This window comes from Antarctobacter aquimaris (genome assembly GCF_900184945.1).
Lineage (GTDB): Bacteria > Pseudomonadota > Alphaproteobacteria > Rhodobacterales > Rhodobacteraceae > Maliponia > Maliponia aquimaris.
In genome coordinates this window covers 1-55,218 of sequence record NZ_FXYF01000012.1, presented here as the reverse complement: position 1 = coordinate 55,218, position 55,218 = coordinate 1, and the positions used below count along the sequence as shown (strand labels likewise).

The window sequence follows — 55,218 nt, the reverse complement described above, 5'->3', positions numbered from 1 at the left end:
TTGGCCCGTGCCACCACATGTCCGAGGTGATCGGCGACCCGGGCCAGATCCGGCTATGGTCCGACGTCGCGGCGGGTCGCCCGAACTTTGACCGGATCTTTTCCGGGTTTCGCGCGGCTGTCGACTTTCCCGTTGCCGCCTGCTGGCAGGACGTGCTGGCCGCGCAGCCCGGCGCGAAGGTCATCCTGTCGACCCGTGACGCCGACGACTGGTACGGCAGCTTTTCGCAGACGATCCTGCCGCTTATCCTGGATCGCGAGGCCTGGCCGACAAACGCAAGGCCATGGTTCGAGATGATCGACAAGGTCATCATCGGCAAGGCCCTCGGCGGGCGCACCGATCGTGACGGCATTCTGGCGGCCTACCGCGCCAACGAGGCCGCGGCGCGTGACCTTGAAGCTCAAGGCAAAGCGCTGGTATTCAATGTCCGCGACGGATGGACGCCGCTTTGCCGCTTCCTCGGCGTCGACGCGCCTTCGGAGCCGTTCCCGAAGACCAACGCGCGCGCCGACTTCTTTGCCTCGGCGCGGTCAGGAACCGAAGAACCGGCGACCTGAGGCGCCGCACCCTTTCAACTTGCATGCTCGGGGGGTTCGGCAGGCGCCGGGACTCAGCCCGCGCAGGTCCATCACAGGAGAAAACCCCATGTCCTCGACGACCGAAGTCCTTGCTGCGTCCAAGGCATTCTATGCCGCTCTCAACCGGATGGCGCAGGGCGATGCCACCGCCATGGCCAGCGTGTGGGCCACGCAAGGCTGCACCACGGCACAGCACCCGATCGGCGGGCGCGACACCGGGTACGAAACCATCATCAGCTCCTTCGCCAGGGTCGCCGGGATCGCCGGTGGCGGCGAGATCCGTCTGGTGGATCAGACCATCGAAGCCGGAACGGACATGGCGGTGGAAACCGGCGTTGAAGTCGGCACCCTGGTGATCGCGGGGCACGAGGCGACGCTCGATCACCGGGTGACCAACGTCTATTGCCTGCAGGATGGGGCATGGAAATTGATGCACCATCATACCGACACCTCCCCCGGCATGCTGGACATCCTCGAGCGGCTGGCTGCGGACGCGCCTGCGACCCAAACCGCGGCGTCCTAGCGCGTCCACCTGCCGCCCACGCGGCGCTTCCCCGGCAGCGCCGATGGCGGGCACGGCAAGCTGTCTGCGGGTCGGAGCCCGCCGCATTTTGTCAACGAGCGTTCCTAGCGGGCGCACCCGGACCCGCGCGACAAGGGCCGCACAGCCGAACCTCATCCCTCTTTCGGCATCCCCGCGTGCCCTCAGCGATAGTGCAGCGCGGCCCGAAGCTGGATCTGGTCGGTGACGCAGGCGGCAAGTTCGCGCATGGCGGCGATTTCCTGGGGGGACCAGCTGCGCGGGCGACTGTCGATGGCGCTGGGCGCGCCCAACGCCTCCCGGTTCGGATCGTGGTTCGGCAGGTAGGCCCTGACGCCCCTTCGGGGATTGCCAGGCTGTCGCAGTCCCGCGCGTCCTCGGGCGCGTTCTCGATCACCAGCATGGCGTCGTCCCGCTTCACGTATTGACAGAAGGAATGGCTGAGCAGGGCCTGCCGCGACTCTGCCCAGTGTTCATCGAGGCCGATCTGCGCCTTGAAATAGCGCCTGTCGTTCGTTTCCTCGACAAAGAAAACCAGCGCGACAGGCGCGTCGGTCACCCGCTGGACCAGCCGGGGATCCTTGTCAAAGGCGGCTTCGGGGTCGGCATCGACCAGTCCCAGTTCACGCGCCGCATCGGCCGATGACGGGTAGTCGAAGACCGGTTGCGGCCTGGGCGGATAGGAGGGCGCAACCGGTCCGTCCTACCCGTGCGTCACCTCCTCTCCCGCAGGGGGGCCGGGGAGGCGCCGGCCTTGAGCCTCCGGAAGATAACCGCCGCCGGAAGGACAAGCGCAAAGAGCAGCGCACCGAACAGGATCGCGCCGTCCGGCGCCCCGGTCCGGTCGTAGATCCAGCCGGCGACCGGCGGGCCCGCCGTCATGATGGCGTAGTAGACGGTGAAAAAGATCCCCATGCCGAAGGCCCGCCGCTCGGGCGCAACGGCTTGTCCCGCCAGCGCCATGATCACCCCGGCCGGCGCCATCCCCAGCAGCCCGAACAACAGGCTGGCCGTCAGCCCGCCCCCGGGCAGGCGCAGCAGCAGCATCGCCAGGACCGCGCTTGCCATGCAGACCGCAAGGATCGCGTCGCGCCGACCCAAGCGGTCAACGATCTGCCCGCAGGCCGCCCCCGACAGGATCATCAGCCAGCTGCCGACGCTGATCACGGAGGCGGCGGCCAGGGCGCTTGTCCCCTGCGCCTCCAGCATACGCGGGCCAAAGCTGAGATAGACGACATAGCCCGCGTTGAACACGCCCCAGGCGATGCCGGCGCAGAGAACCAGACCCCATTCCAGCGGCAACAGCCCCCGGATCCGTCCGACCGCAACTGGGCGCTGGTTGGCCGGCGCGCGATAGAGCACCAGGACCGCCAGGCAGGCGAGCGCGCAATAGACGGACGCGGCCGCGAACGGGACGCGCCACCCCTGGGTCTCGGCCAGCCAGGTATGCCCGACCTGCCCCATGGCGATGCCGAAAGGCCAACTCATCACCAGGATGCTCATGGCGGTGGCGATCTCGCGGCCGTCGAACCAGTCCGCGACCATCTTGGTGAAGTAAAGGTTCGCAAAGACGAACCCCGCGCCTGACAGGACACGCCCCAGCCCGATGCCGGACGGCGTGACGGCCATCGCGGAGAGCGCGCTGCCAAGCGCCAGCGCCCCGAGGCCCAGCCCCGCCAGAAGCCGATCCGATGCAAAGCGGCCGGAAAACCCGGCCGGCAGGGCCAGGAACAGGCCCGGCGCCATGAACAGGCCGATCATCATGCCGGCCTGCGCATTGTCGAGACCGAAGGTGCCCGACACCTCGGCGCTGACCGACCCCATGGTCTGGAACTGGAACCCCAGGCCGACACGGGCGCAGAACAGCACCGCCAGGATACGCCAGCGCATCATGTGATGTCGTACTGCATGTAGATGAAATACGGGTCCATTTCGATCGGGTCCGAGCATTCCGGGTAACGGTCGATGAACCGGAACCCAAGGCTTTCGTAGATCTGCAGCATGTCCCGGTTCCCCCGGATCGCGTTCACCAGCAGCGTGGTCCATCCCATGTCGCGCGCGGCCTCGATCCGTGCGTCGACGATGGCGCGGCCCAGCCGATGTCCCTTGGCCTCGGGGCGGACATAGAGCCGCTTCAACTCGCCGGCATCCGCGCGCACCTGTTGCAGCGTGCCGCAGCCGACCAGCCTGTCCGCATCGTCGTGCACCAGGATGAGCCGCCCGGTCGGCGGCAGGACCCGGTGCAGGTTGGGCCAGAACGAGGCCTTGAGGTCCTCCGGCGTGTAGCCATGCGGCACACCGCCTGCCGTCAGCTTGCCGACGATGACGCCGTAGTATTCCAGCAGCAGGTCATCCAGCGCCCGGCGATCCGTCACCTCGGTGACGGAGGCGATCCGGTAGGCGGGTACGGTGCCTGTCGGATCGGGGCACAGGGGTGCGGATGTATGCAACAGGGCGGACATCATGCCCACCCAAGCTGACGCAGCGCCTGCGCGTCGTTCCAGATCTTGGTCATGTGCCTGATGCGGTCGCCGTCGAACCGCATGACATAGGCATAATCCGAAACGACAGTCCGCCCCGTCGGCGCGCCCGGCCCGCCGGCCCCGGTCTGGGTGCCGTGGAACTCTGCCGCGGCGACAACCGTTCCGCGATCCGCATCGACCGCGAAACCCGTCAGCTCGTAGCGCCCGTCCGGGATCGGACCCAGAAGCCCCTTCATCCACTCGGCATAACCCTCCAACGTGGAGGTCCCTTCCAATGCATCCGCCTGGCAGGCAAAACTTGCGCCTTCATGGCAATGCCCCTTGCAGGCGTCCCAGCCGCCGCCGGTCTCGCAGGCTTCGAAAAAGGCGCGTGCTGTGCGTTCGATGCTCATCCGTCCGTCCTCCGTTGCAGGTAAAGACAGGATGCACGTCCCACGGCGCGCGCGGTATCCGGCAGGTGCAGTAATTTGCGGGCGAGGCGTGCAGTATTTCCCTACTGCATTTGCAGGATTGCGGGACGGCCGCTCATCCAACACCATGTCGGAACACGTCAGCCACGGAGTCACCCGCACCTAATGTCGCCCGAGGACAACTTCAGCCCCCGCGAGATCGAGATCGCAACCGCCTATGCAGAGGGCGACACCTACCAGGCAATCGCCGCGCGGTTGGGCATCGCGCCTTCGACGGTGCGCACCCATCTTGCCACGATCTACCGCAAGCTGGGCGTGTCCACGAAACTGGACCTGCGCAGGCGGATCGAGGCGACAGCGACGATGGCGCCCGATCTGCCGCCGCGGCCCGACAAGCCCTCCATCGCCGTTCTGGCCTTCGAGAACATGTCCGACGACCCCGGGCAGGAGTTCTTTTCGGATGCGATCACCGCCGACATCATCACGGCGCTGTCGCGGTCGCCCTGGCTGTTCATCATCGCCCGCAACACGACCTTCACCTACAAGGGATCAAGCGTCGATGTCCGCCGCGTCGCCGCCGAGCTTGGGGTGCGCTTCGTGCTGGAGGGCAGCGTGCGCCGCGCCGGCGACAGGATGCGGGTCAGCGCGCAGCTGATCGACGGGCTGACCGGCGGGCACGTCTGGTCCGACAGCTATGACGGCGAAACGCGCCACGTATTCGACCTGCAGGACGCGATCACCCGGCAGGTCGTCGCCTCGATCCAGACCATCGTGCATCGCAGCACCATCGAGGAGCCGGTCGAACGGCTCAGCCGCCCGGACCTGACCGTCTGGGAACTGACCATGCGGTCGTGGCACCTGCTCTACGATTTCACCCCCGAGGCCTATGCCGCGGCCAAGACGCTGCTGGAACGCGCGCTGGCCATCGACCCCGAAAGCGCCGAGGCGAACATGGTCCTGTCGCTGATCAACCATCACATCGCGCTTCTGGGCTTTGCACCGGACCCGGCCCCCGCCATGGAGGCGGCCTATGCTCTGGGCCGGCGCGCCACGCGCCTCGACGACCGCAACGAGTATGCCCATTGGGCGCTGGGCATCAGTTGCTGGGGGTTGCACCGGCTCGACGAGGGGATCGCGGCGCTGGAGCGCGCGGTCGAGCTGAACCCCAACTGCTCGCTCGCCTATGGCAGCCTGGGCACCGCGCTGGCCATCGCCGGACGGGCGCCAGAGTCCATCGCGCACCAGGACATCGCCATCCGCATGAACCCGCGCGATCCCAGCATCTTTTTCCGGTTCTCGGGGCTGGCGCTGGCGCATTACGTGGCGGGTGACTTCGAGCACGCGATATTGTGGGCCGAGCGCGCCATTCACCGCATGCCGCGTTGGTACCTGGCGCATTTCCTGCTGGCGGCCAGTCATGTGGCCTTGGCGCGGCCCGAACAGGCCCGCGCCGCCGCAACGGCTTGCCGGGCCGTACTGCCGGGCATCTCTGTCCGGGATGCCGAGCGCATGCCGCTGAAAGACGCGGCAAGGATGCGGGAGTTCCGGGAGCGGCTGCGCGCATCGGGCTTTCCAGCGGAGCCGCAGACCTGACATTCGACCCGGGCGAAACTCCCCGGTCTGTCCCGGTTGATCAATCCGTCAGGTCCGACGCGGCGCGGCTTTGCCTTGGTGACGTGCGGACCGAACCGGGTGAGTGCGCGTCCGAAGGCCGATGGCAGGCCCGCTGCAAGGCGTGCGTTCATGCCGTGCGAACCACGGGTGAAGGTCGGACGCATCGATCCCGTAGCGGCGCAGGCGGGAATAGAGCGTTGTCGGCTTGATGCCCAGCAGCGCGGCCGCGCCGCCGGGACCTGACACCTTGCCGCCCGCCTCGCGCAGGCATGCCACGAGGGTGTCCCGGAACATCGGCTGCATCTCGGCCTCGCTGCGGATTGGCTGGGCGCCCTCACGCGTCTTGCCTATGCGCCCGCCCAGCTCAAGGATGAACTTTCGCACACCCGACACGATGGCCGCGCGTTCGATCACGTTGCGCAACTCGCGCACTTTGCCGGGCCAGGCATAGTCCGTCATCTGCTGCACCGCCCATTCGGTCAGTTCAGGCGCGTGCAGGCCAGATCCAGCATGTGCGACGCCAACAGCGGGATATCCTCCGGCCGCCCCCTCAGCGGGGTGCAGGCGATGGGAAAGACGTTGAGGAAGAACAGCAGGTCCTCGCGCAGCCGGCCGCTCTTGACCGTCCACTCCGGCGCCTCTCTGGTGGCGGCGATCACCCGCAGGTCCAGCAAGCGGGCGCGTGTATCCCCCCAGCCGGATCACGCTGCCGGCCTGCAGGACCGGTTGCAGCCGTCCTTGTGTCTCGAACGGCCGTTCGGAAACATCGTGCAGGAACAGCGTCCCGCCGTGCGCCGGGAGACCTCGCGCTCGATCCGGTACACCTGTTCAGGGTGGATGGGCTGACAGCCCAGGGAGTCGGGCATAGGGTAAGCCTCACGTTCAGGTGGTGGTGGTGGGTCTCGGCCATCGCGGCGTGGCGGTCGAGTTCGTCCAGGTCCAGCAGAGCCACCAGGACGAGCCGCGGCCGGTGCGGCAGGAACCACGCACGCATCTCGCAGCGCGGCGGGGTGCCACAGGGCGACATCGCGAGTCCAGCTCCGGGCGCGGTGTTCGACCTCTTCGAGGAACACGACGAACTTCGGCACGGCACCATGGAGAAACCGGCTGTAGCGTGGCGATGCGGAGCGATCGGCCCCAGCAGACGCACGGCGCCGGGGTTCATCAGGTCCACGGTGTCCGTCGCGGTGTCCAGCGCCAGCGCCGGGTCGGGCAGCGTATCGAAAGGAGAATCGGGGCGGTCCAGCACGCTCAGCAGCACAGGGGCCAATCCCGGCAGAGCCTTGCGAAATTTCACAGGTCTCGGTTTTTCGCAAACAACCCTCCTCCGGCCACCAGACAAAGACCCGAAATCAATTCAGATTTTCACATTTGTCCAATGTTGATCAGTGATTTTCTGGCGGCAGACCTGCTGATCATAGTCAAGGCAACACGCAATGAACCCCTGGAAAGCACCATGACGATCAAGAGTCCCGGAAATCCATTCTCGGGCAAGACGAACCTGCGCCATGGCGTGGATTTCGGTTGCGACACCTGCCTGCCGGGTCATGACCATGACATCGACCACGTCGATCCGGCGCGCATGTCCTCCGAACAGATGCCGGAACGCGAGGTCGAAAGCGCCATCGACCGTTCCATGTTCGGGAACAACGACATCGGCCACCGGTCCTTCGATGCTGTGCCGATCACCTGCGCCACGCCGAACATCAGGGCCCAGTCGATGGGCTATCACGAACGCTACGGGTCGAACGCGCAGGTCACCAAGACCGCCGGCTGGGCCGTGGCGCCGGACGTCACCGGCAAGTCGCACACGATCAAGGGCAAGACCTTCGATCCGGCGGACCCCGAACGCTACGTGTCCGAATTTGCCATCGGGCAGAGCTGACCCATGCCCAGCGTGGCGCTCTCCCTGAACCAGCGCGCGGCGCTTCTGTCCATCGTCATGCTGGCGGTCGGCCTCCTGGTGTGGGAGACCGCCATCCCGGCGCAGAAGCCGCTCGAAGAACTGACCGAACACGAACGGCTCATGGGCCTGGGGCAGGAAAGGGCCGGTGTGCCACCACCCAGCCAGGTGCTGGCCAAGGCCCGGGAGCAGCTGTCGAACCCGTTCTGCGACGCCGGGCTTTACGACAAGGGCATCGGCATCCAGATCGGCTATTCGATCTATCGCGTGCTGTCGGGCTGTTTCATGGCCGCGCTGGTGACGATCCCGCCGGGCTTTCTCATCGGCACGCGCAGCTCCATCGGCATCGCCTGGCTGGTCATTGTGCCGCAGAGATGTTCGTGGGGGCACCGGGATCGACTCCTACGTCTGGAACGAGTGGAACAACCTCGACCTGACTTCGGTCATCTTTTCGATCCTCATGATCGGTGTCGTCGGCATGCTGCTGGACTCGGCCTTTGGCCTGCTCCAGCGCGGTCGCCTGCGTCGAAAATGCAGAGGCACAATGACCAAACCGTATCTGTCGATCGAACGTCTGAGCCAGCAGTTCCCGGACGGTCGAAGCGGCGCCATGACCGTGTTCGAAAACGCAAGATTCGGCACCGAGAAGGGCGAATTCGTCTGCATCCTGGGCCACTCGGGCTGTGGCAAGTCGACCAACATGAACATCCTCGCCGGTCTGGCCGAACCGACCTCGGGCGTGGTCAAGATGGACGGCTACGGCGTGTCCGGACCCAGCCTCGACCGCGGCGTGGTGTTCCAGAACTGTTCGCTGCTGCCCTGGCTCTCGACGCTGAAGAGCGGGACCTTCGGGGTCCGCCGGATCAGGTCTTGCACCGTGAACGGCACCGGGTCATCGCGGGCGGCAGGAGTGCCCCAAGCCCCTGATGACCAGTCTGCGGGTGCCTTTCTTCGTGTCAAAGCGCCCCCCTCGCGGGGCCATGGCGGTGGACCAGATGCTGTTTACACAACGATAACGACCAAAGGTGGAAGATGGGTGCTACAGTCGTTGGCATCGGCTGAACGACGAGGTTGTGAAAAGAAGGCGACGCTGAGCACGGCTTTCAGGAACCTCCTTGATCTCGCTTGTTTTCTCCGCCTTCTTCGGCGCGCTGACGCTGCCCGCGCCGGCAAGCGCACAGACAGGCATCTTCGAGCCGGGGGGGACCATGCTGCCCGGCCAGTCCGTCCTGAACTTTCAGTCCGTGAAGAACCGCGTGACCGTCGAGACCGGCAGTTTCGCATCGCTGCGCGGCGCGATCAGCCCCACGGGCGACTTGACCATCGAAATCCCGCTCGAATAGGTCGATACGAAGGTCGTTCTGCGCAACGTGCGCATGTGTTTCATGTTCTTCGAAAGCTTCAAGTTTCCCACGGCGACGGTGACCGCAAGGCTGGATCCGGCGCAGCTGTCGGACCTGCCAAAGGCGCGCCGCAAGCGTGTCGATATCCCCTTTGTCCTGGACCTGCACGGAGTACGCCGACAGATGGAGACGCGGGCGATCGTCACGCTCCTGAGCGAAAACGCGGTGGCCGTCTCGACAAGCGAGCCGATTTCCGTGGCAGCCAGTGATTTCGGCCTGACCGAAGGCATCGAAAAGCTGACCGAAGCCTCCGGTTTCGAGATCGTTCCCTCTGTCTTTGTCTCTTTCGACTTCGTGTTTTCGCGGGACGGGGCGGCGGGTTTGCCCGATGCCGCCGTGATCCGGCAGGAAGTGATCCTGCACAACAGTGCCGTCGAACTGGACGGGAACCTTGACCGCGAGGCCTGCAAGGGACGGTTCGAGAGCCTGTCAGGCACCGGAAACATCCATTTCGGCACCGGCAGCGCCAGCTTGCAGCCGGACAGCCTGCCGCTGCTCAGGCAGGTGGTCGATATCGTGTCACGCTGCCCCGGCATGACGATCGAGGTCGGCGGCTACACGGATTCCGGCGGCGGCGCCGCGGCCAACTTTGCGCTGTCCGAGGCGCGCGCCCGGTCGGTCAGCGCGTCCCCCACTTCGGAAGGCGTCGATGACCGGCGTATCCTCAGCGTCGGCTATGGCGAGGCGTCTCCGGTCGCGCCGAACGACACGCTGCGCAACAAGGTCAAGAACCGGCGGATCGAGTTTGCCATGGTCGAAAGGTAGGCCATGCGCCTGACCCGTCCCGCATGGCTGACCGGCGCCATCCTGGCTGGCCTGATGGCCGCCCTGCCCCTGGGTCCGTTGCACGCGGAAGAGCGCTTTGCCCTGATGATCGGCAACAGCCGCTTCGCCAACCTGCTGGCCCTGCCCAGCGCATCCCGCGACGCCGAGACCCTGGCTGACACCCTGCGCACCACCGGCTTTGACGTGCAGGCGCCGATCGATGCGGACCGCGATGCCGTGACTGGCGCAGTCGCCGATTTCGGCTTGCGGCTGGGCCAGGCGGACCCCGATGTCACCGGGCTGTTCTACTACGCGGGCTACGGTGTGCAGCATCCCGGCGCGACCTACCTCATGCCCGCGGACATCGCCCTGAACGACATTTACGACCTCTTCCCGCTTGCCCTGTCGGTCGAGACGGTGCTGTGCTGCATGACAGGGGCCGGCAACAAGACCAACATCGTCATTCCGGATGCGAGCCGATCCCATCCCTTCGGTTTTCTTCCGGGGGCCACCGACCTTGGCCTGGGCGCAATCCAGGTGCCCCAAGGGGTCTTTTATTCCTACGCCGCGCAACCGGGAAGCCTGGCGTTCAGAGGCGGTCGCGGCGACAGTCTCTTTTCCGAGCGCCTGAATGACCATCTCGCGGGACCTGCCGTGCGGATAGAGCAGATGCTCGACGCCATCCTAGCAGAGGTGGCGACCGCGTCAGTCGGTCAACAAATCCCCTGGTTCGCCCACCGCCTGACCGACGTGTTCCTGTTCGAGGCGCCCGCTGCCCGGTCCGCCGGCGACCTGACGGATGCCGAGGCTTGGGTCACCGCCCGGCAATCGCGGAACCCGCAGCAGGTGGTGACGTTCATCCGGTCCTTTCCGACAAGCGTGTACATCCCCGAGGCGGGGCTGCTCCTGTCGGAGTTGTTGGCGCGGGATGCACCAAATCCCGCCGCCACGGCGCGCCCGCCGGTCGCCCCGGGCCTGACCTGGATGCCAGACAACGAACACCGTGGCCGCCGGCATCAACCGGTCAGCGGCCCTCGGGACCGATGAACAAAAGGCTTTTGTTTCAGACGGAACGAGTCCCTGCTGCACGTTTGTTGCCGCCTGGACTGCGCCTTGTACCTCGCGCCTGCACCGCCCCCCCCGCAGGGGCCCACCTCAAAGGCGGGCTGACCCCGGATCAGTGCCTGGGTCAGCCCAGTCTGTCAGCTAGCGACGCCGCTCAGGCAATCGAGATCATGGACTCGGTGAGGTCCGCCAGCACCGTATTGGCAAAGACGATGGTTTCGCTGCCATCGGCAAAGATCACGTCATCCCCGTCCTGCGTCATCCGGCCAATGATCTGCGCCCCGGTCAGACCAAACCCGATGAATTGCAGCGTGTCCCAGGTCTCGACATCGATCACTGTGACCGTGCTGGCCAGGCCGTCGTCGGTGAACACGAAGGTGTCGGCAAACAGGCCTCCCGACACTACCGCGTCCCCGGCACCGGGGTTCAGAACGTCGTCCGGGCCGTAGCTTTCGATGTAGGTCACCAGGTCCACCGCTGTCCCGTTCACGAACTCGGGCGACCGCATGAACTGCTGCACCACCTTCTCGCGGCTTGCGCCGTTGTCCAGCGAGGCGATCCAGGTCGCGAGACCGGTCGGATCCGGAGCCCGCTTGAGCACGTTCTGGTAGAGCAGCGTCACGAACTGGGAGTTGTCCGCGGCACCGTAGGTCGCCTGGAACTCCGGTGCATCCATGAAGCTCCGGACCACCTCGGCAAAGGTCATCCGCCCGCTGGACAGCGTTTCCGTCCAGGTCAGGAAGCCGCCCTTGTCCGGGTCGCGGTCAAAGATCGCGCGGTACAGGCGAAAGACATCGTCCGCCCAGGTGGTCACGTCCCGCGTCTGGTCAAAGGACGCCTGGTCCCTTGCCGTGGTCCTGGTGTGCTCCGGGCTTTCGGAGAACAAGAGCACCACGCGCTCCCGCGCCAGGCCATCCCCGATCCGTCCCACCCAGTAGTCGCGGTCCTCGGTCGCGGGGACGCGGTTCAACACGTTGGCATAGAGCAGCGTGACGAATTCCTCATCGGTACTGTTGCCGTAGGTCGTCTGGAACTCGGGCGAACCGACGAACAGGGTCGCCATGCGCGACAAGGTGGTGGCGCCGCTGGACAGCTGCGCGGCCCAGCCCTGGTGCCCGGTGAGATCGGGCTCGCGCCCCAGGACGGCGGCGTAAAGACGGTACACCTGGGCCGAGGTCTCGGTGTGGTAAAGGCCGCGTGTCCCGCCGATCAGCACGTCGCGCCCCGCGCCCCCTTCGAGCGTGTCCGCCCCGGCCGCACCGATCAGGATGTCATCGCCGGTATAGCCGTAGATCGCTTCGGCCGCCGCGGTTCCGACGAGCCGGTCGTTGCCGGCCGTCCCGGTGATGCCCTCGGGCAGGACAGGACCGTTGGCCGCGCCGCCCGAGGGCAGCGAGGCCGTCGGCTGCAAGGTCACGGTCTCATCGGCAAAAACGATGCGTTCGACCCCGCGCAGGGAGATCGTGTAGTCCGGGTTGATGATCGGCGCGAAGCTGTTGATGTAGTCCAGCGTGTAGTGCGTGCCGTGAAAGGTCAGCTGCCAATTGGCGCGGTTGTCGAAGGCGGTCATTTCGTCCACCCCGGCGCCGCCATCCACGGTCATGCCGCTGTTGCCGAAAAAGCGGATCGTGTCGTCCCCCGCCTCGGTGTGCAGCAGGCGATCCTCGGACACCTTCCCGCCGCTGACCGACGCGGTGTCGGCGAACAGCGTGCCGATCACGACCTCGGGGTTCGGGTTGCCGTTTCCAAGGTTGTTTCCGGCCAGCGAGGGCAGATCGCGCCCTTCGGTCCACAGGCTGTAGTCGAAGGTGTCGCGCCCCAGCCCGGGGATGGCCTGCACCTGGAAGGGCGCGGTGTTGTCAAAGATGAACAGGTCGTCCCCGTCCATCCCGTAGACTTCGCCGACCCCGTCGCCTTCGGTCCAGACATCGTCCCCGTCGAACAGGAAATAGCGCGTCAGCCCGGTGTCTTCCAAGGTGAAGGGTGTGCCCGTCACCTCGTCGTTGCCGGGCGTGGCAAAGGCCCCCGACGGGGTGACGGTGCCGTAGGCGTAGGTCGGGATGTCAAAGACGCCGCCCATGATCTCGTTGGTGCCCGCGCCGTTGCGGTCGGTGGTGCCGGTCCAGCCGATGAACAGCCGCCCGTCCGCACCCGCGCTGACGAAGGGCGGCGCGAGGTCGGTGCTCACCACGTTCTGATCCGCGATCACCACCACGTCCGACAGGATGATGCCCTGCGGGCTGAGAATCTGCGCGTAGACCGAGAACTCCGGCGCGGTCGACGTGCCGCCGGACACCGCCGTCCAGACAACCGCGATATTGCCGTTCGGCATGAAGGCGACGGCAGCCGCCGGGTGGTGGACGGATTGCGGGGTGAACGTCACCCCGTCGGGGCGGACGTTGAACCCGACGAGGCCCACGGTCGTCAGCGAACCGGAAAACACCCCTTGCGGGTCCGTGCCCAGGTTGACGTTCACGTCGGAAAAGCGCGTGCCGTCGCTGAAGGTGCTGCCGGACTGCGGGTTCGGGACCTCGAAGGGCGCCAGCAGCCGGACGTTGACCCCGAAGGCGCCGTTCGGTGCGACGGTCACCACGTGGCCGTTGCCGTCCGAGGCGGCATCATCCTCGAAGCCGAAGCTTTCCGAAAAGCCGGGCCAGTTCAGCGAGGCGATGTTGGTCGAACTGCGGATCGGGTCCAGGTAGCTGTAGGTGGCGTCGGTGTTGAAGGTGCGCCCGCTTGTCGCGATCAGGCTGTAGAACCCGTCCCGGATATGGACCAATTCGCTGTCTTCGCTGGTCCGGTCGTCGCGGATCCAGAGTTCGGCCCCGACCTTGTTGCCGTTGGCGTCGAATTCCTGCCCAAGCCACTGTTCGTTGGTGTTCGACCAGGGGGAACGCCCGTCGCTCCAGGTGACAAGGAACCCGCCCGCGTCGTTGGCGGCCACCTGCGGGATGCGCTGATCTCGCTGGGTCGATGCCGAAAGCTCGAACTCGTCCGTGACCGGGGTCCCGTCCGGGCCGATGATCCGGCCCCGGGCGGCGACGTCGAAATCCGTCAGGTTCGGGCCATCGGTCCAGACCACGACGATGTTGCCGTTCGACAGCAGCGCCAGGTCGGCCTGCCCCTGCCCCGATGCGGCATCGGACTGGTTGACCTGAAAGACCGCGCCCCTCGGGGTGCCATCGGCATTGAACACACGCCCCAGCACCGCCGTTGCCTGTTCATCGGTTACGTTTGGAATTGAAAAAAGAGGGCTGACGAGATGCGTCCAGACCACCATGTACCCACCGTCATCGAGAGCAATCACCTCGCCAACATTGGACCCCACCCCGACGGGTGCCAGAACTTGTACCAAAATCTCTCCTGTAGCAGGTTCGCAGTGAATGTCGAAAAAACAACCTTACGACATGGGGTTAGCTAGGATTCCGATATCGAACCGTCAACGAAAATAATGCTGTCCGCATAGGGATTATCGGCCGCGGCATGCCGGTCGAAACACACCGGCACACCGGTGCCGATCCACGGGCCCTGTTGCGCGATACCTTCGCCCCTGTTCCCCCGTCCCGAGACCGGCTTCGCTCTCCGGAGTCAGGTGACCTCCGCCTCAGTGCGGAAACAACCGTCTAGCCACCGGCATGGCCAGCGCCAGCGCGAAGGGCCTTGTGCGTGGGCACATCAGCCCTGCGCTTGTTCGCGTTGCCGGTCCTTGCCGACCGCGTCAGCCAGGCTTCGCCGGCGCGTCGCGTTCAGGACGCGTTCACCAGCCGCCGCCACCGCCGCCACCGCCGCCGCCACCCGAACCGCCACCGCCGCTGAAGCCGCTGGACGAGCGGCTGGACGGCGCCGAGGTCGAGGCCACCGCGTGGCCAAAGCCGCTGTCAAAGCGGTCCGCGTCGAACATCCGGTTGCCCTGGTACCAGCCCGGCGCATTGGCCGCGCTCAGCACACCGGCGAATTTCTGCGACCATTCATGCGTCAGGCCCAGGCCGACCGCGTAGGGCAGAAGCTGTTCGAACAGCTCCGGCGTCTTTTCCGGCGGGTTCAGGATGTTGAGGCGATCCTCCTCGGCGACCGCCATGTACATCTCGAACCCTTCGATCTGGTCGAGCAGATCACGCCCCGCCTTGCTGGGCGCCGCCATCAGGAAATGGAACAGCGCCGCGACCACGCCGAAGACCGAGCCGGCCAGGGCCAGCGCGCCGCCGGACTGGAACGAGGCCGACACGCCGGCAAGGACGCCAAAGACCGAAATCTCCGAGCCAAGGATCACGACAAAGCCCACGACGAGGAACACAACGCGCGCCACCCGCCCGATGTCGAACCCGGCGCTGCGCCCGGCGATCAGCCCGGACAGCGCCATGCCGATCAGCAGTGTCGCGATGCCGACGGCCAGCGCGGGCACCGCCCAGGCGATGATGACGATGACGTTCCAGTTGCCCGCCAACCCCAGCAACAACACCGCGGCAAGGATGCCGCCCAGCACCCCGCCCAGCGTGTACAGCGTGTTGCGCTTGAAGCTGGCGCCGTAATGCTCGGTCCAGAGCCGGTTTGACAGTTCGCTCCGCGCCGCGTCGATACGCTTGCCGTTGGTCTTGTCGCTGGTCAGCGTCACCGGCTTCTCCAGCGGGAACAGCTTGGCATAGACGCCGGATTCGCCGTGGCTGAGCCCCTTGCCGGCGGACCCGAGCGGGGTCAGCGTGTAGGTGTCGCGGCCCAGCGCCCAGGTCTTTTCCTTCTCCTCGATGCGCAGGACGCCCTTGACCGCCATCGACAGGATCGCCGCCGTCAGGCAGCGCCGGTCAAAGCCCGCCCGCCTGACGTAGCGTGTCGCGGCGGGCGACAGGCCCTTGGGCGGATCGAACCGCGGGTAGATCGCGCCGGGCTTTGGATCCCGCCCCACCCGGGACCAGCCAAGCGTCAGCAGCAGGGCGCCGATCAGGGTCGCCAGCACCCCGGCGGCCGGCGTCAGCGGCCTGCCCGAGGCCGTGGTGCGCGGCGGGCGCGTGGCCGAGGTGTAGCGCGGCGGCGGGATGGTGATGGCGCCCTTGGGCCAGGCGACGGCGACGGAAAACCCCTCGCCCCGGCTCAGTCGCGCGGTCGTGCGTGCGCGGTAGGTGCTGCCGGTGGCCTCCAGCACTTCGTAGTCCTGTCCGCGCGCTCCGCGCGGGCCGGTGTAGGCCGTGTGCCGCAGGATCGGCACGCCATCCGGCAAGGTGACCTGCACCGAGGCGGCGAGGATGGGAAAGGCCCAGTCGTTGCCGGTGACGTTCCAGAACAGCTCGTCGAAATCCGGCTGCACGCGCAACTGCCCTTCGGTGCGGTAGCGCAGCACGTAGAGCTGTTCGGACGGCACCCGCAGGAACACGTCGGCATCGCCGATGCGCAGCCGCTTGTCGGCGCCCTGGTCCAGCACCGTATAGGGCTCTCTTTCGCCGTTGCGCCGCACCTCGAGCACCTCGAAGGTGGCAACACTGACGGCGCCGCTCTCTTCCCGGTACTGCACCGGGAAGTCGCGGTAGATGCCGCGGCTGATCTCGGAGCCCTCCGCGCGGACACGGATTTCCTCGGTCACCTCCAGCGCGCCGTCCGGCAGCACCTCCACGGTGACGTCAAAGGACAGGATTTCCTCGGCCGCCTGCGCCGCCCCGCCTGCCGCAAGCGCGACAAGACAGGCGGCGACAAGACTGCGCAGCAGAGCGAAAACGCGAACCCGATGCAGCGCCATGGCTCAGCTCGTAAAGTCGACTTGGGGCAGCGCCCGGTGCGCCGGATCCTCGATCTCGAAGTAATCCGCGCGGGCAAAGCGGAATTGCTGCGCCACGAGGTTTGACGGAAACTGCTCGACCTGCGTGTTGAGCGCGCGCACCGCGCCGTTGTAGTAGCGGCGCGCCTTCTGGATCATGTCCTCGGTCTCGGCCAGCTGGCCTTGCAGTTCGCGGAAATTGGCGTCGGCCTTGAGCTCGGGGTAGGCCTCGGCCACCGCGAAGAGACGGCCAAGCGCCGCGGTCATCATGTCGGCGGCCTTCTGCGTGCCCTCCACCGACTGCGCCGCCCCCGCCGCGACGCGCGCCTGGGTGACTTCTTCGAGCACGTTCTTTTCGTGGACGGCATAGCCCTTCACGGTCTCGACAAGGTTGGGGATCAGGTCGGCCCGGCGCTTGAGCTGCACGTCGATGCCGCTCCAGCCCTCCTCGACCATGTTCCGTGAGCGGACCAGCCGGTTGTACAGATAAATGACGTAGAGCGGGATCAGGATGATCAGCGCGAGAATGACGTAAAGGACCAACGACATGGGGATGCCTCCGTTGCTGTTGCCCAAACCTAGCCGAGCCGCGCTGCCGCCGCCAGCGACTGTGTCCCGTAGCGTGGCCCCTGCGAGGATAGCCACCGCGCAAGCCGACCCGGGACAGGGAAGGACGTCGCGAAGGTGACCGTGACGGCCCATTGGCGCGGACCATTCCGGCCCACGGCAACCAGCAGAGGCCCCGCGAGCCTTCTCAGGATACCTGCTGACGGCGCTTCGCCTGCCAACGAATCAGGATCTTTACCAGAGGCACCAGCCAGACCAGGATGGTAATGACGCCCAGCGTCGCCGCAATGGGCCGCGAAAAGAACCCAAGCGGATCTCCGTCAGCCTTGATCATCGAGGCCATGAAATTGTCTTCGACCATGTTCCCCAGAACGATGCCAAGGATCGCGGGCGCAACCGGAAAGCCGTTTTCCTCCATCAGATAGGCCAGCACCCCCAGCACCAGCATGACCGAGATTCCGAACACCGTGTTGTTGATGGCAAAGGCGCCGACCATGCAGAAGATCACGATGATCGGCATCAGGACGCGGCGCGGAATGCGCAGGATGTGGCGTGACAGCTTGATGGCCACGAAGCCCAGTGGCAGCAACGCGAGATTGGCCATGAAGAAGGCCAGGAACACCGCGTAGATCAGTTCCGGGTTCATGATGAACACCATCGGACCAGGGTTCATGCCTTTCATGTACAGCACGCCGATCGCAATCGCGGTGATGGAGTCCCCGGGGATGCCGAACACGGTGGCCGGCACCCAGGCCCCGGCGAGGCTTGCATTGTTGGCGGCCCCCGCATCGACCAGCCCCTCGGGGTGACCCGTGCCGAACTTTTCCGGCGTCTTCGAACGTTTCTTGGAGATGGCAAAGGAAATCCACGCCGCGATATCCGCGCCGGCCCCCGGCAGAATACCCACGACCGCGCCGATCGAGGAGCCGCGCACGATGTTGAACTTGTACTTCCTCAGGATCGGCCCCAGGCCCGCGAACACCGACCCGGATTTCTGGAGCGGCACCTGGATCACGTCGCGGTTCGAGGCGACGTAGCGCAGCACCTCGGAAATGGCGAACATGCCGATCATTGCCGGGATAAAGCTGACCCCGCCCATCAACTCCACGTTGCCGAAGGTAAAGCGCGGGTGGCCCGCCGTCCCGTCGATCCCGACGGTGGCGATGAACAGGCCGATGAACAGCGAGACGAACCCCTTGAGGGTCGATCCGGTCGAGATGATGACCGCGCAGGACAGGCCGAGACAGGCCAGCCAGAAATACTCGTAGGAGGAAAACTGGATGGCGAATTCCGCCAGCGCCGGCGCGCTGAAGGCCAGCACCACGCTGCCCACGAGCCCGCCGATCACGGAGGTGACCAGGGCGATGCCGAGCGCCTGTTCGCCCTGCCCTTTCTTGGTCATTGCATAAGATTCGTCACAATAGGCGGCCGAGGCCGGCGTGCCCGGAATCCGCAGCAGCGCGCCGGGGATGTCGCCGGCGAAGATCGCGGTGGCCACGGCGGTCACGATGATCGCGATGGCCGGAACGGGGTCGAGAAAGAAGGTGAACGGGATGAGCAAGGCGGTGGCCATCGTCGCCGTCAACCCCGGGATCGCCCCGACGAACAGCCCAAAGACGGCGGCCAGCAGCATGATCCCTAGGGTCTGGGGGTCGGAGATCAGTGCAAAGGCTTTGAAAATCGTGTCCATGATCCCTTACCACGCAACGGGCAACAGGATACCCCAGGGCAGCGGCACCAGCAGAAACTTGGCAAACAACGTGTGGATGACGAGGGTCGTTATGGCGGCGATGAGGATGCTGGCGCGCCAGCTTGAGCCGAACCGCACCAGCAGCGTCGTCATGATCAGCAACGAACAGGGGATGAAGCCCAGACGCTGCGACGCAAGGATGTAGAAGACCATGCAGGCCAGCAGGATGACGATATTCGCGATGTTGCCCCGGTCCTGCGCCCAATCGCCGATCTCGACCATCGGCACCTGGGCCCGCTGCGCGATCCCCTGGACGACAAGAATGGCCCCGCACACGATCAACCCGATACCGATCAGCGTCGGGAACAGGTCAGGACCGTACGCCTGGCCATGCAGGCGGGGGAACGTGCGGGCGTAGGCAATCTCCGCCAGCGCGAACAGGATCAGCAGTCCGCCTGGAATGACATTGTTGAAACGCATGTCGGGCCTCGTCAGCTGGAGATGTCGGAGATGCGAAAGGGGCCGCGGTCAACAGCCACGGTCCCTTTCTACAACATTGTCGGCCAGCGGGTTACTTCGCCAGGCCCACAGCCGTCATGACGGTGCCGAGGGCAGCATCGCTGTCCTTCATCCAGGTGGTGAACTCGTCACCCGGCTTCCACACCAGGCCAAAGCCGCGTCCGTTCATGAACTCCTGGAACTCCGCGGACTTCCACACCGTTTCAAGCGCGGCGGTAAGCTTGGCCGTGGCTTCGTCGGGCATGCCCTTGGGGCCTGCGACACCGCGCCAGGCGGCCATCTTCCAGTCAGAGCCGGTGGCTTCTTTCAGCGTGGGCACATCCGGAAAGGCGCCAAGACGCTCTTCGCCCATGACGGCGAGGGATTTGACCTTGCCGGCCTCGATCAGCGCCGCGGCCTCGACAACAGAGCAGGTGACGACGTCAACGCCACCGGCGACCAGCTCTTGCAGGCCCGGGGCCGCGCCCTTGGACGGCACCCACGGTGCCGCATCCGCCGCCGCGCCGGCGTCGTTCAACATGCCGGCCAGGGCGAGGTGCCAGATGCCGCCCTGCCCCGTGCCCGAGCCCTTGTGCTTGCCGGGATCGGCCTTGATCGCGTCCAACAACTCGCCCACGGTGTTCCATTCGCTGTCCGCGCGCACCTGGATGCCCGCGGCGTCATAGTTGTACAGCGCGATGGGGGTGTAGTCTTCGTAGGTCAGTTCGGTCAGACCGGCCCAGTGCATCATGCCGATCTCGACGGTCACGACGCCGATGGTGTAGCCATCGGGCTCTGCCGTGGCGATGGCCGAATGGCCGACGACGCCGCTGCCGCCATCGCGGTTCACCACGTTGACGGGCTGGCCCAGCTCTTCCTGCAACAGGCCCGCGATCATGCGGCCGGTCGCGTCCGTGCCGCCGCCAGCACCCCAGGGCACGATCAGCGTGATCGGGCGCTCCGGGTATTCCGCAAAGGCCGGCACGGCAAGGCTGAACGCCGCCGCGGTTGCAAGCGTCGCGCTCAGGGCGATCTTCTTGAAGGTAATCGATCTGGTCATTGATGGTCCTCCCGATTGGTCGTTGGTCAGCGCTGACAATGCGCCTTTTGGTGACCCCGGGCCATGGTGCCTGGCCCGGGGGTTTCTCTCCGAGCGGTGCTCGGAAAAACTGGGTGCCGCCGTTGATCGGCAACGGAGGGGCCTGTCACGAACCACGCCTGGCCCAAGGCCGGCAAGGCCGTCACGCCGGCCCCGCAATTTGATGTCCCTTCGCATGCGACCGCGGTCATTGCGGGTACTCTGGCACGCGCTTCGCCAATGGCAAAGACATTGTGGAATTCGGTGCGGATCATCCCGGGGCAAATCGTACAGGCGTGGCTCTGGTGGCCAACTCTCCCGCCAGTCGCTGCGACAACCGCGCCACCTTCACCAGCCGCATGGCAGGTCTCAGCGGCCGCCATCCCTGCGTCCGCCGGGCTGGTCATGCGGCCTTGCAGCGCAAGGGCTTTGCCGCTTGTGCCGTGATCCCGGCGGCGGTGAAATCCGCGCGTTTCCCGCTGGATTGAGAGGGCAGAAGGCCATTCGCGCTGTCCGCCGCACGGCGCGGTGCGCCTGCACGCCCACCACCTGTTGCGTTCGCCGCTTTTCCACTCAATCCCATGGCCATACCCCCGAAAGCGGGTCTTCCGAGCGAGAACTCACCCAACGTCAAGGATGACTGGTATGGTAGTATTCAGGACTTGTCAACGCGCGGGTTATCAGTCTTCGAAAAAGTCCGGGTTGTTCTGCGAGGCGCTGATCAGCGTCCCGTCGAGATGCGCCAGGTGGACCCGGGTCCTGGCGACGGCGGTTTCCGCGTCGCCCGCCTTGATGGCTTCGAAGATCCCGACGTGGCCTTCGAGCACTTCCCGCATCCCTGTCGCGTCGTTGAGTTCCAGCGTGCAGGCCCGTTCGGTATGCGCCTTGTTCTCGGAAATCACCTTGAACGCGGGCAATCGGTCCGCTGCCACGCAGATCAGCCGATGAAACTCGTAGTCCAGCGTCTTGAGATCGACGGCATTTCCCGCCGCGACGGCCTCACGTTGCTGCTCAATGTTTGCCGCAATCGCCTCCAGGCTTTCCGGCGTGGCCGTCGTACAGGCAACGCGCACGACCTCGACTTCGACCGCGGCGCGGATGAAACGGGTATCCCGCAGTTTCTGGTGCGAGATCTTGCGCACGCGAGTGGCGCGTTGCGGCCTGATTTCCAGCAGGTCCAGCTCTCCCAGGCGCATGAACGCCTCTCGGACGGGTTGGCGGGACACGTTGTAGGTCTTGGCCACCTCGACCTCGGAAATCTTGGCCCCCGGCAACAGACGCATCGCTATGATGTCCGACTTCAATTGCCGAAACACCTCTTCGCTTGTCGTCAGCCTCCTGGCGTCCTGTGGGTCGAATACATTCATGTCTAGTCCGCCATCCCAGTTTCCCGTCGCCGTCTGCCGACGCGGCTTGAGCCTCAAGGTATGTACTGCAAAAGCGCTTTCACATCAACAAATCCACCGATTTCGCGGACGCGCGGCCGTGCGACTCCGCCTGCCGGTGACGCTCTGAAGCAGGGCTACACCAAAGTACCATACTAGTCTGCATTTTTCTTGACGGATGGCGCCAGAGCCGGTTATCTCGGTCCAGGCACCAAGGAATCCGGCCGTCCGGATCTGAACTCCGGTCGAAAAACCAATGTCTGGGAGGACGAAAATGACTTTTCTTAGCACCGTAACCAAGAAAGCCGCGCGCGTGACGATGGGCGTCATGCTTGCGACCGGGCTCAGCGCAGCCTCCATGACCGCAGCCCTTGCGCAGGACGTGACCCTGCGCGGCGCAAGCATGTTCGACGAAAACCATGCCTTCACCAAGACGATGCGGAAATTCGAGGAACTGGTCGGCGAATACTACACCGGCGACGTGGAATTCGACCTGCGCCTGAATGGCGAACTGGGCGTCGAAAGCGATTACGTCAACTTCCTCCAGCAGGGCGTCGCGATCGACTACACGATCATGGCCCCGTCCAACATGGCCAAGTTCGCGCCCGCCATTCCGCTGATGGACATGCCCTTCCTGTTCCGCGATCTGGATCACTGGAACACGGTGCTGTCCAGCGACGCATTCGGCCCGCTCGAAGCCGAGCTGGAAAAGAACGCCGACATCAAGATCATCGGCTATACCGGCGGCGGCGTCCGCAACCTGGTGTCCAGCGGACCGATCGCAAGCCTTGATGACCTGGCCGGCCACAAGATGCGCGTCATGGGCGCCCCCATCCAGGCCAAGACCTTTGCAGCGCTGACGGCAGCGCCTTCGGCGATTGCCTACAACGAGGTCTACAACGCCATCCAGTCCGGCGTGATCGCGGGTTTTGAAAACGAAGCTGCCAGCATCCAGAACCTCAAGTTCTACGAGGTCGCCCCCTACATCACGCTGACCAAGCACACCATCACCGTGCGTCCCATCGTGATGAGCGGCAAGACCTTCCGCAAGCTGCCCGAAGACCTCCAAGCCGCTGTCCTGAAAGCCGGAAAAGAGGCAGGCGCCTTCGGCCGCGAACTGGAATCGCGCGAAGACGGGCTGAAGCTGCAAGAGATGCTCGACGCGGGCCAGATCAAGGTGCAGGAATTCGACGGCCGCGAAACGCTGCTCGAGATGGTCAAGCCCGTCCAGGACGAATTCGCCGCTGAAATCGGAGCAACCGACCTGCTCGCGACCATTCGCGGCATGTGATCCGATCCGGGGGCGCCCTGACCACAGGGCGCCCCCCTTCCGCTCCGGGCAAGCCGCCCCAACACGCAAGGCGACATCATCATGGTCGGGCGAATTCTCGAAGCCTTCAGCAATGGTCTGCGCGTCTTGCTGGGATGCCTCATGGCGTCGCTGGCTGTCCCTGTCGCGATGCAGGTGATCTCGCGCTACACTGGGTTGATCCCCACCTTTCTCTGGACCGAAGAACTGGCGACCTTCATCTTTGTCTGGGTCGTGATGATCGGATCCATGCTGGCGGTCTGGGACGGCACCCACTTCGATGTCGTCATCTCCCGGGACGCGCTGAGCCCGGGCGGCGCGCTGCTGCAAAAGGGCGTCGTCTACGCCGCGATCATGGTCTTTGCGCTGCTGTTTGCCTGGTACGGGATCGAATACGCCAAGGTCGGTTCGATCCAGAATTCGGTCATGATGCGCGCCAACCTGCTGTGGATCTACGTGTCGGTTCCCCTGGCCGGGGCCATCTGGGCCATCTTTGCAGCCTATCGACTGTATGAGGCGTTCAGCGCCTTCACCAAGAACAGGACTGCCGCGTCATGATCGTCTCAACTGGCCTCGCCTGCATGATCCTTGTGGGGGGCTTCCTGGCATTGATCCTGGTCCGCGTGCCCGTCGCCTTTGCCCTGGGCATCGCCACGATACCGATCGTCGTTTTGGACATCCGGCTCACCCCGTTCATCATCCTCGACCGGATGTTCCAGTCCTACAATTCGTTCATCCTGCTGGCGGTGCCCTTCTTCCTGCTGGCGGCAAACCTGATGAACTCGGGCAAGATCACGACCAGGCTGATCGATTTCGCCCGCGTGCTGACCGGGTGGATGCCGGGCGGACTGGGCCATGTGAACGTGGCGGTGTCGATGCTGTTTGCAGGCATCTCGGGTTCGTCCACGGCCGACGCCGCCGGCTGCGGCAAGATCCTGATCCCGGCGATGGTCAAGGAAGGCTACCAGCCCCGTTTCGCCATCGCGATCACGGCATGTTCGTCCGTCATGGGCGTCATCATCCCCCCCAGCATCCTGATGGTGGTCTGGGGCGGGGTCATGCAGATATCCGTGGGCGCGCTGTTCCTGGCGGGGGCAATTCCCGGGTTGCTGATCGGCTTCGCGCTGATGGCCACCGTGTACGGCTATGCCAAGGCCTACGATTATCCCATCGCGCTCAAGCCCACGTTCCCCCAGTTCTGGAGCGCTTTCAAAGGCGCGGCGCTGGCGCTTTTGACGCCGATCCTCGTGATCGGCGGGATCGTGGGCGGCATCGTCACGCCAACCGAAAGCGCCATCATCGCGGCGGGCTATGCCCTGATCCTGGGAGTCTTTGTCTACCGGACGGTGTCGATCAAGGACCTCGGGCACATCTTCTATGACACGGGCCGGTTTGCCTCGATCTCGCTCTTTGCGATCGGCACGGCCTCTGCCTTTGGCTGGATGCTGGCGTTCTACAACGTCCCCCGCCTGATCGTCGAGACGCTCACCGCGCATGAATTCGGCATGATCGGAACCGCCCTGATCATCGCCGCCCTCTTCCTGTTCTTCGGTCTGTTCATCGACGCCATTCCCACCATCATCATCCTGGGCACCGTTCTGTTGCCTGTGGCGACGGCGGCGGACATCCACCCGATTGCCTTTGCGATCATCGGCATCATCTCCCTGGCCTTCGGGCTTGTCACGCCACCCTACGGGTTATGTTTGCTGATCGCGGCGGCAATCGGGGGCATGAACGTGGTCAGCGTCATGCGCGACGTCTGCATCATCCTCGCCCCGATGCTGCTGATCCTGCTGCTGATCATCGTCTTCCCCGAAATCGCGTTGTGGCTGCCCCGCACCCTGATGCCGATGACCTTCAAGTAAAGGGCGGATTGCGCAACGCGATGCGCAACCGCAGGACGGGTGAGACAAGAATCCGCTCGCCCCTATCGCACCGCCGTGGAGCGCGAGAGCAGGTGCGATGACGCGACGCGGCAAGACCGGGTTCCCATCGGCTGGGCCTCGCGTTCCGGTTTGACGGGCGGCTACGCGGCATCGGTCCGCGCCACGCCCCAAGCGCGACAAGCCCGATACCGATCTGCCTACCGGATGAACCGGTCGACATAATCCTCACCCAGTCCCACCTCGGTGAAATGCTTGCGGCACAGGTCGATCTTGGTGAAAACGTCCTCGTAACCCAGGACCTTGCCCCAGGGATCGACATAACACATCACGCCGTTGACCTGGAAATAGGTGATCATCTCCTCGACACCCTCGGGCACCACAAGCGTATGGGTCTCGCCCGGCGGCTCGTAGACATAGGCGCCCGGGGTCGCCTCCCAATCGTGTTCCAGGTAGTGCCAGCGCCCTTTCAGCACCATGCCATGCACCGCCTGCGGATGCCGGTGGCGTGACAGCACACCAGATTTGCGCACCTTCAGAAGGTTCATCCAGTAGCCCTGCGACCGGTTCAGGCACAGCGGGCGAAACCACACGTTCTCGGCCTGCGGGACCCACAGGCGGTCGTCCTCCGGCACGGCATCGGGGATGACGATTTCTTCCAGCGCCTCCTTCGGGAAGGGCAACTGGTAGGGCATCCGGGGATCGGCATCGTTTTCAAGTGGCATTTGGGGGGTGTCCTTTTCTTCAAACAGCCAGATAGCCGCCATCGACGGGATAGACGGCGCCGGTCACGAAACTTGCCTCGGGCGACAGGAGCCAGGACACCAATGCCCCGACCTCGTCGGGCTTGCCCCAACGGCGCAACGGCGTGCGGCCCAGGATGGCGGCGGTGCGGGCAGGATCGGCGCGCAGCTCCCGGGTCATCTCGGTCTCGATCCAGCCGGGGGCGACGGCGTTCACCCGGATGCCCTCGGGCGCCCAATGCGCGGCCAGCGCCTTGGTCAGTTGCGCCACCCCGCCCTTGGAGGCCGAATAGGCCGGCACCAGCGGCCCGCCGAAGGTCGAGAGCATCGAGGCGGTGTTGACGATCGCCCCGCCCGCAGCCGCCAGCAAGGGCCGCGCGGCCAGGCAGCAGCGCATGGTCCCGGTCAGGTTGACATCGAGCACCCGGGCAAAGACCTCGATGTCGTATTCTTCGCCCCGGCGCAGGATGCCGGCGCAATTCACCAGCCCGTCGAGCCTGTCGAGCCCGGCAAAGGCCTCGGTGACGGCGCGGTCGTCGGTCACGTCCATCACCCGCGTGTCGATGCCGGGCACCGGTTCGAAGGCATCGACCTCGGCCTGCGTCGCACCTGCGGCGATGACGTGCCAGCCGGCGGCGGCCAGAGTTTGGGCGACGCCTGCTCCGATGCCCCTTGTCCCGCCGGACACGAATGCGGTTCGTTTCACGGTTCCCTCATTTCCTTCAGCGCCGCGCGGAACTGCCGGGCGCGCCCCAAGACCATATCGAGGTCATAGTCGGGCTTGAACAGCGCCGAGCCAAGCCCAAAACCCTGCGCGCCCGCGGCGCGGTATCCCGCCATGGTGTCAGGCGTGATGCCACCGACCACGATCACCGTCGCCTCGGGTGGCAGGACAGCGCGCAGGGCGGCCACCGCCGGCGGCGGGACCATTTCGGCCGGAAAGACCTTCAGCGCCGCCGCGCCCAAGCGCAAGGCCAGGAACGCTTCGGTCGGGGTAACGACACCCGGGCACCAGGCAGCACCCGCGTCACGCGCGGCCTCTCCAACCTCGGCATCAAGGTTCGGAGCGACGATCAGCCGGCCGCCGGCCGTCACAACTGCGCGGGCCGCGTCCGCGGTCAGCACGGTCCCGGCGCCGACCACCATCCTGTCGCCAAAGGTCTCTGCGATTGCAGAAATCGACTCCAGCGGGCGCGGCGAATTCAGCGGCACCTCGACGATCCGGAAACCGGCATCGAACAGTACCGAGGCCGTTTCGACCGCGCGTTCGGGCGTCAGTCCGCGCAGGATGGCGATCAGGGGATTCGCGGCAAAAGCCTGGTTCCAGGAAATCAAGATACAAGCCCCGCTGCCCGGGCGATCAGGAAGTGCCCGCGCGCCACGATGTTTTCCGGGGCGCTTCGGCTCTTCAGCCCCGCCAGTGCCAAGGCCATGGCATAGCGTTCGGCCAGGTCGCCGCGGCCGACGATGGTGATCGTTGCTCCGTCCAACCCGCCTGCCGCCGCCCCGATTTCGGTCCCGATCAGCAGGCCCGAGAGATAGTCGGCGGTCATTTCCGGCCCGATCCGGCCGAACAGCGGCAGCGTCCGCACATTGAAGAGCCGGTGCAGCAACTCGCCGCCGCCGGAAAGACCGGCCTCGGCACCAAGGTGGAAACCTTCGCTGCTGAAGCCCCCGTCGGTCATCAGCGTGCCAAGGATGGTGTGCGACTTCAGCGCGCCGAAAATCTCGCCGGTCATGTAGGTGGCATAGTCTTCGATCCGCCCCCCGGCGACGGTGATCCATTTCGAATGCGTGCCGGGCATCACATAGACACCGTCGCCCATGTCGGCGCCGGTGGCCCCGACGATCTGGGCCTCTTCGCCGCGCATCACGTCTGGTGCGCCGTCGCGTTCGGTGGTCATGCCGGTGACGAACCACAGCCTGACGCCGCCGGAGGCCTCGTGGGTCACGAGATTGCGGGCCAGTTCCTCGGCGCCCGAAGGCACGCGTATATAAGGTGTCTCGCGCCAGCCATTGCGGCTGGTGATCATGCCCGAAGCGATGATCGGCAGCACCCGCCCCCGCAGCCAGGGCTGGACCAGCCGGTGAAAGACCGCGTCGAAATCGCGGCCTTCCACATGCATGATCCCCTGCGGGGCCGAGACGACATCAAGCACCTCGCCAGTGCCGCCGATCAGAAAGGCGCGCAGGCTGGAAGTGCCCCAGTCCAAGCCGATCAGGCGCGGCTCAGATGCGACCGAATTCATTCAGCAGATCCTCGACCGTCTTGCCCTTGGCGACCCATTGGCGGGTCTTCTCTTCGCGCTCGGCCTGCTCGGCGGCAAGCGTCACGATCTCTTCGGCCCGGTCCAGAGGGATCACGGTCACGCCCATCAAGTCTGCAACGATGAAGTCGCCGGGGCTCACCATCACCCCGCCGCAGGCGACGGCGACGTTGATCGACAATTCTTCCTTGCGGCCGGAAAACATCGTGTGGGTGCCACGCGGCGTGATCGCACGGGTCCAGATCGGCCAGCCGATATCCTCGAGCTCATCGGTGTCGCGCCCGGCGCCATCGACGATCATCGCGCGGATGCCGCGGTTCTTGGCCAACCCGCCCATCAGCCCGCCGCAGACGGAGGTGTTCAGGTCGCCACCCGCATCCACGACGATGATGTCCCCGGGCTGGCCCATCTCCAGCGCCTTCAGGGGGTCGACGAGATCGCCCTTGGAAAGCTGCACGGTGATCGCCTGTCCGCAGGTCTTGGCGCGGAACGGCGGCTTGATGCCGCTGTCCATCACGCCCAGGCGATACTGCACGTCGGCGAAAACGGCGGTGGCGGAATAACACGCCACCACCTCGTCGAACTTCTTCAGAAGATCGGGGCGGCGGTCGAAATCATTGTAGACTTTCAGCATGATCGGTCCTTTGTGTCGGTCTCAGGCAGATGCCAGCGCATCCGCATTCACGGGGAATTTCGGGGGCTGCCCGGTCAGCACGCGGGCCACCTCCGAGGCGGCATTCTCGCGCGCGGCGCGGATCGACTCCTCCGAGTAGTAGGCTGCGTGCGGTGTCACCACGACATTGGGCAGGGTGAAGATGGGGTTGTCCGCCGGCGACCAGTGCGACCGCTTGGCGGGCTCCTCCTCGGGGTCGTCGAGCCCGGCACCGGCCAGCGTGCCGGTGGTCAGGGCGCGGTAGAGCGCCTTGTTGTCCACGGTCGGCCCGCGCCCGGTATTGACCAGGATCGCGCCGGGTTTCATCGCCGCGAACTCGGCGTCCGACAGGAAATGCCGGGTATCGGGGTTCATCGGGGCCTGCATCAGGATGTAGTCCGACCGCGCCAGCAGCCCCGCCTTGTCCACAAGCTCGGCCCCGTGGCGGGCGACCACATCCGCCGGAAGGAACGGATCAAAGGCGATGATCTCGACACCGAAGGCCCGCGCCCGTTCGGCGATCGCCTGGCCGATCTTGCCGAACGAGACGATCCCCATCGTGCGCCCGCGAAGCCGGTTGATCGGCTTGCCGGATTGCCATTGCCAGATGCCCTGATGGGTGGCGCGGTCGTAGTCGAACAGCCGACGGGCAAGCGCCATCCACAGGGCGATGGCGTGATCGGCCACTTCCTCGGTGCAATAGTCGCGCACGTTGGTCACCAGGATGCCGCGCTCGGTCGCCGCCTCGACATCGACGATGTCGACGCCGACGCCATACCGGGCGATCACCCGGCACTGGGTCATCCGCTCGATGGTGGTGCGTCCGATGCGGGCATACTGGTTCATCATCGCGGCGCAATCGGCCGCATGCATGGCCAGGTCGGTCTCCGACTTGGCCTGAAGCGCCACCACCTCGGCCCCCGCATCGCGCAGGATCGCGGTTTCGATGTCGACGTCGCCGTAGTCGAAATCCGTTATGACGACCTTGGGTTTGTTGCTCATGGATGCCTCCCGGCAGAAGGGCTCAGACGTAGGCAGCCGAGGAATAGGTCAGCTCATAGGAATGGCTGTACAGTTCGAAGACGTTGCCGAAGGGATCCTCGACATAGACCATCCGGTAAGGTTTCTCGCCGGGGTAATACTTGCGCACCTGCTTCATCCGTTGCTTGCCGCCCATGGACTCGATCAGCTTCACCCGCTCTTCCAGCTTTTCGTCCTGCAGGCAGAAGTGGAACAGGCCGCGGCGCCAGAATTCGAAGGGGCGCTCTTCCTCGATCGTGTTCGGAAACTCGAACAGCTCGATGCCGATGCCGTCGCCGCTCGACAGGTGGGCGATGCGGAACGATCCCCAGCCCTCGCCGAACACGTCGTCGCACATCTGGCCGATGGCGCTGTCGTCGTGGTTGATCGTGGTCGGCGGCATGATGACGTAGAAGTCGAAGCACTTGGAATAGAACTCCACCGCGCGTTCCAGATCGGGCACGGTGATGCCGATGTGGGAAAAAGTGACTGCTGCCATTTTGTTGTCCTTTCTTGGATATGTCAGGTCCGGTTGAACCCGGTGAGGTGTTGCAGGGCGCCGCCAAGCTCGCGGCGCCACATGTCGAGGCCGACGGCGACGACGATGATCGCACCGATGACGATGGTCTGCACCGAGGTCGAAACGGCATTCAGGTTCAGGCCGTTCTGAACGATGACGATGGTCAGCGCACCGATGCAGGTGTTGATGATGTTGCCACGCCCGCCGGCAAGGCTGGCCCCGCCGATGACCGCTGCGGCGATGGCCGACAGTTCCAGCCCGACGCCATAGTTGGGCGAGCCGGAATTGAGCCGCGCCGCCATCAGGATCGCGCCGATCCCGGCGGCAAGCCCGGCGATGACGAAGACCATGCACTGGATCCTGCGCACGTTCAGCCCCGACAGCCGGGCGGCGTTCGGGTTGCCGCCCACCGCGTAGACGGCCCGGCCGAAGGCGGTGTAGCGCAGCGTGTACCAGGCCAGCGCATACAGGATGACGAGGTAGTACAGCGGCAGCGGCAGGCCCAGGAACGTGCCGTAGAAGATGGTTTCCAGCGAGTCGTGGACAGAGAACACCGGCGAGCCGTTGTTGAACATGAAGGCGACACCGCGAAAGGCCGAAAGCGCGGCGAGCGTGGTGATGAAGGCGGGGATGCGCAGGTAGGCCGAAAGCCCGCCAAGGACCGCGCCCAGCAGCCCGCCAAGCAGCACGGTCAGCAGGATGGCCAACGGCAGCGGCACGCCGCCGAATTTCACCATCACGGCAAAGACCATGGTCAGCAGGGCAATGGCCGATCCCGGTGCCAGGTCGATGCCCCCGGTAAAGATGACGAAGGTCGATCCGATGGCGACGATGGCCACGATCGAAACCTGCAGCGCCAGGTTGGACAGGTTGCCCGCATCGATGAAACGCGGCGTGGTCAGCGCGGTGGCAAGCGCCACCATCAGTAGCGCCGCAAGCGGTGCAGCGATGGGTGAGCGGAACAGGGCGGTCATGCGGCGAACTCCTCTTCTGCCGATGCGCGAACAAGGTCGGCCCTTTGAAAGGCCGAGACGGGGCGGATGTCGGTGACTCGGCCGTGGTTGACCACGGCGATCCGGTCCGACATCGCCAGGAGTTCATCGTGGTCCGACGAGATCAGCACGACGGCATGGCCTGCTGCGGTCAATTCGTTGATCAGTCGGTAGACGGCGATCTTGGCGCCGACGTCGATGCCCTGGGTCGGTTCGTCCAGGACAAAGACACTGGCGCCCGCAAAGAGCCACCGCGCGATCACGATCTTTTGCTGGTTGCCGCCGGACAACAGCCCGACAAGCCGCGTCTCGGCGGCCGGGGTCACTTCCAGCTTGGCGATCAGGTCGCGGCCCAGCGCACGCTCCTGGGTGAGGTTCATCGCCGCCGGCGGCCCGAGACGGTCGAGCCGGGCGACCGAGATGTTCGCAAGTCCGGTGAAGTTGAAGAACAGCCCGTCGGCCTTGCGGTTCTCGGGGATCAGCGCGATGCCCGCAGCCACCGCGTCCTGCGGCGAACGCAAACGCAGCCTCTTGCCACCGAGACGGATTTCGCCAGATGTCAGGCGATCGACGCCGAATATCGCCCTGGCGATCTCGGTCCGGCCCGACCCCAGGACACCGCCCAATCCCAGCACTTCGCCCCGGTGCAGGGCAAAGCTGACACCGTTGACTCGGTTGGCGGTCCGGATGTCGCAGAGTTCAAGCGCGATATCATTGCGCACGGCGGACACCTTTGGATAGTGGTCAGACACCTCTCCGATCATCGCGCCGACGATGGCCTTGATCGTCACCGGCGTGTCCTCGGCCGTGGAAACCACGCGACCGTCCTTCAGCACCGTGACGCAATCGACCAGTTCGACAACCTCGTCCAACCGGTGCGACACATAGAGAATGGCGGCGCCCTGAGCCTTCAGCCCCTTCAGGACCCGGTGCAGGACGGCGATCTCGTCGAGGCCCAGCGCCGTCGTGGGCTCGTCGAGAATGACCATCGTCGCGTCGGTGGCGATTGCCTTCGCGATCTCCACGAGCTGCTGGTCGGCAACCGAAAGATCGCCGACGGTGGCGGCGGGGTCGATAGCGACGTCCAGCCGGGCCAGCACCTCGGCGGCGCGCGCATGCATCCGCGTCCAGTCGATGCACAACCTGTGGCCGGGCAAGCTGCCCAGATGGATATTCTCGGCGACGCTGAGCGTCGGGATCAGCGAGAATTCCTGAAACACCGCCGCGATGCCGGCAGAGCGGGCGGCGGTGGGGTCGGCGATGGTCACCGGCTGGCCGGCGCGCAGGATAACGCCACCGTCGGGCTGATGCACCCCCATCAGCGCCTTGATCAGCGTGGACTTGCCACAGCCGTTTTCGCCCATCAGCCCGTGGATCTCGCCACGGTTGAGGGTCAGGTTCACCGCGTCATTGGCCAGAACGCCGGGAAAGCGCTTGGTCAGGCCGCGGATTTCCCACGCGGGGGGGTCGATGCTTGTGTGTCGTGGCATGGCGTATCCTCAGGGCAAAGTCCGGCCCCACCCCGATCGTGCGGGGCCGGGACGTTGGCTCAGTAGGATTTCGACGGCTGCGGATAGAGGCTGCCGGCATCCTGGAGAACGGGGAGGACAGTGTCCGCATCAACGATTGCGGTCGGGGTTTCGACGAACCCGCCCGCGAAGGTGCCGTTCAGCGCATCCAGGGTTACCGCCAGGGCGATTTCGCCCATGATGTAGGGCGATGTGTTGACGGTCGCGGTGACGGCGCCACCGGCGATTTCTTCCAGCGCGGCGGTGTCGCCGTCGTTGCCGAGCAGCAGGATATCGCTCTTGCCCAGTGCCTTTGCGGCCAGGGCGGCGCCCATGATCATGTAGTCGTTGGCGGCGAACAGCACGTCGATGTCGGGATTGGCCTGGAGCAGGTCCATGCCGGCGGTATTGCCGCCCTCGACGTTCCAGCCGCCCGCGATCGACGCCACGACCTGGATGTTGCCATGCCCGCCGATGGCGTCGAGAAAGCCCCCCACCCGCTCGGTCGAGTGATAGCCCGGCTGCCCTTCGATCACACCGACCTGGATCGCCTCGTCTCCGGCGCGGCTGACCAGGTAGTCGCCGATGGCATGGGTGCCGTTGCGTTGCGAATAGCCGACGACGCCATCGACCGGGGTCGGAAAGTTTCCGATGTCGGAGTTGACGATTACCACGGCAATGCCCTTTTCGACGGCCCGCGAGACCAGCGGTGCGGCGGCGGCCTCGTCGTGGGTCGACAGGATGATCGCGTCGACGCCCTGGGTGATCGCGTCCTGGATCATGCCCATCTGGCCGTTGATGTCGGCGCCCGACTGCGGCGCGAGCATGAAGACCTCGACACCGGCTTCGGCCGCCGCTGCCTTCACGCCCTCGCCAATGGCGATGTAGTAGTTGAACTCGGTCGCCGGCGGCATGTAGGCGATGCGGACAGCGCCATCGTTCGACAGCCGGAACAGATCGGCCTGGGCGCCGTCGGCCATGGGAACCGGTGCCGGGTAATCGGCTGCGGCAACGCCGCTGGCAATCAGGCTTGCCAATACGATCAGGGATTTCTTCGCGGTACTCATATAACTCTCCTCCAGTTGAGTATCGTCATCCGCCAAAGGGTGCGTCAGGCACCCCGCGGACTCCGGGCTTGACGGCAAACAGACCACCGGCATGTGGGTCAGCCGCCAGGTCCTCGGGGCTGCTCATCAGCCGCGAGGTCGTGATGAAAAGGGTGTCGAGCTCCGGCCCGCCAAATGCGCAGCAGGTCGGTTTCCAGGTGGGCACCTCGATCACCCGGTCGATGCGGCCATCGGGGGCAACACGGACGACGCGACGCCCTTGCCATTCGGCGTTCCAGACCCCGCCTTCGACATCGACGCAGGAACCATCGGGCAAGCCCGGTTCGCCAGTGAAATCCGCGTGCAGGCGCATGGCCTCCAGGTCGCCGGTGGCGGGATCGTAGTCGTAGGCGCGGATCGTGCGTTCGGGCGTGTCGGCGAAATACATCGTGCGGCCGTCGGCCGAAAAACAGGTGGAATTGGCACAGGCGACGACGTCGATCAGGGTCGTGACGGTGCCATCGGGGTCGATGCGGATCACCGAACTGTCGGCAGCGCCGGTCGCCTCGTTCATCCCGCCCACGATCAGCCGGCCCTGGCGATCGGTGCGGCCATCATTCAGCCGCGTGTCGGGACTGTCGGGCTCGAACGCGTGGATCGTCTCGGACGCGCCAGTTGCTAGATCCAGCAAGACCACCGATTGCGCGAAGGCGACGATCAGCCCGCCATCCTTGCGCGGCGCAAAGCAGCAAACCCGGTCGGGCATCTCGAGCCTGCCGCTCTTGCCGCCTGCCGGTTCGAACCACCAAAGGGCGCGACCCTCGATGTCGGTCCACCACACGCGGCCATCGGCGGCGTTCCAGAAAACGCCCTCGCCGTGGCTGTTGCGGCAGTCCAGGGCCAACTCTGCCCGAATCGCGCTTTTTCCCATGTTTTCCTCCCCTGGAAGGACGATCACCCGCCTTTTCCGTTGACATCTGATATCTCAGATACGATATTTCAATCAACAGCAATGAAGCGCACCAAGGAGGGCGCCTGCAAATGGCACAGATCAACCGCCCGAAATCATTGACGGAAACAGTTCTGGAGCATCTGCGCGAGCAGATCGTTTCCGGCGCCTATGAACTGGGTGCGGCCCTGTCCGAGCGGCAGCTGGCCGAAGAGCTGAACGTGTCAAAGACGCCCGTTCGCGAATCCCTGGTTCAGCTGAAGACCGAGGGGCTGGTGACGATCCTGCCGCAGCGCGGCGCCTTCGTCTTTACCCTGAGCGCGCGCGAGGTCATCGAGATCTGCGAGTTTCGCATCGCGATCGAGATGGCGGCGCTGCACCTGGCGATCAAGCGCGATCGCGCGGCGCTGGTGGCCGACATCACGGGCGTGGTCGACCGGATGGGAAAGGCGCGCGCCAAGGGGGACGCCAAGGAATACCTCCGCCTCGACAGCGCGTTTCACGCCGCCTTCTTCTCCCACTGCGGCAACCACTACCTGAAGGACAGCTACGACCGCTACGTCGGCAAGATCGCCGCGCTGAGGACCCACCTCTCGGTCAAGCCGATGCACACGAAACTCTCGTTCGAAGAGCACAAGGCCCTGCGCGATGTGCTGGCCGACGGGTCGGACGCCCAGATCGCCGCCATCCTCGAAGCGCACATCGGCCGCACGCGGGAATCCTATGCCGAAACGGTCGAGGACATCGCCGCCGCCGACGCCGTCAAGTCGGCGGGCTGACCCGATGCCTCCCCTCCTGGAGCTTGCCGGCGCGACCAAGCGTTTTGGCCCGACATTGGCACTGGCCGGAGTCGACTTCGACCTGGAGCGCGGCGAAGTCCACGCCTTGCTCGGTGAGAACGGCGCCGGGAAATCGACCGCGCTTGGCCTGATGTACGGAGTCACGACGCCTGACGAAGGCGAGGTGAGGATCGGCGGGACACCGGTCCACCTGGGCTCGATCGCCCAGGCGCAGGCGCAGGGGGTATCTTGCGTCTTTCAGGAACTCAGCCTGGCCGAAGGTCTGAGCGTGGCCGAGAACATCTTTGCCGGCCGCGCCCCGCAGCGGGGCGGCTGGATCGACTGGACCAGACTGCGCCGGGAGGCCCGCACGCTTCTGGATGATTTCGAAATGACAATCGACGTGCGCGCCCGGGTCGGCGATCTGCCGGTCGGCGCGCGCCAGGTGGTCGAGATCGCCAAGGCGCTGTCGCTGGACGCAAAGATCCTGCTGCTCGACGAACCGACCTCGGCCCTGGCGCCGGACGAGAAACAGGCGCTGTTCCGCCTGATCCGGCGGCTGACGGCGCGGGGCCTGGGAGTCGTCTATGTCAGCCACCACCTGTCGGAGGTGCTGGACATCGCTGACCGGATCACCGTCTTTCGCGACGGCCGCCGGGTCAGCTGCCGCAACGCCGCCGAAACCACCGAGGCCGAGATCGTCGAGGACATGGTGGGCCGCAAGCTGGGCGAGACCGCTTCAGGCCCGGCGCGCATTCCGGGTGCCGAAATCGCGCGGCTGGAGGGCGTCCATCTGACCGGCCGGCTGGACGGCATCGACCTGGCGCTCCGGCAAGGCGAAATCGTCGGTCTGGCGGGGCTCCTGGGGTCCGGCGCACCGGACATCGGCGAAGTTCTGGCCGGGCTTGCCCGCCCCACCGTCGGGACGATCACGCTGGATGGCCATTCCCATTCGCCGCGCGGTTTCCGTGCCGCGCTGGCGCGTGGCGTGGGCTTTGTCCCACAGGACCGCAAGACCGAAGGCCTGTTCCTCGACATGTCGCTGCGGGGCAACCTCATCGCCGCCGCCCTGCCCGCGCATTCGCGGCTGGGCCTGCTCAGCACGGCGCGGGCGCGCGCCACCTCGGACCGGGCAATTCGCGATTTCTCGATCCGCACCCCCGACGACCGCCCGGCAATGGCGAGCCTGTCGGGCGGAAACCAGCAAAAGGTGATGCTGGCCAAGTGGCTGGCAACCGGCCCCCGCCTCCTGGTGGTGAACGAACCGACCAAGGGCGTCGACATCCGTTCCAAGCGCCAGATCCACGACAGCCTGCGCAGCGCCGCCGAGGCCGGGGTTTCGGTGCTGGTGATCTCGTCCGACTTTCCCGAACTCATCGAGATCTCCGACCGCGTGCTTGTTGTCCGCAAGGGCCGCATCGCGGGCGCGCTTGGCAAGGGCACCGAGGCAGAGTTGATCGCGCTCGCATCGGGCGCAGCCGAAACCACCAACACCGAGGCCGTCCAATGACCGACATGACCGTACCCCCTTCGCCCTCGGTCCAGATCCTGCGCCGACTTGCCGCCACGCGCGAGCTGTCGCTCCTGGTGCTGATTGCGCTGATCGTCGTGACGATGACCATCGTCTCTCCCTATTTCCTGTCACTGGCGAATTTCCGCGCCGTCGCCATCGGCATGGCGCCAACGGCGATCATCGTCATCGGCATGGCGCTGCTATTGGCCTCGGGCGGATTCGACCTGTCGGTCGGTGCCGTTCTGGCACTGGCATCGACCGTCGCGGCGATGCTGATCGCGGCAGGCGTGCCGATCCCGATCGCGGTGGCCGCCGCCATCGGGCTGGGCGGGTTGATCGGGCTGACCAATGGCGCGCTGGTGACACTGATCGGAATCAACCCGCTGGTGGCGACATTGGGCACCATGTCGATCGCGCGCGGCATTGCGCTGGTGATGACCGAGGGTTTTTCGATCTCCAGTCTTCCGCGCGAATTCGGCCTGGCCGGCTCGTCCTCGTGGCTCGGCCTGCCCGTCCTGCTGTGGATCACGCTGCTGCTGGTCGTCCTGTTCGATCTCGCCTTCCGGCACACGCGTTTCTTCCGCCAGGTCTATTTCATCGGCGCAAACGAGCGTGCCGCACATCTGTCGGGCATCCCAGTCATCCGCGTGCGGATCGTTCTCTATGTGCTGTCCGGCATGCTTGCGGCACTTGCCGGCGTGCTGCTGGCCTCGCGCCTGGTGAGCGGCACACCAACCGCCGGCAACGCGCTGGAATTGCAGGTTCTGGCCGCCGCGGTGATTGGCGGCGCCAGCCTGCGCGGCGGCGAGGGCACAATCCTCGGCGCCTTCCTGGGCGTCGTTTTCGTTGCCCTGATCAACAACGCGATGACCATGCTCGCCGTCTCTGTCTACTGGCAGATGATTGTGACCGGCCTGATCCTCGTCGCTGCCGTCGCGCTCGACATGCTGATGCGCCGCGGCCGCAGTTTTCACTGAACCGTCACATCCCAGGGAGGACACCCATGACGGAACTCAATCTCAACAGACGCCAGGCTCTTTTGGCCGGGGCCATGGGCGCGGCCGGGCTGCCGTTTCTGTCGGCTGCCGCCACGGCGCAATCTTCGGACATGGAATACGTGTTTCTGTCCGTCGTGACCCAGGTTCCGTTCTGGGCCGACCACCGGCTGGGGCTGAAGGCCGCCTCCCAGGCGCTAGGGGTCAAGACCACCTTTACCGGCCCGCTCGACTTTGACACAGCCGCGCAGGCGCGCCAGCTGGACGAACTGATCGCCCGTCGCCCGGCCGGCATCCTGATCTTCCCGGGCGACGTCGGCGCTCTGGTGCCCGGCATCAACCGGGCCGCCGAGGCGGGCATCCCGGTCGCGATGATCATCGGCGATGCGCCGGAATCGGCCCGTGTCACCCATCTCGGCATCTCGAACTTCGAGGCGGGAAAGGTCGGGGCGCAGATGCTGGCCGAAGCCATTGGCGGCAAGGGCAAGGTGCTGCTGGGGACATTCCCCGCGCCGCCGGTGCTTGAGCGCGTCGAAGGCTACAAGGCGTGGTTTGCCGAGAATGCTCCCGACATCGAGGTCGTCGACGTCATCAACGACAAGGCTGACCCGTCCTACGCGCCGACGGCCTATGCGCAGGCGTTGCTGGCGAATCCCGATGTGGTGGGCATCGGCGGAACCGATGGGGACAGCGGCAAGGGCGCGGCCATCGCGGTGACCGAGGCAGGCCGCAAGGGCGAGGTCAAGATCGTCGCCATGGACCGCAACGACGACATGCTGCCCTATATCGAGGACGGCACGATTCACGGGGCCGTGGCACAAAAGTCCTTTGCCGAGGCGATGACCGCCGTCCACCTGCTGCACTGGCTGAACACCGGCGCGATTCAGGCCGTCCCGGGCTGGCAGGAGACCGGAGCCAACCCGCTGCCGACCACCATTCAGACCGGCGTGATGCGGATCACCGCCGAAAACGTCGCGCAGTTCAGGCACTGAGAGCAATGCCACCGGCGTATCGGGCGCCAGTGGCTTTCGCCCTGGTTCCCCAAGTCGACCGAATGGCGACAGGCTGCGGTCGAGCCTCTCGTTGGCCTCTGCGACATGCCCGATGTCCGGATCGGGGCCATCCCTCGACCCTCCGAGTCTGACAAACCCCCGAGTGATCCTGAGCGTTCGCAGCGTCATCGAACTGTCGCGGTCGGTGTGTCCTGCTGCCAAGGTTCACCGTCTTGGTCGGGCCGCAGGTCGCGGTGCCCGACCGAGGCGGCAAGCACGGCCAAGCGCCGACAGTCCGCTGCGCGCCCTTGGCGTCTCCCCCGCCCACTCGTCCGTTCCGCCTGGGCCAACGCTGCAAGGCTTGCGATCAGAGGGAGAAATGGGCGCGGATCCGCACATGCAATAGGTGAGGAATCGTTTTGGTGGCTCGCGCCAGCGTGGTACCGTCTTTCGACGTTCGGTCGACCGCAATTCCAGAAGGACATCTTTGCCATGACATTACGTCGTTTGTCGGTCTCTCTCTTCCTTCCCCTCGTCGCGGCTTGGCCCGTCATGGGACAGGAACCCGACACGCGGGTTCTGGCCGATCCCCCGCGACTTGCGGCCGAGACGGGAGACGACGCGCTGTCGCGGCTGACCGCGCTGGCACCCGCATCCGGCGAGGTGGTCTTTGATCTGGGCATCGAATACGTGACCAACCAGATCTGGGACCCCGTCGAACGTCGGTACGACCAGGTGCGGCTGCGCGGATACACCGGCGACGGGATTGACCCAAAGGCGCCCTATGTCGGGCCAAGCATCTATGCCCGGCCAGGTGACACCGTGCGCGTGAGGCTGGACAACCGGCTGCCCGAGGACCTGCTCTGCGACAACTGGGACCGCTCTCCGAACATCCCGCACTGTTTCAACACCACCAACCTGCACAGCCACGGCCTGTGGGTGAACCCTACGGGCAACAGCGACAACGTGCTGCTGTCGATCAGCCCGGGCGTCACGTTCGAGTACGAATACAACATCCCGCCCGACCATCCGGCAGGCACGTTCTGGTATCACCCGCACCGTCACGGATCGACCGCGTTGCAGGTGGGCAGCGGCATGGCCGGCGCCCTGGTGCTGACGGGTGACCGCGCCCCCACGCCCGAGTCCAACGGTGACATCGACGTCCTGTTGCGCCCGACCGAAACCCAGCCCTTCCGCGAGCGGCTTATGGTGTTCCTGCAGGTGCCCTATGCCTGCACCTACACGGACGCAAACGGCAATTCGCAGATCCGCACCGACCCTGACACCGGGCGCTGGATCTGCCCGCGCGGCAGCGTCGGCACCATCGAGAGCTATGACCAGTTCGGCCCGGGCAGTTGGGACAAGTCCGGACGGTTCACCAGCATCAACGGGCATGTCCTGCCGACGCTGGCCGAAATGCGCACCGGCGAGATCGAACGCTTGCGGATGATCCACGCCGGCGTGCGTGACACGATCCGCCTGCAATTCCTCAAGCGCGACGAGAACGCGCCGCAGATCGACGACATGAGCCTGACCGATTCCGACAGCTACATCGGTCAGCACTGCACCGGCGAGCCGGTCGATTTTCACCTGATCGCGGCCGATGGGCTGACGACCGGCCGGGCCATGCGCACGACGGATGCGGTTTTTCAGCCCGGCTATCGCTGGGACGCGCTGGTGGTCTTTGACACACCCGGCACCTACTGCGCCATCGACGAACGGATCGCGGCCTCGGCGGCCGTTGACGGCGCCGCACAGGCGCGCAAGCTGCTGGGCTTCATCGAGGTCGAGGGCGCGCCGATCCCGGATTTCGACGCCGACGCCCACCTGACCGCGGAACTGGCCGCGGCGGCCCGGATCAACATGCCGGCCGACATGGTCGACACCGTCGTCGCCGATCTGGAGAACGGGTTGTCACTGGCCCGTTTCGTGCCGCACCACAGCCTCGCCGGGCTTTCGCCGGAAACGACCGAGATCGGCGAGCAGCACCTGACCTTCTTCATCGACACCTCGCAGTCGCCTCTCCTCTTCATGATCGACGGCAAGCCCTACGAACCGGGCCGCATCGACCGCCAACTGCCACTTGGCGCGGTCGAAGACTGGACGCTGACCTCGGATTTCGTGAGCCACCCGTTCCACATCCACGTCAACCCGTTCCAGATCCTCGAAATCCTCGACCCCAACGGCAGGGACGTCAGCGCAGCGGGCGCGGTCGACGATTGCTGCACGCAGCCGGGCGAGGCGCCTGATCCGCAATTCGCCGGGCTCAAGGGGGTCTGGAAGGACACGCTCTGGGTCAAGAACGCGGGCGCCATGCCCGACGGCACACCGGCGCGCTACACCATGCGCGTGCGCACCCAGTATCGGCGCTACATCGGGGAGTTCGTGCTGCACTGCCACATCCTGGATCACGAGGATCAGGGAATGATGCAGAACATCGAGATCGTCTTGCCCCAGGGCCACTCGGCAGCCCACGGCAACCACTGAGACCGGGCCAACGAAACCGCCGTCGCGCCGCGAGGCGGCGCCTGCCGGCCCAAGCTGATCCATCAGCGATGGCCCGTCGTCCGATGACAGCTGCGCGTAACGCCGCCCAAGGGTCAATTGGGGCACACACCCGATGGCTGTGACGCGAACCGGCGTTTCCCATCATGAAGTTGGTGCGCCGTGATCGCACTATTCGAGCTATCATCGTTTTTGAACCGTGCTGCTTCGGGCGGGAACGGGACCAGGACCGAACGTTCTCTGCAATTGAGGTGCTGCGTCAACGGCGGAACACGATATCCATCTCGATGGTTGCCTCAGCGGCCAGTGGTTTCTCTTGGGGGGGTGAAGAGGGCAGGCCCTGTCGTTTCCCGAACCACGAGTTCAGCGCTCAGTTCTGATACCGTTGGCGGCATGTCCGGGTCCTCGATCCTGTCAAGGAGCGTCCTTGCCAGCTTGCGACCGAGTTTCCGAGGCGAAACGGACATCGTCGTCAACGGCGGGGTGGCGACGGCGGCGTCCTGGATGTCGTCGAAGCCGATCACCGACACGTCGCGGCCCGGCTGTAGCCCAAGGCGCGTCAGTGCCAGGCTGGCGCCCAAGGCCACCATGTCGCCGTTGCAGACAACGGCGGTGATCTCCGGATGGGCGCGCAGCAGGGCGGTCATGGCATCGAGACCTGCCAGCTTGTTGTCCTCGGAATCCCAGACGAGACCGGGGCCAAGGTTCCGTTCGGCCAGCGCAGTCCGGTATCCGTCGATCCGTTCCTTGCGAACAACCGTCATGTCCGTGCCGCCGAGATAGGCGATGTGCCGGTGTCCGAGGTCGGCGAGATAGGCGGTCGCGGTGGCCGTCGCCTCGGCGTTGCGGATCCCGACATGATCAAGATCGCGCCGCACGTGGCGCAGAAAGGTGACGGTCGGGATTCCGTGCGTGGCGAGCAGGTCAAAGGTCGCGTCCGGCGTGTTCATCGCGGGCACCCAGAGAAGACCGCCGCGGCCGTGCCGGATGAACGCCTGCAACTGGCGGTCCTGGCGCGCTGCGTCGTCGCGCGTGTCGACGATGGAGACCATGTAGCCTTCGGCCTCCAGAAGGTCGACGACACCGCTGACGACCTCGGCGTTGAACGGGTTGAGCAGCTGGTTGATGACAAAGCCGATCTCGCGGTTTTCGCCGGACCGCATCGCCGCGGCGCGCGAGTCGGGCACGTAGTGAAGCTTTCGTGCCGCCTCGAGCACCTTGTCCCGTGTCTGTTCGGATATCCGGCCGGTGCCACGCAGGACCTGGCTGACGGTCGGGATCGACACGCCGGCTTCCTTGGCGACCGTGGCCAACGTGGGTTTGCCCGACATCCCCTGCCCCATGACTGATAGAACGATTAGTCACAAACTGCCCCGCCCAGACCAGAAAATCAAGAAGACCGTCCGACCGGGGCTATATTCGTGGCCAATGGCGGCGTTTGGCGCGAAGAAATCTGATTGACAGAAGATATATCGTTATATCAAACTGGATCGCAGTCAGGGAGGATTCGCCGCGGGTCAGATCGCGGCCGGGTGTCCCCGATCCGACGAAGTCCACGCTTTCCGATCATCACGGGGGCGGCGGCGGAGTCTCCATCTGGCGCCGGCAGGGAGGCCGGCCACAAACGTCATCTTCTGGGAGGACCCCATGTCTCTACATTCGAAAATAGCCGGCGCCGTCTCCGGTCTCGCCATCCTGTGCTCTGCCGCGGCAGCGCAGGCAGACGTTCTGTTCTGGTCGACTCAGGCCCGCCCTGTGGAAGAGGCACAAGCGATGCGCGAGCAGGTACTTTCCGGCTTCGGCGACAGCGTCGATTACCAGCCCAACGAGGACGGCCCCTGGCTGACCCGCCTCCAGGCGGAACTCCAGGCCGGTTCCGGCGCGATCGGCGTGCTGGGTGCGCTGGACGGCAACTTCTCGGCGCTCAACCCCGACGACCTGGTTGACCTCAGTGACCTGGGGCTGAAATCCACCAGCGCGTCGTTCAACAAGCTGGCCATGCTGGGCACCGACACGATGCAGTACCTGCCTTGGATGCAGGCCAGCTACATCATGGCCGCCAACAAGGAAGCGCTCCAGTACCTGCCCGAAGGCGCCGACATCAACGCGCTGACCTACGACCAGCTGATCGCCTGGGCCGCCAACGTGCACGAGGCGACCGGCCAGCCCAAGTTCGGCTTTCCCGCCGGTCCGAAGGGCCTGAAGCACCGCTTCTTCCAGGGCTACCTCTATCCGTCCTACACCAATGGCGTCGTCCGCACCTTCGCCTCGCCCGAGGCCGTGACCGCCTGGGAAAAGTTCCGCGAACTCTGGGCGCACACCAACCCGGCCTCGACCAACTTCTCGTTCATGCAGGAGCAGCTGCTGTCGGGCGACGCCTGGATCGTCTTTGACCACACCTCGCGCCTGGCGCAGGCCTTCAACGACCGGCCTGACGACTTTGTCGCCTTCCCGGCCCCGGCCGGCCCGACCGGACGCGGCTTCATGCCGGTGTTGGCGGGGATCGCCATTCCGCGCACTGCACCCGACATGGACGCGGCCAAGGCGCTGGTGGCCTACATGATGCAGCCCGAGACCCAGATCGCCACGCTGCGCTCCACCAGCTTCTTCCCGGTGGTCGCGGTCGACCTGCCGGAGGACCTGCCGCCCGCCGTGAAGGCCGCCGGTGCCGCCGTCGCCGCGATGAGCAGCGCCGCCGACGCGAACCCCGGGCTGCTGCCGTCGGGTCTGGGCGACAAGGGCGGTGACTTCAACCGCGTGTTCGTCGACACCTTTGAACGGATCATCCTGGCCGGTCAGCCGATCGAGTCCGTCCTGCAGGACCAGAAGAAGACGCTGGCCGCCATCATGGAAGACACCGGCGCGCCCTGCTGGGCACCCGACGCCCCGTCCGAAGGTGCCTGCCCGGTCGAGTGAGCCCCTCCCGTCACCGACCCAGGTCCGGGCCCTCGCGGCCCGGACCGCGTCGCAAGACTGTCCAACGGTGCCCGCGCGGCCCTTGAAGGAGCGATCCGATGAACGCCCGATTGCTGCCCTATGTCCTGATCCTGCCTGTGACCTTGTTTCTCGGTGTCTTCTTCCTCTACCCCTTCGCGCTCGTGGCCAAGCAGGCCTTCACGCAGGGCGCGGGGTTCACGCTCGACAATTTCCGGGAAGTCACCAGCCACTGGAAATTCCCGATCTCGCTCAAGAACAACATGCTACTGGCCGCGGCGGTCGTCCCGGTCCAGCTGGCCCTGTCGCTGTTGATGGCCACGATGGTCACCCGGATGCAGAAGGGCCGCGACATGGTGCTGTACATCTGGACGATCCCGCTGGGCATCTCCGACCTGGCCGCCGGCATCATCTGGCTGGCGATCTTCGAACAGTCCGGCTTTCTGAACTCGATGATGCACGGGCTTGGCCTGGTCGAACAACCGATGAGCCTGCTGAGCTACCAGAACCCGATGCTGGTCTTCGTCGCCATCGCCCTGGCCGAGATCTGGCGCGCCACGGCGATCATGCTGGTGATCATCGTCGCGGGGATCGGCCTGATCCCCAAGGAATACTACGAAGCGGCCGAGGTCTTTGGCGCCTCGCGGTGGAAGCAATTCCTCCGGATCACCCTGCCGCTGCTGCGGCCCTCGCTGCAGACCGCGCTGATCCTGCGCGTGGTGCTGGCCTTCGAGGTCTTCGCCGTCGTCGCGGCGCTGGGCGGCACGCTCTACCCGGTCCTCATGGGTGAAATCTATTCCTACCAGTTCGACCTGCAGAATTCGAACGGAGCCGCCGCGCTGGCGCTGATCGTGCTCGGCATCTCGATTGCCTTCACCCTTGTCATCCTGCGCGCCCTGCGCGTCCCGAAAGGAGCCACGATATGACCGCCGTCACGACCGAAGTCGCGGCCCCGGATGCTCGCAAGACCGGCCGCCTGGTCTATGTCGCCGCCGTGGTGCTGCTGTGTGCCTGGGTGCTGGTGCCGCTCTACTTCCTGCTGATCAACACCCTGTCGTCCCCCGAAGCGGTCAGCGCCTTTCCCAAGTCCTTTGTCCCGGCCTTCGACCTGGGCAGCCTGACCTTCTTCGCCAATTTCGCCGGGATGCTGACGGCGCTGAAGAACTCGGTCATCGTCGCGGTGATGACCATGGTGCTGTCGATCGCGATCGGCGCGCCGGCCGGGTACGCGCTGTCGCGGTTCGACTTTCGCGGCAAGGAGTTGTTCCGCCTGCTGATCCTGCTCACCCGGGCGTTTCCGCTGCCGCTGCTGGCGCTGCCGCTCGCCGTGCTGTTCATCCGCACCGGCCTTGACGACACGGCCTTTGGCCTGGCGCTGGTGCATACCACGCTGGCGCTGCCCTTTGCGGTGCTGATCACCTTCTCGGTCTTCTCGGGCATCCCGATCGAGCTGGAAGAGGCGGCCTGGACGCTGGGCTGCACGCGGCTGACCGCCTTCACAAAGGTGGTGCTGCCGCTGATCCTGCCCGGCATCACCGCCAGCGCGATCTTCGCCTTCGTGATCTCGTGGAACGAGGTTTTCGCGGCGGCGGTGCTGACCATCGAAAACCGGACGCTGACCGCGTTCCTGCTTCAGACGCTGGGCGAAGCGCCCCTGCACCTGAAGTTCGCGGGCGGCTTCATCCTCGTCGTGCCGGCGCTGATCTTCATCTTTGCCGTGCGCAAGTACCTCTTTGCCATGTGGGGCATCGCCAACCGCTGAGGCGGGGCGAGCGAAAGGAACCAGAAAAATGGCTGTCATCGAAATCAAGAATGTTGCCAAGACTTTCGGCGCCTACACCGCGCTGCACGACATCAACCTCACCATCGACGACCAGGAATTCATGGTGCTGCTGGGCGCGTCGGGCTGCGGCAAGACCACGCTGCTGCGGATCATCGCCGGACTGGAAACCGCGTCCACCGGCGAGGTCTGGATCGGCGGGCGCCGGGTGGACCACCTGGCCCCCAAGGATCGCGGCATCGCGATGGTGTTCCAGAACTACGCCGTGTTCCCGCACCTGACGGTGTTCGAGAACATCGGGTTCGGCCTGCGGATGAAGAAGCTGCCCAACGACGAGGTCACACGCCGCGTCGAGCGGACCGCCGGGCTGATGCACATCGACCAGTTGCTGAAGCGCTACTCGGGTGAGTTGTCCGGCGGCCAGCGGCAGCGCGTCGCCGTGGCGCGCGCCCTGGCGATGGAGCCGGACGTGATCCTGATGGACGAACCGCTGTCGAACCTCGACGCGCTGTTGCGGATGGAGATGCGGGCCGAGCTGAAGGGCGTGCTGGCCGAAAGCAACACCACCGCGATCTACGTCACCCATGACCAGGTCGAGGCCATGTCGATGGCCGACCGCATCAGCGTCATGCACAAGGGCGAGATCGTGCAGGCGGCCACGCCGCTGGAGGTCTACCGCAACCCGGCGGCAGAATTCGTCGCGGGTTTCATCGGCAACCCGCCGATGAACTTCCTGCCCGCAACGCCCAAGGGCGGCGGAAAATGGGCCGTGGCAGGCCAAGTGCTGGACGGTCCGCAGAGCGGGAAGCCGCTGAAATTCGCGATCCGCCCCGAGGACCTGCGCCTGGCCGACGATGGCCTGACCGCAAAGGCGCGGGTGGTCGAACCGCTGGGCGCGCATCTGCTGGTCACCTGCGACCTCGACGGCGCCCTGTTCCGCGCCGTGCTGGACAGCGATCTGTCGGTCAAGCCCGGCGACCACCTGACCCTTGCCCCGCAACCCGACCGGGTGCGCTGGTTCGATCCCGCAACCACGCGCGCCGTCGCCTGAGGACACACCATGAGACAAGACCTGATCGACCAGGCCCGCGCGGTCCTGGCCCGCAACGACCGTGGCCATTACACCGTGCCGACCCACGGGTTGTATCCCTTCCAGTGGAACTGGGACTCGGCGCTCAGCGCCCTCGGTTTTGCGCATTACGACGAAGCCCGCGCCTGGACCGAAATCGAGACGCTGTTCGACCACCAGTGGGAAGACGGCAAGGTCCCGCACATCATCTTTCACGAGATGGACGACGGCTATTTCCCCGGCCCCGACGTCTGGGGCACGGCGCGGCGCATCCCCACATCGGGCATCACCCAGCCGCCGGTGACCGGCTTTGCCGTACGCCGCATCTTTGACCGCGCCCGTGACAAGGCGATGGCCGAACGGCGCGCCCGCGCCCTGCTGCCGCGCATCCATGCCTGGCACAAGTGGTTCTACCGCAACCGCGATCCGCAGGGCACCGGGTTGGTCGCGATCATCCACCCCTGGGAATCCGGGCGCGACAACTCGGTCGACTGGGACGAGGCCTTTGCCCGCGTGCCGACCGAAGGTGTGGCGCCTTTCCAGCGTCGCGACACCTCGCACGCAAACCCGGCTCACCGCCCGACCGACGAACAATACAAGCGTTATATCTGGTTGGTGCAACATTTCCGCAGTCTCGGCTGGGACAACACCAGGCTGCACGACGCCTCGCCGTTCCGCATGGTCGATCCGGGTTTCAACGCGATCCTGATCCGGTCGTGCAGCGACCTGGCCGACCTGGCGCAGCAGCTTGGCGAGACCGAGATCGCCGCCGACTCCCGCGCCTTTGCCGAGCGCGGCATCGCGGCGATGGACAGCCTCTGGCACGACGGCCTGGGCCAGTACGTCTGTTTCGACCGTGCGGCTGGCAAGCAAATCGACAGCCCGTCCATCGGCGGTTTGCTCGCGGCCTTCTGCGCCATTCCGCACGCCCGGGCACAGGCTGTCGCAGCCCGCATCGCGACACTGGCGGAAAGCGCCCGCTTCATGGTGCCCAGCCACGACCCGACCGCGCCGGAGTATGACGGATTGCGCTACTGGCGCGGCCCGGTCTGGCTGATCGTGAACTACATGATTTCGGACGGGCTGAAGGAGGCCGGCCAGGCAGGGATGGCGCAGCGCATCGACACCGACAGCATCCGCCTGATCGAGGAAAGCGGGTTCGCCGAATACTACGACCCGATCACCGCCGAACCCTGCGGCGGCGGCAGTTTCACCTGGACCGCCGCCATGGTCATCGAAATCCTGAACACCGAGAAGTCGCCGGCATGAAACGCTCTCGCATCAACCAGATCATGGCAGAGGCGGACGACATGATCCGCAGCTTCGGCTTCGCATTGCCGCCCTTCGCCTACTGGACGCCCGACGAATTCACGGCGCGCAAGGACGCGGCGCGCCATGTCATCGCCGCGCGCTGCGGTTGGGACATCACCGATTACGGCGCGGGCCGCTTTGACGAGATGGGGCTGTTCCTGTTCACCTTGCGCAACGGTCTGCTGACCGACCTGCAATGCGGCCGGGGCATGTGCTACGCCGAAAAGCTGCTGATCTCGCGCCAGGATCAGCTGTCGCCCGTGCACACCCACGTGCTCAAGGCCGAGGACATCATCAACCGTGGCGGCGCCACGCTGGTGGTCGAACTCTACGGCTCGGACCACGAAGGCAATTGCGCCGAGGATCGCGGCGGCGTCGTGTGGTGCGATGGCATCCAGCGCGCCTATGCGCCTGGCGAAAAGCTGCGCCTTGCCCCCGGTGAAAGCGTTACCTTGCGCCCCGGCGACTGGCACGCCTTCTGGGGCGAGGGCGGCGATGTGCTGATCGGCGAAGTCAGTACCGTCAACGACGACGAGACCGACAACATCTTTCGCGACCCGATCGGCCGCTTTGCCGAGATCGAGGAGGACGTGGCGCCGACGCATCTGCTGGTCAGCGACTACCGGACCTGGTTGCGCTGAGCCATGGCGGGGCTGTCTCCGGTCACCGATCCGCGTGCGTTCCTGACGGACCTGTTCCAGCGCGCCGTCGCGGCCGCCGATCCGATGCGGGTCGTGGCCGCGCACCTGCCGCAGCGCCCCAAGGGGCGGCTGGTGGTGATCGGCGCCGGCAAGGCCAGCGCCCGAATGGCCGAGGCGGTCGAGGCCCACTTCGGCCCCTGCAAGGGGCTGGTGATCACGCGCTACGGCTATGCCCGGCCCTGCAAGGGCATCGAGATCGTCGAGGCCGCGCACCCGGTGCCCGATGCTGCCGGGCTGGCGGCGACGCGGCGGCTGCTCGACCTCGTGGCAGGGCTCGGGCCCGATGATCTGGTCATCGCCCTGATCTCTGGCGGCGGGTCAGCGCTGCTTTGCGCCCCCGCCGACGGGCTGACGCTGGACGACAAGATGGCGGTGAACCGCGCGCTGCTCGCCTCCGGTGCGCCCATCGGCCAGATGAACGTGGTGCGCAAGCACCTGAGCCGGGTCAAGGGAGGCCAACTGGCCGCGGCCTGCCACCCGGCGCGCCTGTTGACGCTGCTCATCTCGGACGTGCCGGGCGACGATCCCGGGCAGATCGCCTCGGGGCCGACGGTGGGCGAGACCGGCACACCCGCCGACGCGCGCGCCATCCTTGACCGGTTCGGCATCGACGTGCCGCCCGCCGTCCGCGTGGCTCTTGCCGGTCCCTCCTCGGTCGTGGCGCCGGATGACCAACGGCTGACAGGGGCAGAGACACGCATCATCGCCGCGCCGTCACAGTCGCTGGCGGTGGCAGCCGAAGTCGCCGCGGCGGCCGGATGCGAGGTGCGCATGCTGGGGGACGCACTCGAAGGCGAAGCGCGTGAACTGGGGGCGGCGCAGGCGAGGTATGCACTGTCTCTCCAGGCGCAGGTCGCGGCCTCGGGCAGACCCCTGCTGCTCTTGTCCGGGGGTGAATGCACGGTGACACGCCGCGGTGACGGGGTCGGCGGCCCGAACGCCGAGTTCGTTCTGGCAGCGGCGCTGACGCTCGACGGAAGCCCTGGACTGCATGTCCTCGCCTGCGACACCGACGGAGTGGATGGCGCGGCAGAGGTGGCCGGAGCCTTTGCCGATCCGGCGACCCTAACCGAGGCGCGGCGTCTCGGCCTTGACCCGGAGGATTCACTGGCCCGCAACGACGCCCACACCTTCTTCGCGAATGTGGAGGGGCAGATCGTGACCGGCCCAACCCTCACCAACGTTAACGATTTCCGTGCTATCCTGATCTTGCCGAGCAGGTAGTGACCCGCTGGACAGCCGGTGTGAAGCGGACCCGTGCGCGGGCCCGCCTGTTCCTTTGACGATCCCCTCAGGCCACCTGCGGCCGCGGTCGCAGGTACAAGTACCACACGCGATAGGCCTCCAGCAGGCCCAGCGGGACGAAATGAGCCAACGCCCCACCAAGGCCGTCCCGATCATGGAGCGCCGACCAGTGCAGCAGCGTCAGCACCGCCGCGGCATAGGTCGCGTGTTGCCGGGGTTTCAAGTCGGCTCCCAACTTGCTGACGAAACAGTCCGAAGAGGTGATGGCCAGCGGCACGAAAACCAGGAAAGCCAACCAGCCCGTCCAGATGCAGAACTTGGGCAGGTCGCCTCCCGTGACGGCGACCGCACCCTCGTCGTTCAGGTAGAGAACCGTGTGCAATGCTGCGAAAACGAAGAGCCGGTGGGCGCATTTCGCATCACCAAACCCGCCTGGGGCGAGCATCTGCACTTGCGTCAGGCGCTTTGGGAATTCGCCAAACGGCACCCGCTGATCAGGATCTCGTTGCGCAGCAGCGACGCCCCCGCCGACCTTGTGAAGCAGGGTTTCGACCTCGCCATCGGGCTGGGCACGCTGGCAGACAGCAGCCTGAAAAGCCGCCGCCTAGGGCATTTCGAAACCGTGCTTGTAGCTGCGCCGGGATACCTCGCAACCCGGCAGCCGGTTCGATCTCTGGACGACCTTGCCAGCTGCGATTTCATCGGCGTTTCGATGTTGTCCGGAACTGTGACGCTTCAGCGGGGCGGCCGGGCCATCGCCGTCGACCCCGAGCATGTCCGGCAGGAAGTCGACACCATCGCTTCGGCCAGACCGGCCGTTCTCGCGGGGCTCGGTATCCGTCATCTGCCGCTGCGGGAGGTCCAGGACGACATCGACGCGGGCCGCTTGACCCGGGTCTTGCCCGACTGGACGATGCCGGAGCTTGGCGTCTTTGCCGTCTGGCCAGACAGCGGCCCGCAAAAGTTGTTGACCCGCCGCTTGATAGACTTCTTCGTCGACAGGGAACCGCGCCGGTTGCTCTGATGCCCTGTCGCCTCGCGCCAGTTTCAACAGATCAGGTCCGTGCGACCCACTTCCCGTGCCTTTCGACGAGACGGCAGCGTCGCATCGGCCCATTGACCGTTCATTTGTCGCGGCCCCGGCCCACCAAGAGAAGTGGAAACCGGGTCAACGCCTCTCAGAACATTCCGTTATCGTGGGCGCTGATCGTGGGCAGTTCCTGAAGAACGTCCCAATGCTCGACGATCTTGCCGCTGTCATCCAGACGAAAGATGTCGATGCCTGCGTATTCCAACCCGCCGGGCCAGATCTGATGGCAATGCAGGATAACATGGGTGCCTTCGGCAAACGCGCGTTTCACCTCGACCCGCTTGCCCGGATACTCGGTCGCCATGCGCTCGAAGTAGTCGATAAAGCCCTGCTTGCCGCTGCTGACATGCGGATTGTGCTGGATGTAGCCCTGCCCCGCGTATCGCTCGATTGCCTCGCGGGGACGGCAGTCGTTGAACATCATCTCGTAGAACGCAATGACGTCTCGCTTCATCGTGTCGAGATCAGGCATCTCTGGCCGCCTGCAAATACGCCACGATCCTTTTTTCTATCGCTTCGACGACCCCGGCAAGCTTTGCCGCATTTGCAGCATCGGCATGGGGCGGGGCGAACCGGAGAGTATCGTTGTCGAAATACAGCCCCGAGGCGTCGGAAAATTCTTCCGTCAAGGCCGCTCGGACCAGGATATCTGCACCAATGCCGATATCGTTGCCGGCCACGCCAAAGCCCTTGCGCACCATGTTGGTGGCCAGCAAAGAGCCGGGGTTCACCGCGACGGTGACAGGGCCATCCTTGCCGAGTTCCGAGGCGAGCGCTTGGCTCCACATCGTCAAGGCCAGCTTGCTCTGGGCATAGGCTTCCATCGCCTCTAGCGCGCGCTGCCCCGAAAGCGCCGCCAGATCGACAGGTGCCTGCGCGGCCGAAGACAGATGCACGACACGTCCACCTTGCGGGATTGCAGGCAGCAGCAGTCGCGTCAACAAGGCCGGGGCCAGCGTGTTCACGACAAACCTCACGTCCTGACCGTCGGTAGTCGTCGGATGATCGGTTTTGAGGACACCCGCGTTGTTGATGACAACGTCGATGCGGCTGTGTGCTGCGCGCACGTCACGCGCAAGACGGGCGACTTGCGACAGATCGGAAAGGTCGGCCCGCCAGGCTTCGACCGGGCCGGCATCCGGCATGGCACGCAGGTCAGCCGCCGTCTTGCAGAGCTTGTCCGTGTTGCGACCGTGAATCAGCAGATGGTGGCCATCCGTGGACAGGCGACGGGCGGTTTCGAGGCCGATACCGTCAGTCGCGCCGGTAATGAGGATCGTCTTGGGCATGCAAATTGGCTCCTGAATTGTGAAACCTGGCAGAATCGCGTCTGCCAGGCGCTTCATTGTGGTCTCCATTTTCGGCCCCGTTGAACCGGAAGTTCAGCGCCACATGGTTGATTTCCAACGCGCGCAGTTCTGTCAGGTAATGCCGCAGGAAGTCCGTGCCCGATTGGAAGCCTGGATGGCTCGGACGGGGGTCTGCGTCGGGTTTGGCCAGCAGATCGACAAAGAGCGACTGCATCACCGGTTTTCCCGGCAGCCCGGCCTCGGCGATCAGGGAGCGGAAATCGGCTACCAACCGCCCTTGACTGGCGGCATCGCGAGGACAGATCGACCAGCCGTCGCCATTCCGGGCGACCCATTCGGGCGCCTGCTGGCTGCCCCCGGTGATCAGAAGTGGCCCTCGGCCACCCACGGGGATTTGGCAGCATGTCGATCCCGCCGTTAAGCGTGCCGTGGCGATTTTCCTGGCGGGGATGATCCTCGGCCAGGGCGCGGGTGTATTCATAGCTGTCGCGGAACCGCGCGCCCCTGTCGTCGAAGGTGATGTTCAGCGCGGGATACTCCTCGGGCCGGCCGCCCGAGGCGACACCCAGAAGCAGCCGCCCGCACGAGATTATTTCTACAGAGGCTGCGGCCTTGGCCACATGCGCAGGATGGCGCAACGGCAGGACGACACTGGCGACGCCAAGCGCGATGTCCTGCGTCGTCATCGCCAGAGCGCCCAGATAGACGAACGGGTGGAACAGCTGGCCTGCATCGCCGAAGGACGGCACGTTGAACGGCACATCGCGCAGCCAGAGCGCCGAAAACCCCTGCGCATCGGCCAGTTGGGCGCGTTCGAGTTGGCGCGTCAGGTCGGGCACCGCGTCGTGGCCATGTGCATCCAGCGGCACCACCAGACCGATGCTGATGCGTCCGGGACGAAAGACGGAGTTGGTTGCGCGGTCATCATGTTGGCCAGCGCGATATCGGCCTGCTTGCCCGACCAGTCGGTGATCTGGCGATCGGGGGTGATGCCATGATCGGACTTGTGGAAATTGCCGTAAGGGGGATTCCAAGCTTGAGCGTTCGGTATTGTATGTCAAAATCAGGCAACGATCACCCCATCCGCGCCGATCTGATGGTGGGCGTGTAGGTCGCACTCATCACCCACGCCCCCTTGCACCCCTCCGCCAAGGCGGCATCGGCTTCGTTGTTCAACCTGAGCTCCATTTTGATGAGCCCGTGCAGGGCGGCGTGGGCTTAGGCGAAGGTGTCTGGTGCCTCGTTGAGCTAGAGCGGCGTCCTTGAAATCTGAATCGAGTGGATTCCCACGGGTCTGATTTTGTGATTCACCATATGTGGAGGTGGATCACGGGCAAATCGCTATCAATGGATATTCGGGAGCGTGTTGTCGCTCTGGTTGATGATGGCCTTTCCTGCCATGAAGCTGCGCGGCATTTGCGCATTTCGGCTTCAAGTGCGGTGCGGATCATGCAACGCAAGAGGCGAACGGGTGGCGTGCAAGCCGCGCCTCAGGGGCGCCCGCGCCGCAGCAAGCTCGACAAGGTCTCAGACTGGCTCAAGTCGCGGGTGAAAGCCGAACCGGACATCACCATGCCTGAACTGGCCGATGCGCGGCAGCAGGAACATTCCGTCACCGCCACACCGGCGATGTTGTCGCGATATCTTATCCATCGCCTTGGGTTCACATATAAAAAAACCCTGATCGCGACGGAGCGACTGCGCAAACGGGTCCGCGCCGCCAGGTACGAGTGGCGGCGCAGGCGAATGCCAAGGATGCGCCTTGAGCCGCATCGGCCGGTCTTCATCGATGAAACTGCCGTCACGACAAGGATGACACGACTGCGGGGCCGATCCGCCCGCGGTACCCGGCTGGAAGCCAATACGCCCTTCGGACACTGGCACACCCAGACCTTCATTGCGGGATTGCGGATCGACGAACTCAGCGCGCCTGTATGGATGGCTCCTGCTTGGCAAGGGCTTTTTGAGCTTCTGACGTCTGGTCGGCTGCGGCCATGTATTCGGCGTCGAGATGCAGCGTTTGTGCTGCGCGCCATGATGAATTTCCGCGTTGGCTGAAGGCTCCCACTCAATCGAACGCGCTTTCGTGCGCTTCGGATTCATCGGGGTGTTCCCGTTCGCCATTTCCGTCAGTGCGCCATCACCTCACGCTGCGCCTTGCCATTCCGTCAGACCGTTCTCAGCCGGGCATCGTCCTGACCTGCGGTCTGTAGCTCGTGCCGTCACGCAGGAGCGCATAAATCGTCCGCGCCATCCGGTTCGCCAAGGCTATCGCGACGACCCTCGTCTCCTTGGTTGCCAGCTTCCGCGACAGCCAGTCCGTTCCCGGATGGCGGCTCCTGCGCCGGACCATGATCTGGGCCATGGCGCCCAAATACGGCA

The 55,218-nt window shown here is 65.4% G+C and carries 53 protein-coding genes and 6 pseudogenes (1 of these 59 only partly in view); 27 read left to right on the top strand and 32 right to left on the bottom strand.

Annotated features, from left to right (window positions below; all coding sequences use genetic code 11):
• A protein-coding gene (locus tag MAA8898_RS26365; protein ID WP_176445232.1) for a sulfotransferase family protein crosses the window boundary here: on the top strand, positions 1 to 557 show its 3' portion. 79 nt of this gene lie to the left of the window's left edge; the window shows 557 of its 636 coding nt (coding positions 80-636); its start codon lies off the left edge, out of view; the stop codon is at positions 555 to 557.
• Positions 558 to 645: 88 nt separating this feature from the next.
• On the top strand, positions 646 to 1,101 hold the full coding sequence (locus MAA8898_RS18800; RefSeq protein ID WP_176445231.1) for a YybH family protein: 456 nt from the start codon (positions 646 to 648) through the stop codon (positions 1,099 to 1,101).
• A 182-nt stretch (positions 1,102 to 1,283) separates the two neighbouring features.
• On the opposite strand, the gene MAA8898_RS27100 is transcribed toward MAA8898_RS18800, so the two are convergent.
• Entirely contained in the window at positions 1,284 to 1,412 is a 129-nt protein-coding gene (locus tag MAA8898_RS27100; RefSeq protein WP_281252901.1) for a hypothetical protein, read from the bottom strand.
• Between the two features lie 143 nt (positions 1,413 to 1,555).
• On the opposite strand from MAA8898_RS27100, the gene MAA8898_RS18795 reads away from it, so the two are divergent.
• Positions 1,556 to 1,765, top strand: a complete 210-nt coding sequence (locus tag MAA8898_RS18795; RefSeq protein WP_094022567.1) for a hypothetical protein — start codon at positions 1,556 to 1,558, stop codon at positions 1,763 to 1,765.
• A gap of 68 nt (positions 1,766 to 1,833) precedes the next feature.
• On the opposite strand, the gene MAA8898_RS18790 is transcribed toward MAA8898_RS18795, so the two are convergent.
• From MAA8898_RS18790 to MAA8898_RS18780, 3 genes are read right to left on the bottom strand one after another with little or no spacing between them, the layout of a single operon-like run.
• Complete coding sequence (locus tag MAA8898_RS18790; protein WP_245853484.1) at positions 1,834 to 3,012, bottom strand: MFS transporter; 1,179 nt, start codon at positions 3,010 to 3,012, stop codon at positions 1,834 to 1,836.
• On the bottom strand, positions 3,009 to 3,581 hold the full coding sequence (locus MAA8898_RS18785) for a GNAT family N-acetyltransferase (RefSeq protein WP_176445230.1): 573 nt from the start codon (positions 3,579 to 3,581) through the stop codon (positions 3,009 to 3,011). The genes MAA8898_RS18790 and MAA8898_RS18785 overlap by 4 nt, the downstream gene beginning before the upstream one ends.
• Positions 3,581 to 3,994 (bottom strand): nuclear transport factor 2 family protein, encoded by a 414-nt coding sequence (locus tag MAA8898_RS18780; protein ID WP_094022565.1) that lies wholly within the window; start codon positions 3,992 to 3,994, stop codon positions 3,581 to 3,583. Before MAA8898_RS18780 ends, MAA8898_RS18785 begins: the two co-directional genes overlap by 1 nt.
• Positions 3,995 to 4,177: 183 nt before the next feature.
• On the opposite strand from MAA8898_RS18780, the gene MAA8898_RS18775 reads away from it, so the two are divergent.
• Positions 4,178 to 5,605, top strand: coding sequence for a LuxR C-terminal-related transcriptional regulator (locus MAA8898_RS18775; protein WP_094022564.1), 1,428 nt, complete (start codon positions 4,178 to 4,180; stop codon positions 5,603 to 5,605).
• Between the two features lie 48 nt (positions 5,606 to 5,653).
• On the opposite strand, the gene MAA8898_RS26845 is transcribed toward MAA8898_RS18775, so the two are convergent.
• From MAA8898_RS26845 to MAA8898_RS27095, 3 genes and pseudogenes are all read right to left on the bottom strand, one after another.
• Complete coding sequence (locus MAA8898_RS26845) at positions 5,654 to 6,085, bottom strand: AAA-type ATPase lid domain-containing protein (RefSeq protein WP_245853482.1); 432 nt, start codon at positions 6,083 to 6,085, stop codon at positions 5,654 to 5,656.
• Positions 6,086 to 6,105: 20 nt separating this feature from the next.
• Positions 6,106 to 6,306: pseudogene (locus MAA8898_RS26840) on the bottom strand (sigma 54-interacting transcriptional regulator); the annotation flags it as partial.
• Positions 6,307 to 6,331: 25 nt separating this feature from the next.
• Positions 6,332 to 6,409: pseudogene (locus MAA8898_RS27095) on the bottom strand (hypothetical protein); the annotation flags it as partial.
• 673 nt (positions 6,410 to 7,082) lie between these two features.
• Between MAA8898_RS27095 and MAA8898_RS18765 the strand changes: the two are divergent.
• The 5 genes and pseudogenes from MAA8898_RS18765 to MAA8898_RS18745 all read left to right on the top strand — a co-directional run bounded on the left by MAA8898_RS18765 (position 7,083) and on the right by MAA8898_RS18745 (position 10,744).
• Positions 7,083 to 7,511 carry an ABC transporter substrate-binding protein gene (locus MAA8898_RS18765; protein ID WP_141194892.1) on the top strand — a complete coding sequence of 143 codons (429 nt, stop codon included), beginning with the start codon at positions 7,083 to 7,085 and terminating at the stop codon, positions 7,509 to 7,511.
• A 478-nt stretch (positions 7,512 to 7,989) separates the two neighbouring features.
• A pseudogene (locus MAA8898_RS27215) lies at positions 7,990 to 8,310 on the top strand (ATP-binding cassette domain-containing protein); the annotation flags it as partial.
• A gap of 334 nt (positions 8,311 to 8,644) precedes the next feature.
• Positions 8,645 to 8,872, top strand: coding sequence for a hypothetical protein (locus MAA8898_RS26360; protein WP_176445221.1), 228 nt, complete (start codon positions 8,645 to 8,647; stop codon positions 8,870 to 8,872).
• Positions 8,873 to 8,905: 33 nt separating this feature from the next.
• Positions 8,906 to 9,697 (top strand): OmpA family protein, encoded by a 792-nt coding sequence (locus tag MAA8898_RS18750; protein WP_094022562.1) that lies wholly within the window; start codon positions 8,906 to 8,908, stop codon positions 9,695 to 9,697.
• Positions 9,698 to 9,802: 105 nt separating this feature from the next.
• Positions 9,803 to 10,744, top strand: coding sequence for a caspase family protein (locus MAA8898_RS18745; RefSeq protein WP_176445228.1), 942 nt, complete (start codon positions 9,803 to 9,805; stop codon positions 10,742 to 10,744).
• Positions 10,745 to 10,916: 172 nt separating this feature from the next.
• Here MAA8898_RS18745 and MAA8898_RS18740 read toward each other — a convergent pair whose 3' ends face one another.
• From MAA8898_RS18740 to MAA8898_RS18715, 6 genes are all read right to left on the bottom strand, one after another.
• Positions 10,917 to 14,117: a DUF4214 domain-containing protein gene (locus MAA8898_RS18740; protein WP_176445227.1), complete on the bottom strand. Its 3,201-nt coding sequence runs from the start codon at positions 14,115 to 14,117 to the stop codon at positions 10,917 to 10,919.
• A gap of 402 nt (positions 14,118 to 14,519) precedes the next feature.
• Positions 14,520 to 16,487 (bottom strand): DUF2207 domain-containing protein, encoded by a 1,968-nt coding sequence (locus MAA8898_RS18735; protein ID WP_094022559.1) that lies wholly within the window; start codon positions 16,485 to 16,487, stop codon positions 14,520 to 14,522.
• 3 nt (positions 16,488 to 16,490) lie between these two features.
• Positions 16,491 to 17,054 carry a LemA family protein gene (locus tag MAA8898_RS18730; RefSeq protein WP_094022558.1) on the bottom strand — a complete coding sequence of 188 codons (564 nt, stop codon included), beginning with the start codon at positions 17,052 to 17,054 and terminating at the stop codon, positions 16,491 to 16,493.
• Positions 17,055 to 17,259: 205 nt separating this feature from the next.
• The gene (locus MAA8898_RS18725) at positions 17,260 to 18,762 is read right to left on the bottom strand and encodes a tripartite tricarboxylate transporter permease (RefSeq protein ID WP_094022557.1); all 1,503 of its coding nucleotides are present in this window, start codon (positions 18,760 to 18,762) and stop codon (positions 17,260 to 17,262) included.
• Between the two features lie 6 nt (positions 18,763 to 18,768).
• Positions 18,769 to 19,242 (bottom strand): tripartite tricarboxylate transporter TctB family protein, encoded by a 474-nt coding sequence (locus MAA8898_RS18720; protein WP_094022556.1) that lies wholly within the window; start codon positions 19,240 to 19,242, stop codon positions 18,769 to 18,771.
• Positions 19,243 to 19,333: 91 nt separating this feature from the next.
• Positions 19,334 to 20,320 carry a tripartite tricarboxylate transporter substrate binding protein gene (locus MAA8898_RS18715; protein WP_094022555.1) on the bottom strand — a complete coding sequence of 329 codons (987 nt, stop codon included), beginning with the start codon at positions 20,318 to 20,320 and terminating at the stop codon, positions 19,334 to 19,336.
• Positions 20,321 to 20,634: 314 nt separating this feature from the next.
• On the opposite strand from MAA8898_RS18715, the gene MAA8898_RS25895 reads away from it, so the two are divergent.
• A complete protein-coding gene (locus MAA8898_RS25895; protein ID WP_141194890.1) occupies positions 20,635 to 20,826 on the top strand; it encodes a hypothetical protein in 192 nt (63 codons plus the stop codon).
• Positions 20,827 to 21,018: 192 nt separating this feature from the next.
• Here the strand turns inward: MAA8898_RS25895 and MAA8898_RS18710 are convergent, their stop codons facing one another.
• Positions 21,019 to 21,705 (bottom strand): GntR family transcriptional regulator, encoded by a 687-nt coding sequence (locus tag MAA8898_RS18710; protein WP_094022554.1) that lies wholly within the window; start codon positions 21,703 to 21,705, stop codon positions 21,019 to 21,021.
• A 292-nt stretch (positions 21,706 to 21,997) separates the two neighbouring features.
• On the opposite strand from MAA8898_RS18710, the gene MAA8898_RS18705 reads away from it, so the two are divergent.
• From MAA8898_RS18705 to MAA8898_RS18695, 3 genes are all read left to right on the top strand, one after another.
• Positions 21,998 to 23,014, top strand: a complete 1,017-nt coding sequence (locus MAA8898_RS18705; protein WP_176445226.1) for a TRAP transporter substrate-binding protein — start codon at positions 21,998 to 22,000, stop codon at positions 23,012 to 23,014.
• A 141-nt stretch (positions 23,015 to 23,155) separates the two neighbouring features.
• Positions 23,156 to 23,590, top strand: a complete 435-nt coding sequence (locus MAA8898_RS18700; RefSeq protein ID WP_245853481.1) for a TRAP transporter small permease — start codon at positions 23,156 to 23,158, stop codon at positions 23,588 to 23,590.
• Complete coding sequence (locus MAA8898_RS18695) at positions 23,587 to 24,897, top strand: TRAP transporter large permease (protein WP_094022551.1); 1,311 nt, start codon at positions 23,587 to 23,589, stop codon at positions 24,895 to 24,897. Before MAA8898_RS18700 ends, MAA8898_RS18695 begins: the two co-directional genes overlap by 4 nt.
• 218 nt (positions 24,898 to 25,115) lie before the next feature.
• Here the strand turns inward: MAA8898_RS18695 and MAA8898_RS18690 are convergent, their stop codons facing one another.
• From MAA8898_RS18690 to MAA8898_RS18640, 11 genes are read right to left on the bottom strand one after another with little or no spacing between them, the layout of a single operon-like run.
• Positions 25,116 to 25,640, bottom strand: a complete 525-nt coding sequence (locus MAA8898_RS18690) for a 2,4'-dihydroxyacetophenone dioxygenase family protein (RefSeq protein ID WP_094022550.1) — start codon at positions 25,638 to 25,640, stop codon at positions 25,116 to 25,118.
• A gap of 19 nt (positions 25,641 to 25,659) precedes the next feature.
• Positions 25,660 to 26,364, bottom strand: coding sequence for an SDR family NAD(P)-dependent oxidoreductase (locus MAA8898_RS18685; protein ID WP_094022549.1), 705 nt, complete (start codon positions 26,362 to 26,364; stop codon positions 25,660 to 25,662).
• Positions 26,361 to 26,993 carry a 2-dehydro-3-deoxy-6-phosphogalactonate aldolase gene (locus MAA8898_RS18680; protein WP_094022548.1) on the bottom strand — a complete coding sequence of 211 codons (633 nt, stop codon included), beginning with the start codon at positions 26,991 to 26,993 and terminating at the stop codon, positions 26,361 to 26,363. Before MAA8898_RS18680 ends, MAA8898_RS18685 begins: the two co-directional genes overlap by 4 nt.
• On the bottom strand, positions 26,990 to 27,907 hold the full coding sequence (locus MAA8898_RS18675) for a 2-dehydro-3-deoxygalactonokinase (RefSeq protein ID WP_094022547.1): 918 nt from the start codon (positions 27,905 to 27,907) through the stop codon (positions 26,990 to 26,992). The genes MAA8898_RS18680 and MAA8898_RS18675 overlap by 4 nt, the downstream gene beginning before the upstream one ends.
• Entirely contained in the window at positions 27,888 to 28,559 is a 672-nt protein-coding gene (locus MAA8898_RS18670; protein WP_094022546.1) for an RraA family protein, read from the bottom strand. The genes MAA8898_RS18675 and MAA8898_RS18670 overlap by 20 nt, the downstream gene beginning before the upstream one ends.
• A gap of 21 nt (positions 28,560 to 28,580) precedes the next feature.
• Positions 28,581 to 29,579, bottom strand: coding sequence for a C-terminal binding protein (locus MAA8898_RS18665; RefSeq protein WP_094022545.1), 999 nt, complete (start codon positions 29,577 to 29,579; stop codon positions 28,581 to 28,583).
• A gap of 22 nt (positions 29,580 to 29,601) precedes the next feature.
• Positions 29,602 to 30,096 carry a lactoylglutathione lyase family protein gene (locus MAA8898_RS18660; RefSeq protein ID WP_094022544.1) on the bottom strand — a complete coding sequence of 165 codons (495 nt, stop codon included), beginning with the start codon at positions 30,094 to 30,096 and terminating at the stop codon, positions 29,602 to 29,604.
• 23 nt (positions 30,097 to 30,119) lie between these two features.
• Positions 30,120 to 31,091, bottom strand: coding sequence for an ABC transporter permease (locus tag MAA8898_RS18655; protein ID WP_094022543.1), 972 nt, complete (start codon positions 31,089 to 31,091; stop codon positions 30,120 to 30,122).
• Positions 31,088 to 32,599, bottom strand: a complete 1,512-nt coding sequence (locus MAA8898_RS18650; protein ID WP_094022542.1) for a sugar ABC transporter ATP-binding protein — start codon at positions 32,597 to 32,599, stop codon at positions 31,088 to 31,090. Before MAA8898_RS18650 ends, MAA8898_RS18655 begins: the two co-directional genes overlap by 4 nt.
• Positions 32,600 to 32,658: 59 nt before the next feature.
• Entirely contained in the window at positions 32,659 to 33,684 is a 1,026-nt protein-coding gene (locus MAA8898_RS18645) for a sugar ABC transporter substrate-binding protein (RefSeq protein ID WP_094022541.1), read from the bottom strand.
• Between the two features lie 25 nt (positions 33,685 to 33,709).
• A complete protein-coding gene (locus tag MAA8898_RS18640) occupies positions 33,710 to 34,594 on the bottom strand; it encodes an SMP-30/gluconolactonase/LRE family protein (RefSeq protein WP_245853479.1) in 885 nt (294 codons plus the stop codon).
• A gap of 110 nt (positions 34,595 to 34,704) precedes the next feature.
• On the opposite strand from MAA8898_RS18640, the gene MAA8898_RS18635 reads away from it, so the two are divergent.
• The 5 genes from MAA8898_RS18635 to MAA8898_RS18615 all read left to right on the top strand — a co-directional run bounded on the left by MAA8898_RS18635 (position 34,705) and on the right by MAA8898_RS18615 (position 41,378).
• Positions 34,705 to 35,391, top strand: a complete 687-nt coding sequence (locus MAA8898_RS18635; RefSeq protein ID WP_094022540.1) for a GntR family transcriptional regulator — start codon at positions 34,705 to 34,707, stop codon at positions 35,389 to 35,391.
• 4 nt (positions 35,392 to 35,395) lie between these two features.
• Complete coding sequence (locus MAA8898_RS18630; protein ID WP_176445225.1) at positions 35,396 to 36,901, top strand: sugar ABC transporter ATP-binding protein; 1,506 nt, start codon at positions 35,396 to 35,398, stop codon at positions 36,899 to 36,901.
• Complete coding sequence (locus MAA8898_RS18625) at positions 36,898 to 37,881, top strand: ABC transporter permease (RefSeq protein WP_094022538.1); 984 nt, start codon at positions 36,898 to 36,900, stop codon at positions 37,879 to 37,881. The genes MAA8898_RS18630 and MAA8898_RS18625 overlap by 4 nt, the downstream gene beginning before the upstream one ends.
• Before the next feature lie 26 nt (positions 37,882 to 37,907).
• A complete protein-coding gene (locus tag MAA8898_RS18620; RefSeq protein WP_094022537.1) occupies positions 37,908 to 38,891 on the top strand; it encodes a substrate-binding domain-containing protein in 984 nt (327 codons plus the stop codon).
• A 552-nt stretch (positions 38,892 to 39,443) separates the two neighbouring features.
• Entirely contained in the window at positions 39,444 to 41,378 is a 1,935-nt protein-coding gene (locus tag MAA8898_RS18615; RefSeq protein WP_094022536.1) for a multicopper oxidase family protein, read from the top strand.
• Between the two features lie 314 nt (positions 41,379 to 41,692).
• Here MAA8898_RS18615 and MAA8898_RS18610 read toward each other — a convergent pair whose 3' ends face one another.
• Complete coding sequence (locus MAA8898_RS18610) at positions 41,693 to 42,727, bottom strand: LacI family DNA-binding transcriptional regulator (protein ID WP_094022535.1); 1,035 nt, start codon at positions 42,725 to 42,727, stop codon at positions 41,693 to 41,695.
• A 442-nt stretch (positions 42,728 to 43,169) separates the two neighbouring features.
• Between MAA8898_RS18610 and MAA8898_RS18605 the strand changes: the two genes are divergently transcribed.
• From MAA8898_RS18605 to MAA8898_RS18575, 7 genes are all read left to right on the top strand, one after another.
• Positions 43,170 to 44,312 carry an ABC transporter substrate-binding protein gene (locus MAA8898_RS18605; protein ID WP_245853478.1) on the top strand — a complete coding sequence of 381 codons (1,143 nt, stop codon included), beginning with the start codon at positions 43,170 to 43,172 and terminating at the stop codon, positions 44,310 to 44,312.
• Between the two features lie 98 nt (positions 44,313 to 44,410).
• A complete protein-coding gene (locus MAA8898_RS18600) occupies positions 44,411 to 45,256 on the top strand; it encodes a carbohydrate ABC transporter permease (RefSeq protein ID WP_094022533.1) in 846 nt (281 codons plus the stop codon).
• Entirely contained in the window at positions 45,253 to 46,092 is an 840-nt protein-coding gene (locus tag MAA8898_RS18595) for a carbohydrate ABC transporter permease (protein WP_094022532.1), read from the top strand. Before MAA8898_RS18600 ends, MAA8898_RS18595 begins: the two co-directional genes overlap by 4 nt.
• Before the next feature lie 28 nt (positions 46,093 to 46,120).
• Positions 46,121 to 47,161: an ABC transporter ATP-binding protein gene (locus MAA8898_RS18590; RefSeq protein WP_094022531.1), complete on the top strand. Its 1,041-nt coding sequence runs from the start codon at positions 46,121 to 46,123 to the stop codon at positions 47,159 to 47,161.
• 9 nt (positions 47,162 to 47,170) lie between these two features.
• Positions 47,171 to 48,448 carry an amylo-alpha-1,6-glucosidase gene (locus tag MAA8898_RS18585; protein ID WP_094022530.1) on the top strand — a complete coding sequence of 426 codons (1,278 nt, stop codon included), beginning with the start codon at positions 47,171 to 47,173 and terminating at the stop codon, positions 48,446 to 48,448.
• Positions 48,445 to 49,131 carry a D-lyxose/D-mannose family sugar isomerase gene (locus MAA8898_RS18580; RefSeq protein WP_094022529.1) on the top strand — a complete coding sequence of 229 codons (687 nt, stop codon included), beginning with the start codon at positions 48,445 to 48,447 and terminating at the stop codon, positions 49,129 to 49,131. Before MAA8898_RS18585 ends, MAA8898_RS18580 begins: the two co-directional genes overlap by 4 nt.
• A gap of 3 nt (positions 49,132 to 49,134) precedes the next feature.
• A complete protein-coding gene (locus MAA8898_RS18575; RefSeq protein WP_094022528.1) occupies positions 49,135 to 50,415 on the top strand; it encodes a glycerate kinase type-2 family protein in 1,281 nt (426 codons plus the stop codon).
• A gap of 67 nt (positions 50,416 to 50,482) precedes the next feature.
• On the opposite strand, the gene MAA8898_RS26355 is transcribed toward MAA8898_RS18575, so the two are convergent.
• Positions 50,483 to 50,818, bottom strand: coding sequence for a hypothetical protein (locus MAA8898_RS26355; protein WP_176445224.1), 336 nt, complete (start codon positions 50,816 to 50,818; stop codon positions 50,483 to 50,485).
• Positions 50,819 to 50,839: 21 nt separating this feature from the next.
• Here MAA8898_RS26355 and MAA8898_RS18570 point away from each other — a divergent pair, with 21 nt between their 5' ends.
• Positions 50,840 to 51,460: a substrate binding domain-containing protein gene (locus tag MAA8898_RS18570; protein WP_176445223.1), complete on the top strand. Its 621-nt coding sequence runs from the start codon at positions 50,840 to 50,842 to the stop codon at positions 51,458 to 51,460.
• A 154-nt stretch (positions 51,461 to 51,614) separates the two neighbouring features.
• Here MAA8898_RS18570 and MAA8898_RS18565 read toward each other — a convergent pair whose 3' ends face one another.
• The 4 genes and pseudogenes from MAA8898_RS18565 to MAA8898_RS26825 form a co-directional block, all read right to left on the bottom strand.
• On the bottom strand, positions 51,615 to 51,998 hold the full coding sequence (locus MAA8898_RS18565; protein WP_094022526.1) for a nuclear transport factor 2 family protein: 384 nt from the start codon (positions 51,996 to 51,998) through the stop codon (positions 51,615 to 51,617).
• Entirely contained in the window at positions 51,991 to 52,815 is an 825-nt protein-coding gene (locus MAA8898_RS26595; RefSeq protein WP_094022659.1) for an SDR family NAD(P)-dependent oxidoreductase, read from the bottom strand. Before MAA8898_RS26595 ends, MAA8898_RS18565 begins: the two co-directional genes overlap by 8 nt.
• Complete coding sequence (locus MAA8898_RS26830) at positions 52,781 to 53,107, bottom strand: hypothetical protein (RefSeq protein WP_245853487.1); 327 nt, start codon at positions 53,105 to 53,107, stop codon at positions 52,781 to 52,783. The genes MAA8898_RS26595 and MAA8898_RS26830 overlap by 35 nt, the downstream gene beginning before the upstream one ends.
• Before the next feature lie 178 nt (positions 53,108 to 53,285).
• A pseudogene (locus MAA8898_RS26825) lies at positions 53,286 to 53,675 on the bottom strand (LLM class flavin-dependent oxidoreductase); the annotation flags it as partial.
• Positions 53,676 to 54,150: 475 nt separating this feature from the next.
• Here MAA8898_RS26825 and MAA8898_RS18550 point away from each other — a divergent pair.
• A pseudogene (locus tag MAA8898_RS18550) lies at positions 54,151 to 54,778 on the top strand (IS630 transposase-related protein); the annotation flags it as partial.
• A gap of 237 nt (positions 54,779 to 55,015) precedes the next feature.
• On the opposite strand, the pseudogene MAA8898_RS26350 reads toward MAA8898_RS18550, so the two are convergent.
• Positions 55,016 to 55,218 (bottom strand): annotated as a pseudogene (locus tag MAA8898_RS26350) (IS110 family transposase); the annotation flags it as partial.

What these genes read in the sequence shown, in the direction of transcription:
- MAA8898_RS18800 (WP_176445231.1), top strand. Translation starts at nt 646, where the DNA reads ATGTCCTCGACGACCGAAGTCCTTGCTGCGTCCAAGGCATTCTATGCC.
- MAA8898_RS18795 (WP_094022567.1), top strand. Translation starts at nt 1,556, where the DNA reads ATGGCTGAGCAGGGCCTGCCGCGACTCTGCCCAGTGTTCATCGAGGCC.
- MAA8898_RS18790 (WP_245853484.1), bottom strand. Translation starts at nt 3,012, where the DNA reads ATGATGCGCTGGCGTATCCTGGCGGTGCTGTTCTGCGCCCGTGTCGGC.
- MAA8898_RS18785 (WP_176445230.1), bottom strand. Translation starts at nt 3,581, where the DNA reads ATGTCCGCCCTGTTGCATACATCCGCACCCCTGTGCCCCGATCCGACA.
- MAA8898_RS18780 (WP_094022565.1), bottom strand. Translation starts at nt 3,994, where the DNA reads ATGAGCATCGAACGCACAGCACGCGCCTTTTTCGAAGCCTGCGAGACC.
- MAA8898_RS18775 (WP_094022564.1), top strand. Translation starts at nt 4,178, where the DNA reads ATGTCGCCCGAGGACAACTTCAGCCCCCGCGAGATCGAGATCGCAACC.
- MAA8898_RS26845 (WP_245853482.1), bottom strand. Translation starts at nt 6,085, where the DNA reads ATGACGGACTATGCCTGGCCCGGCAAAGTGCGCGAGTTGCGCAACGTG.
- MAA8898_RS18765 (WP_141194892.1), top strand. Translation starts at nt 7,083, where the DNA reads ATGACGATCAAGAGTCCCGGAAATCCATTCTCGGGCAAGACGAACCTG.
- MAA8898_RS18750 (WP_094022562.1), top strand. Translation starts at nt 8,906, where the DNA reads ATGTGTTTCATGTTCTTCGAAAGCTTCAAGTTTCCCACGGCGACGGTG.
- MAA8898_RS18745 (WP_176445228.1), top strand. Translation starts at nt 9,803, where the DNA reads ATGATCGGCAACAGCCGCTTCGCCAACCTGCTGGCCCTGCCCAGCGCA.
- MAA8898_RS18735 (WP_094022559.1), bottom strand. Translation starts at nt 16,487, where the DNA reads ATGGCGCTGCATCGGGTTCGCGTTTTCGCTCTGCTGCGCAGTCTTGTC.
- MAA8898_RS18730 (WP_094022558.1), bottom strand. Translation starts at nt 17,054, where the DNA reads ATGTCGTTGGTCCTTTACGTCATTCTCGCGCTGATCATCCTGATCCCG.
- MAA8898_RS18725 (WP_094022557.1), bottom strand. Translation starts at nt 18,762, where the DNA reads ATGGACACGATTTTCAAAGCCTTTGCACTGATCTCCGACCCCCAGACC.
- MAA8898_RS18720 (WP_094022556.1), bottom strand. Translation starts at nt 19,242, where the DNA reads ATGCGTTTCAACAATGTCATTCCAGGCGGACTGCTGATCCTGTTCGCG.
- MAA8898_RS18715 (WP_094022555.1), bottom strand. Translation starts at nt 20,320, where the DNA reads ATGACCAGATCGATTACCTTCAAGAAGATCGCCCTGAGCGCGACGCTT.
- MAA8898_RS18710 (WP_094022554.1), bottom strand. Translation starts at nt 21,705, where the DNA reads ATGAATGTATTCGACCCACAGGACGCCAGGAGGCTGACGACAAGCGAA.
- MAA8898_RS18705 (WP_176445226.1), top strand. Translation starts at nt 21,998, where the DNA reads ATGACTTTTCTTAGCACCGTAACCAAGAAAGCCGCGCGCGTGACGATG.
- MAA8898_RS18700 (WP_245853481.1), top strand. Translation starts at nt 23,156, where the DNA reads ATGGCGTCGCTGGCTGTCCCTGTCGCGATGCAGGTGATCTCGCGCTAC.
- MAA8898_RS18695 (WP_094022551.1), top strand. Translation starts at nt 23,587, where the DNA reads ATGATCGTCTCAACTGGCCTCGCCTGCATGATCCTTGTGGGGGGCTTC.
- MAA8898_RS18690 (WP_094022550.1), bottom strand. Translation starts at nt 25,640, where the DNA reads ATGCCACTTGAAAACGATGCCGATCCCCGGATGCCCTACCAGTTGCCC.
- MAA8898_RS18675 (WP_094022547.1), bottom strand. Translation starts at nt 27,907, where the DNA reads ATGAATTCGGTCGCATCTGAGCCGCGCCTGATCGGCTTGGACTGGGGC.
- MAA8898_RS18670 (WP_094022546.1), bottom strand. Translation starts at nt 28,559, where the DNA reads ATGCTGAAAGTCTACAATGATTTCGACCGCCGCCCCGATCTTCTGAAG.
- MAA8898_RS18665 (WP_094022545.1), bottom strand. Translation starts at nt 29,579, where the DNA reads ATGAGCAACAAACCCAAGGTCGTCATAACGGATTTCGACTACGGCGAC.
- MAA8898_RS18660 (WP_094022544.1), bottom strand. Translation starts at nt 30,096, where the DNA reads ATGGCAGCAGTCACTTTTTCCCACATCGGCATCACCGTGCCCGATCTG.
- MAA8898_RS18655 (WP_094022543.1), bottom strand. Translation starts at nt 31,091, where the DNA reads ATGACCGCCCTGTTCCGCTCACCCATCGCTGCACCGCTTGCGGCGCTA.
- MAA8898_RS18650 (WP_094022542.1), bottom strand. Translation starts at nt 32,599, where the DNA reads ATGCCACGACACACAAGCATCGACCCCCCCGCGTGGGAAATCCGCGGC.
- MAA8898_RS18645 (WP_094022541.1), bottom strand. Translation starts at nt 33,684, where the DNA reads ATGAGTACCGCGAAGAAATCCCTGATCGTATTGGCAAGCCTGATTGCC.
- MAA8898_RS18640 (WP_245853479.1), bottom strand. Translation starts at nt 34,594, where the DNA reads ATGGGAAAAAGCGCGATTCGGGCAGAGTTGGCCCTGGACTGCCGCAAC.
- MAA8898_RS18635 (WP_094022540.1), top strand. Translation starts at nt 34,705, where the DNA reads ATGGCACAGATCAACCGCCCGAAATCATTGACGGAAACAGTTCTGGAG.
- MAA8898_RS18630 (WP_176445225.1), top strand. Translation starts at nt 35,396, where the DNA reads ATGCCTCCCCTCCTGGAGCTTGCCGGCGCGACCAAGCGTTTTGGCCCG.
- MAA8898_RS18625 (WP_094022538.1), top strand. Translation starts at nt 36,898, where the DNA reads ATGACCGACATGACCGTACCCCCTTCGCCCTCGGTCCAGATCCTGCGC.
- MAA8898_RS18620 (WP_094022537.1), top strand. Translation starts at nt 37,908, where the DNA reads ATGACGGAACTCAATCTCAACAGACGCCAGGCTCTTTTGGCCGGGGCC.
- MAA8898_RS18615 (WP_094022536.1), top strand. Translation starts at nt 39,444, where the DNA reads ATGGGACAGGAACCCGACACGCGGGTTCTGGCCGATCCCCCGCGACTT.
- MAA8898_RS18610 (WP_094022535.1), bottom strand. Translation starts at nt 42,727, where the DNA reads ATGTCGGGCAAACCCACGTTGGCCACGGTCGCCAAGGAAGCCGGCGTG.
- MAA8898_RS18605 (WP_245853478.1), top strand. Translation starts at nt 43,170, where the DNA reads ATGCGCGAGCAGGTACTTTCCGGCTTCGGCGACAGCGTCGATTACCAG.
- MAA8898_RS18600 (WP_094022533.1), top strand. Translation starts at nt 44,411, where the DNA reads ATGAACGCCCGATTGCTGCCCTATGTCCTGATCCTGCCTGTGACCTTG.
- MAA8898_RS18595 (WP_094022532.1), top strand. Translation starts at nt 45,253, where the DNA reads ATGACCGCCGTCACGACCGAAGTCGCGGCCCCGGATGCTCGCAAGACC.
- MAA8898_RS18590 (WP_094022531.1), top strand. Translation starts at nt 46,121, where the DNA reads ATGGCTGTCATCGAAATCAAGAATGTTGCCAAGACTTTCGGCGCCTAC.
- MAA8898_RS18585 (WP_094022530.1), top strand. Translation starts at nt 47,171, where the DNA reads ATGAGACAAGACCTGATCGACCAGGCCCGCGCGGTCCTGGCCCGCAAC.
- MAA8898_RS18580 (WP_094022529.1), top strand. Translation starts at nt 48,445, where the DNA reads ATGAAACGCTCTCGCATCAACCAGATCATGGCAGAGGCGGACGACATG.
- MAA8898_RS18575 (WP_094022528.1), top strand. Translation starts at nt 49,135, where the DNA reads ATGGCGGGGCTGTCTCCGGTCACCGATCCGCGTGCGTTCCTGACGGAC.
- MAA8898_RS18565 (WP_094022526.1), bottom strand. Translation starts at nt 51,998, where the DNA reads ATGCCTGATCTCGACACGATGAAGCGAGACGTCATTGCGTTCTACGAG.
- MAA8898_RS26595 (WP_094022659.1), bottom strand. Translation starts at nt 52,815, where the DNA reads ATGCCCAAGACGATCCTCATTACCGGCGCGACTGACGGTATCGGCCTC.